This window comes from Streptomyces sp. NPDC090108 (assembly GCF_044747185.1).
In the GTDB taxonomy this organism is placed as follows: domain Bacteria; phylum Actinomycetota; class Actinomycetes; order Streptomycetales; family Streptomycetaceae; genus Streptomyces.
Genome location: NZ_JBIVDQ010000003.1, coordinates 840367 through 895998 on the forward strand (window position 1 = coordinate 840367; position 55632 = coordinate 895998).

Annotated in this window: 50 protein-coding genes, 2 pseudogenes and 1 riboswitch (2 of these 53 cut by a window edge); of the genes and pseudogenes, 27 read left to right on the forward strand and 25 right to left on the reverse strand. The window is 73.1% G+C overall.

What is annotated here, in order from left to right:
• The 3 genes from ligA to ACIPRD_RS13920 form a co-directional block, all read right to left on the reverse strand.
• Positions 1-35: the beginning of an NAD-dependent DNA ligase LigA gene (ligA, locus tag ACIPRD_RS13910; protein WP_401563187.1), read on the reverse strand. It extends 2014 nt beyond the left edge of the window; the window shows 35 of its 2049 coding nt (coding positions 1-35); it begins with the start codon at positions 33-35; its stop codon lies beyond the left edge, outside the window.
• Positions 36-228: 193 nt separating this feature from the next.
• Positions 229-624, reverse strand: a complete 396-nt coding sequence (locus ACIPRD_RS13915; protein ID WP_401562887.1) for a hypothetical protein — start codon at positions 622-624, stop codon at positions 229-231.
• 222 nt (positions 625-846) lie between these two features.
• On the reverse strand, positions 847-1581 hold the full coding sequence (locus tag ACIPRD_RS13920) for a hypothetical protein (protein ID WP_401562889.1): 735 nt from the start codon (positions 1579-1581) through the stop codon (positions 847-849).
• Positions 1582-1895: 314 nt separating this feature from the next.
• Between ACIPRD_RS13920 and ACIPRD_RS13925 the strand changes: the two genes are divergently transcribed.
• The 5 genes and pseudogenes from ACIPRD_RS13925 to ACIPRD_RS13945 all read left to right on the forward strand — a co-directional run.
• A complete protein-coding gene (locus ACIPRD_RS13925; RefSeq protein WP_401562891.1) occupies positions 1896-2273 on the forward strand; it encodes a peptidase inhibitor family I36 protein in 378 nt (125 codons plus the stop codon).
• A gap of 14 nt (positions 2274-2287) precedes the next feature.
• A complete protein-coding gene (locus tag ACIPRD_RS13930; RefSeq protein ID WP_401562893.1) occupies positions 2288-2872 on the forward strand; it encodes a hypothetical protein in 585 nt (194 codons plus the stop codon).
• Between the two features lie 262 nt (positions 2873-3134).
• A complete protein-coding gene (locus ACIPRD_RS13935; RefSeq protein WP_356403736.1) occupies positions 3135-3608 on the forward strand; it encodes a VOC family protein in 474 nt (157 codons plus the stop codon).
• A 119-nt stretch (positions 3609-3727) separates the two neighbouring features.
• Positions 3728-4111, forward strand: a complete 384-nt coding sequence (locus ACIPRD_RS13940) for a hypothetical protein (RefSeq protein ID WP_401562895.1) — start codon at positions 3728-3730, stop codon at positions 4109-4111.
• Between the two features lie 75 nt (positions 4112-4186).
• Positions 4187-4991 (forward strand): annotated as a pseudogene (locus ACIPRD_RS13945) (transposase); the annotation flags it as partial.
• A 15-nt stretch (positions 4992-5006) separates the two neighbouring features.
• Here ACIPRD_RS13945 and ACIPRD_RS13950 read toward each other — a convergent pair.
• Together ACIPRD_RS13950 and ACIPRD_RS13955 are read right to left on the reverse strand one after the other, a co-directional pair.
• Entirely contained in the window at positions 5007-5777 is a 771-nt protein-coding gene (locus ACIPRD_RS13950) for an alpha/beta fold hydrolase (RefSeq protein WP_401562897.1), read from the reverse strand.
• A gap of 290 nt (positions 5778-6067) precedes the next feature.
• Positions 6068-6216, reverse strand: a pseudogene (locus ACIPRD_RS13955) (IS5/IS1182 family transposase); the annotation flags it as partial.
• Positions 6217-6246: 30 nt separating this feature from the next.
• Between ACIPRD_RS13955 and ACIPRD_RS13960 the strand changes: the two are divergent.
• Positions 6247-6552 (forward strand): putative quinol monooxygenase, encoded by a 306-nt coding sequence (locus ACIPRD_RS13960; RefSeq protein WP_401562899.1) that lies wholly within the window; start codon positions 6247-6249, stop codon positions 6550-6552.
• Between the two features lie 727 nt (positions 6553-7279).
• On the opposite strand, the gene infA is transcribed toward ACIPRD_RS13960, so the two are convergent.
• The 3 genes from infA to ACIPRD_RS13975 form a co-directional block, all read right to left on the reverse strand.
• Entirely contained in the window at positions 7280-7504 is a 225-nt protein-coding gene (infA, locus tag ACIPRD_RS13965) for a translation initiation factor IF-1 (protein WP_356403724.1), read from the reverse strand.
• Positions 7501-8292 carry a GNAT family N-acetyltransferase gene (locus tag ACIPRD_RS13970; RefSeq protein ID WP_356403723.1) on the reverse strand — a complete coding sequence of 264 codons (792 nt, stop codon included), beginning with the start codon at positions 8290-8292 and terminating at the stop codon, positions 7501-7503. The genes infA and ACIPRD_RS13970 overlap by 4 nt, the downstream gene beginning before the upstream one ends.
• Positions 8293-8558: 266 nt before the next feature.
• Complete coding sequence (locus ACIPRD_RS13975; RefSeq protein ID WP_356403721.1) at positions 8559-8873, reverse strand: hypothetical protein; 315 nt, start codon at positions 8871-8873, stop codon at positions 8559-8561.
• A gap of 470 nt (positions 8874-9343) precedes the next feature.
• On the opposite strand from ACIPRD_RS13975, the gene ACIPRD_RS13980 reads away from it, so the two are divergent.
• Together ACIPRD_RS13980 and ACIPRD_RS13985 are read left to right on the forward strand one after the other, a co-directional pair.
• Complete coding sequence (locus ACIPRD_RS13980) at positions 9344-9523, forward strand: DUF6480 family protein (protein WP_356403718.1); 180 nt, start codon at positions 9344-9346, stop codon at positions 9521-9523.
• A gap of 131 nt (positions 9524-9654) precedes the next feature.
• The gene (locus ACIPRD_RS13985; RefSeq protein WP_356403715.1) at positions 9655-9873 is read left to right on the forward strand and encodes a hypothetical protein; all 219 of its coding nucleotides are present in this window, start codon (positions 9655-9657) and stop codon (positions 9871-9873) included.
• A gap of 106 nt (positions 9874-9979) precedes the next feature.
• On the opposite strand, the gene ACIPRD_RS13990 is transcribed toward ACIPRD_RS13985, so the two are convergent.
• The 4 genes from ACIPRD_RS13990 to ACIPRD_RS14005 form a co-directional block, all read right to left on the reverse strand.
• Entirely contained in the window at positions 9980-11050 is a 1071-nt protein-coding gene (locus tag ACIPRD_RS13990; RefSeq protein WP_401562902.1) for a DUF5914 domain-containing protein, read from the reverse strand.
• A complete protein-coding gene (locus ACIPRD_RS13995; protein ID WP_401562904.1) occupies positions 11047-12120 on the reverse strand; it encodes a phytoene/squalene synthase family protein in 1074 nt (357 codons plus the stop codon). The genes ACIPRD_RS13990 and ACIPRD_RS13995 overlap by 4 nt, the downstream gene beginning before the upstream one ends.
• A complete protein-coding gene (locus tag ACIPRD_RS14000) occupies positions 12117-13682 on the reverse strand; it encodes a phytoene desaturase (RefSeq protein ID WP_401562906.1) in 1566 nt (521 codons plus the stop codon). The genes ACIPRD_RS13995 and ACIPRD_RS14000 overlap by 4 nt, the downstream gene beginning before the upstream one ends.
• Before the next feature lie 372 nt (positions 13683-14054).
• Positions 14055-15458, reverse strand: coding sequence for a polyprenyl synthetase family protein (locus tag ACIPRD_RS14005; protein ID WP_401562908.1), 1404 nt, complete (start codon positions 15456-15458; stop codon positions 14055-14057).
• Positions 15459-16127: 669 nt separating this feature from the next.
• Here ACIPRD_RS14005 and ACIPRD_RS14010 point away from each other — a divergent pair.
• The 3 genes from ACIPRD_RS14010 to ACIPRD_RS14020 all read left to right on the forward strand — a co-directional run bounded on the left by ACIPRD_RS14010 (position 16128) and on the right by ACIPRD_RS14020 (position 19837).
• Positions 16128-17318: a lycopene cyclase family protein gene (locus ACIPRD_RS14010; protein WP_356403700.1), complete on the forward strand. Its 1191-nt coding sequence runs from the start codon at positions 16128-16130 to the stop codon at positions 17316-17318.
• 234 nt (positions 17319-17552) lie between these two features.
• On the forward strand, positions 17553-18287 hold the full coding sequence (locus ACIPRD_RS14015) for a class I SAM-dependent methyltransferase (protein ID WP_401562910.1): 735 nt from the start codon (positions 17553-17555) through the stop codon (positions 18285-18287).
• Positions 18288-18337: 50 nt separating this feature from the next.
• Positions 18338-19837 carry an FAD-dependent oxidoreductase gene (locus ACIPRD_RS14020; RefSeq protein ID WP_401563188.1) on the forward strand — a complete coding sequence of 500 codons (1500 nt, stop codon included), beginning with the start codon at positions 18338-18340 and terminating at the stop codon, positions 19835-19837.
• A gap of 143 nt (positions 19838-19980) precedes the next feature.
• Here ACIPRD_RS14020 and ACIPRD_RS14025 read toward each other — a convergent pair whose 3' ends face one another.
• The 3 genes from ACIPRD_RS14025 to ACIPRD_RS14035 form a co-directional block, all read right to left on the reverse strand.
• On the reverse strand, positions 19981-20439 hold the full coding sequence (locus ACIPRD_RS14025; protein WP_401562912.1) for a pyridoxamine 5'-phosphate oxidase family protein: 459 nt from the start codon (positions 20437-20439) through the stop codon (positions 19981-19983).
• A 216-nt stretch (positions 20440-20655) separates the two neighbouring features.
• Positions 20656-21621, reverse strand: a complete 966-nt coding sequence (locus ACIPRD_RS14030) for an NAD(P)H-quinone oxidoreductase (protein ID WP_401562914.1) — start codon at positions 21619-21621, stop codon at positions 20656-20658.
• 265 nt (positions 21622-21886) lie between these two features.
• Positions 21887-22489, reverse strand: coding sequence for a TetR/AcrR family transcriptional regulator (locus tag ACIPRD_RS14035; protein ID WP_356403689.1), 603 nt, complete (start codon positions 22487-22489; stop codon positions 21887-21889).
• Positions 22490-22584: 95 nt separating this feature from the next.
• Between ACIPRD_RS14035 and ACIPRD_RS14040 the strand changes: the two genes are divergently transcribed.
• Positions 22585-23829, forward strand: coding sequence for an NADH:flavin oxidoreductase/NADH oxidase family protein (locus tag ACIPRD_RS14040; protein WP_356403686.1), 1245 nt, complete (start codon positions 22585-22587; stop codon positions 23827-23829).
• 204 nt (positions 23830-24033) lie between these two features.
• On the opposite strand, the gene ACIPRD_RS14045 is transcribed toward ACIPRD_RS14040, so the two are convergent.
• The 4 genes from ACIPRD_RS14045 to ACIPRD_RS14060 all read right to left on the reverse strand — a co-directional run bounded on the left by ACIPRD_RS14045 (position 24034) and on the right by ACIPRD_RS14060 (position 28691).
• Positions 24034-25632, reverse strand: a complete 1599-nt coding sequence (locus tag ACIPRD_RS14045; RefSeq protein WP_401562917.1) for a succinic semialdehyde dehydrogenase — start codon at positions 25630-25632, stop codon at positions 24034-24036.
• A gap of 14 nt (positions 25633-25646) precedes the next feature.
• Entirely contained in the window at positions 25647-26561 is a 915-nt protein-coding gene (locus ACIPRD_RS14050) for an acetoacetate decarboxylase family protein (protein ID WP_401562919.1), read from the reverse strand.
• Between the two features lie 102 nt (positions 26562-26663).
• On the reverse strand, positions 26664-27638 hold the full coding sequence (locus tag ACIPRD_RS14055) for an alpha/beta hydrolase (protein WP_356403677.1): 975 nt from the start codon (positions 27636-27638) through the stop codon (positions 26664-26666).
• Positions 27639-27950: 312 nt separating this feature from the next.
• Entirely contained in the window at positions 27951-28691 is a 741-nt protein-coding gene (locus tag ACIPRD_RS14060; RefSeq protein WP_356403675.1) for a D-Ala-D-Ala carboxypeptidase family metallohydrolase, read from the reverse strand.
• Between the two features lie 195 nt (positions 28692-28886).
• Between ACIPRD_RS14060 and ACIPRD_RS14065 the strand changes: the two genes are divergently transcribed.
• Positions 28887-29906 carry an ArsR/SmtB family transcription factor gene (locus ACIPRD_RS14065; protein ID WP_401562922.1) on the forward strand — a complete coding sequence of 340 codons (1020 nt, stop codon included), beginning with the start codon at positions 28887-28889 and terminating at the stop codon, positions 29904-29906.
• Between the two features lie 248 nt (positions 29907-30154).
• Entirely contained in the window at positions 30155-31162 is a 1008-nt protein-coding gene (locus tag ACIPRD_RS14070) for an LLM class flavin-dependent oxidoreductase (RefSeq protein ID WP_401562924.1), read from the forward strand.
• A 162-nt stretch (positions 31163-31324) separates the two neighbouring features.
• Here ACIPRD_RS14070 and ACIPRD_RS14075 read toward each other — a convergent pair whose 3' ends face one another.
• Positions 31325-32170: an NAD(P)H-binding protein gene (locus tag ACIPRD_RS14075; RefSeq protein ID WP_401562926.1), complete on the reverse strand. Its 846-nt coding sequence runs from the start codon at positions 32168-32170 to the stop codon at positions 31325-31327.
• A gap of 236 nt (positions 32171-32406) precedes the next feature.
• Positions 32407-32793, reverse strand: coding sequence for an SRPBCC family protein (locus ACIPRD_RS14080; protein ID WP_401562928.1), 387 nt, complete (start codon positions 32791-32793; stop codon positions 32407-32409).
• Positions 32794-33123: 330 nt separating this feature from the next.
• Between ACIPRD_RS14080 and ACIPRD_RS14085 the strand changes: the two genes are divergently transcribed.
• Entirely contained in the window at positions 33124-34101 is a 978-nt protein-coding gene (locus tag ACIPRD_RS14085; protein ID WP_401562930.1) for an SDR family NAD(P)-dependent oxidoreductase, read from the forward strand.
• Between the two features lie 160 nt (positions 34102-34261).
• On the opposite strand, the gene ACIPRD_RS14090 is transcribed toward ACIPRD_RS14085, so the two are convergent.
• Positions 34262-35647 carry an MFS transporter gene (locus ACIPRD_RS14090; RefSeq protein ID WP_356403657.1) on the reverse strand — a complete coding sequence of 462 codons (1386 nt, stop codon included), beginning with the start codon at positions 35645-35647 and terminating at the stop codon, positions 34262-34264.
• A gap of 253 nt (positions 35648-35900) precedes the next feature.
• Between ACIPRD_RS14090 and ACIPRD_RS14095 the strand changes: the two genes are divergently transcribed.
• From ACIPRD_RS14095 to ACIPRD_RS14105, 3 genes are all read left to right on the forward strand, one after another.
• Positions 35901-38078 (forward strand): helix-turn-helix domain-containing protein, encoded by a 2178-nt coding sequence (locus ACIPRD_RS14095; protein ID WP_401562932.1) that lies wholly within the window; start codon positions 35901-35903, stop codon positions 38076-38078.
• Between the two features lie 783 nt (positions 38079-38861).
• Positions 38862-39299, forward strand: a complete 438-nt coding sequence (locus ACIPRD_RS14100) for a DUF485 domain-containing protein (protein ID WP_356403651.1) — start codon at positions 38862-38864, stop codon at positions 39297-39299.
• A complete protein-coding gene (locus ACIPRD_RS14105) occupies positions 39296-40915 on the forward strand; it encodes a cation acetate symporter (protein WP_356403648.1) in 1620 nt (539 codons plus the stop codon). Before ACIPRD_RS14100 ends, ACIPRD_RS14105 begins: the two co-directional genes overlap by 4 nt.
• A 129-nt stretch (positions 40916-41044) precedes the next feature.
• Here ACIPRD_RS14105 and ACIPRD_RS14110 read toward each other — a convergent pair whose 3' ends face one another.
• Positions 41045-41710, reverse strand: a complete 666-nt coding sequence (locus tag ACIPRD_RS14110; protein WP_356403645.1) for a DUF4097 family beta strand repeat-containing protein — start codon at positions 41708-41710, stop codon at positions 41045-41047.
• 234 nt (positions 41711-41944) lie between these two features.
• Between ACIPRD_RS14110 and ACIPRD_RS14115 the strand changes: the two genes are divergently transcribed.
• The 5 genes from ACIPRD_RS14115 to ACIPRD_RS14135 all read left to right on the forward strand — a co-directional run bounded on the left by ACIPRD_RS14115 (position 41945) and on the right by ACIPRD_RS14135 (position 48943).
• Entirely contained in the window at positions 41945-42697 is a 753-nt protein-coding gene (locus tag ACIPRD_RS14115) for a helix-turn-helix domain-containing protein (protein WP_401562935.1), read from the forward strand.
• Between the two features lie 132 nt (positions 42698-42829).
• On the forward strand, positions 42830-46864 hold the full coding sequence (locus ACIPRD_RS14120) for a DNRLRE domain-containing protein (RefSeq protein ID WP_401562937.1): 4035 nt from the start codon (positions 42830-42832) through the stop codon (positions 46862-46864).
• Position 46865: 1 nt separating this feature from the next.
• Positions 46866-47336 carry a hypothetical protein gene (locus ACIPRD_RS14125; RefSeq protein ID WP_401562939.1) on the forward strand — a complete coding sequence of 157 codons (471 nt, stop codon included), beginning with the start codon at positions 46866-46868 and terminating at the stop codon, positions 47334-47336.
• Positions 47337-47462: 126 nt separating this feature from the next.
• A complete protein-coding gene (locus ACIPRD_RS14130; protein ID WP_401562941.1) occupies positions 47463-48143 on the forward strand; it encodes a hypothetical protein in 681 nt (226 codons plus the stop codon).
• Between the two features lie 38 nt (positions 48144-48181).
• Positions 48182-48943 carry a transposase gene (locus ACIPRD_RS14135; protein WP_401562943.1) on the forward strand — a complete coding sequence of 254 codons (762 nt, stop codon included), beginning with the start codon at positions 48182-48184 and terminating at the stop codon, positions 48941-48943.
• A gap of 237 nt (positions 48944-49180) precedes the next feature.
• Here the strand turns inward: ACIPRD_RS14135 and ACIPRD_RS14140 are convergent, their stop codons facing one another.
• The gene (locus ACIPRD_RS14140; protein ID WP_356403633.1) at positions 49181-50569 is read right to left on the reverse strand and encodes a cytosine permease; all 1389 of its coding nucleotides are present in this window, start codon (positions 50567-50569) and stop codon (positions 49181-49183) included.
• 166 nt (positions 50570-50735) lie between these two features.
• Positions 50736-50830: riboswitch (TPP riboswitch) on the forward strand.
• Here ACIPRD_RS14140 and thiM point away from each other — a divergent pair.
• The gene (gene thiM, locus ACIPRD_RS14145) at positions 50822-51646 is read left to right on the forward strand and encodes a hydroxyethylthiazole kinase (RefSeq protein ID WP_401562945.1); all 825 of its coding nucleotides are present in this window, start codon (positions 50822-50824) and stop codon (positions 51644-51646) included. It overlaps the preceding riboswitch by 9 nt.
• Positions 51643-52338, forward strand: coding sequence for a thiamine phosphate synthase (gene thiE / locus ACIPRD_RS14150; protein WP_356403627.1), 696 nt, complete (start codon positions 51643-51645; stop codon positions 52336-52338). Before thiM ends, thiE begins: the two co-directional genes overlap by 4 nt.
• Before the next feature lie 112 nt (positions 52339-52450).
• On the opposite strand, the gene ACIPRD_RS14155 is transcribed toward thiE, so the two are convergent.
• Positions 52451-53632 carry a PP2C family protein-serine/threonine phosphatase gene (locus ACIPRD_RS14155; RefSeq protein ID WP_401562947.1) on the reverse strand — a complete coding sequence of 394 codons (1182 nt, stop codon included), beginning with the start codon at positions 53630-53632 and terminating at the stop codon, positions 52451-52453.
• 250 nt (positions 53633-53882) lie between these two features.
• On the opposite strand from ACIPRD_RS14155, the gene ACIPRD_RS14160 reads away from it, so the two are divergent.
• Positions 53883-54197, forward strand: coding sequence for a hypothetical protein (locus ACIPRD_RS14160; protein ID WP_401563190.1), 315 nt, complete (start codon positions 53883-53885; stop codon positions 54195-54197).
• A 129-nt stretch (positions 54198-54326) separates the two neighbouring features.
• Positions 54327-55632: the 5' portion of a phosphatase PAP2 family protein gene (locus ACIPRD_RS14165; protein ID WP_356403621.1), read on the forward strand. 182 nt of this gene lie beyond the right edge of the window; only the first 1306 of its 1488 coding nucleotides appear in the window; it begins with the start codon at positions 54327-54329; its stop codon lies off the right edge, out of view.

Consider the following 55632-nt stretch of genomic DNA (forward strand, 5'->3'; position numbering starts at 1 on the left):
GAGAGCAGAGCACTGTTGTCGGTCATGCAGGTCATCATCGTGCCCGGCACTGACAACGGCCCGTGCGGCAGGTGACCGCGGGTGCGGCGGGACAGGCGTGGCGGTGGCCCCCTCGGCCGTGGGGTGCGCGAAGGTGCGGTGAGTGCGTCGGCCGCCGTGTGCGTACCGGTGCCCCAGAAGTCAGGTTCCTGGTCCGGGACCGCCGGCGGGGCGTGGCTCCTTCGGCTGTCAGAGATCGTCGAAGCTCGGTGGGCCGTCGACGCATCTGCCGGTCTTGTCCACCAGGTAGGCGATGTCCCGGCTGCCCACCGCCTCCGGGTCGTTCGCGCCGGGGTGGGGGTCGATGAAGGGACAGGTGGACTTCGCTCCCCGCACGACCAGCGTGTACGTCACGGGCCAGGCGCGCTTCTCGTTCCACCCGAAGTAGACACCGCCGCCCTCTTCGAGCACGACGCCGCGCTTGCCGCACTGCGGGCAGCCGAACAGGTGGGCGTCCCAGGCGGACCGGTTGACGAAGCGGACCGGCAGTCCCTCGTCCTCGTCTCCGGAACCGACGCCGCATCCCGTGACGGAGACGGCGACGACGCTCAGCGCGGCCAGCAGTGCCGTACGTGCTCGTCCCACGCTCCGGCCGGACGCGGCTCTCGCACCGGATGCCCTCGTGAAACGCATGCCCGAACTCCCCCGTGATCATGGAACGTTCCTGGATCATCGCAGGTCAACGGCACGATGAGCAATGGTCCACGGCTCGTCGGACCGGCCCTCCGAGAGGAGGTGCCGCAACGGGGCACAGCGGCAGGCGTGCGGGCTGCGCCGCCGGGCGGACCCGCAGGGGGGCAGGGTCGGTCAGCCGCGCTTGAACTCCACCGGGCCGGCGTCCATCAGCACGGTTCCGTCGGTGTGGAGCACCGGCCGCTTCTCCGTGAACCGCTTGCTGTAGCGCTCGACATGCTGGATGGACACGCCCTGCGGATCCGTGAAGTCGACGAAGGCGATGGCCACCCAGTACGACGTGGCGGTGTCGTCGTAGAGCGGCACCGTGACCGTCGATCCCGCTCCGTCCGTGACGACGACCCGCGCGCCGTAACTGAGGAAGCTGCCCGCGCCGTTGCTCACCGCGCTGTACGCGCAGATCAGGACGTAGCCCTGCCGGTCCGGCCTGACGATGGTGATCTTCTCCTCGCCCGGCACCCTCGCGTCCCCGCTCAACCGCATGTACGGCGGTTCCTCCAGTGAGCCGAGGTTCTTGTAGTAGAGGGCCCGGCCCGCATCGGTCCGGGTCCTGAGCTCCGTCTGCAGGGCCTCGGCCTCGTCCTGGTTCCTGGTACGGAACAGGCCGCGCCTGATCTGAGGGAAGACGTGGCCGGGTGCGTGATCGGCGCCGCGTACGGCCGCGTCGGCCGGCACGAACAGCGCGTAGAGATCGAGGTCCGCTCCCTGGGCACGGCGCTTGTCGCTGCCGCCGTCCCACTCGAGGGTCGCGGTGACGACGATGCCGCGGTCCTCCTTGTCGAGGGATATCCGGGCCTGGCCGCCCTTGGCGAGACTGATCCTGCCGACCGGTTCCTTGCTGAGATCCATGTCCGGATTCAACCACCGTCGACCGTGGCCGTTAAGACCCGCGCGACGATGCGGACACGGGCCCGCGATCCCGGGGACGACGCCGCACGGCGACGGTCGCGATCGCTCACCCGATCGGGGAAGCTCCGTTGATCAAGGCGTGCCTCCTGCGGATGAACCGGAGGCGCGCGCGGTGCTCTTGTGCAGCTCAGGCACCATGCGCCCACCGCGCACGCCTTCCTCGCACCGCCGCACGCTCGCCAGAGTTCTCCGTACCGGAGCGGATGGCTCCGGAACACCACGAGATGCCCGTGCGCATCGCATCCGGAGGTTCGATGTCGACAAGTCCTGGGCGAGCCCGATGGTTCGCCGCTCTGCTCGGTACGGCGGCAGCGGTCGCGGCCGTCCTGTCGCCGGTCTCCGCCTCGGCGGCTCCCTCTCCCCGTTACAACGACTGCGGTGTCGGACTGTTCTGCGTGTGGAGCGGTTCCGACGCCTCGGGACAGAAGTGCGAGTGGCGCGTGGACGACCTCAACTGGCAGGCCGGCTCACGCGTCTGCAAGTGGGCCAAGGGGACGCGGGTCCGCTCGGTGTACAACCACGGTGAATCCGGCGCCCCCGTCTCCGCGTACACGGCCGTCGACTACGGCGGCACGAAGGCGTTCTGCCTGCGCAGCGGCGCCCGCGGGAACCTCAAGAGCCCCGGCACGTAACTGCGTTCGCACAAGTGGGCCTGCTGAGCGGCGCCGTGCCGCCGGTCCCTCAACTCGTCCTGAAGGAAGTGAAGTCCATGCGTTCTCTCGTTCTCGGTGCCCTTCTCACCGCCGGGCTCGCGCTGCCGGCCACGGCGACCGCGCCGGCGTCCGCCGCCGCGGCCCAGGCCGCGCCCGCGACGTACACCCATGCCGAAGCCGCGCGGCAGTTCCGCGCGCAGCACGTGTCGTGGACGTCGACCGGCCACTGCGACGACCGCGGCGACAGTTCCTGTACGTCGTTCACGGGCATCCGGCGTACCACCGTCGCCGGTGTCATCGCTCTCAAGCGCGCGAGCGGCTGTGCGGTGACCGTCACGGCCGGCACGGAAAAGGGCCATTCCCGCAAGGGTTCGTACCGTCATGACAACGGCTACAAGGTGGACCTCCATCCCACTGCGTGTCTGAACTCCTATGTCCGCAAGCATTTCCGGGCGTCCGGATTCCGCAAGGACGACCATGCCGCGCTCTACAGGTCCCCGCACAGCAATACGTACGCCTACGAGAAGAGCAAGAAGGGTGTGCACTGGGACGTCACCTACCTCAACGGCAGTGCCTGACGGCCCGAACGGCGATACGGGGGCGCGTGACACGGAAGGCTGAGCCTTCATGGCGCCGGAGCAGGAGAACGTGCGAGCCCCTGCTCCGGGCCACGGCTCGGCCGGCACGGGTGGACCGGGGCGGGAGACCGGTGCCGGCGGTCTCCCCGGAATCAGGAGTGTCCTGGCTTGCCCGGTCCTGACCTGAATGGACCGGACCTCGCGGTAGGGTGAGCCGCCTGGTTGATCGCGCCGTCCCTGACGGCTGAGCAGCACAGGAGTGATGGCGATGCCCATGCCGGCCCACCCGCCCAAGAACCCGTCCAGCCCTTTTTCCTCCTTCCGCGGTCACCATGTCGGCATCCGCGTTCCGGACTACGACGCGGCGAAAGCCTGGTACACGGAGAAGCTGGACTTCCGGGTGCTCCAGGAATGGCCCTACGGTGAGCTGAAGCTGGCCTATCTCTGTCCGGCGAACGACGACGACTTCCACGTGGAACTGCTGGCCGGACCGGTCCCTTTCCCGAAAGAGGTCCTGGACGACCTCGGAGCCAGCCTGCGGTACGGGGGGTACCAGCACATCTGCCTCCATGTCGACGATGTCGACGCGGCATGCGCGGAGCTCGCCGGCCGTGGTGTCGACCTCATCGGGGAACCCTTCGAGATCGAGGACATCAGCCGTCGGCTGGCTTTCTTCCGTGACCCGTGGGGCAACATGATCGAGCTCTCCCAGAAACTGCCCGGCGCGGGTTCCTGAGCCGCGTCACCACGGAAGTGCGGGCGCGGGGGCTCAATGAGACCGTTCCGCCTCCGGGCGCCAGCCGGTCGGCGCTGTGTCACGAACGTCCGGTCACGCACGTCTGGTAGACCCTGGCCATGACGTTCATGGTGGTGGTCGAGGGTGATGTGGGCGGATGGCGCATCGATCGGGATGCGCTGACAGACGCGATCCGTGCCCGGTGGTCCGAGGTCGAGATCGACTCGATGCACCGCAGTGAAGTGCGGAGCCTCGCCTGGCAGTTCGAGACGGAGAACGGCCCAGGTGAGACATATCTGCACGAGGACGGCACCTGCCTGTACATGGACGTCCGGGAGGAGGACGCGATCCGGTTGGCGGTCGTCTTCCGCGAGCTGACGCCCATGGACCTTGACCTGGTGTTCTGCGATGAGGGCTACACGTTCGACGTTCGTCTGCGGGCGGGCACGACCGAGGCCGGACTGGCGGACCTGGTCGACGGCGCGGGTTGGTCTCAGCGCTAGGGGGCGTCTCTTCGATCTTCGTGGATCGGGCCGCGGCGGCCGGTGCGGTGCCTCGGCGTGCGGCCGGACCGCCCTCGTACTGGAAGTACGAGCACGGTGCGGTACTGGCGCGCCATGATGCTGCTGGCCTCGGCCGGCGGAAACCGGGTCCCGATGATCGCGAAGCTGGTGCAGGCCGACGAGGACACCGTCCGGGACGTGATCCACCGATTCAACGAGCTGGAAAGAGTCACCCGACCCGGACCGCGGCACCGAGCTCGACCGCATCGAGCACGTCCTGGACCGCTTCCCCGACCGCGTGTTCGCCTTCGACGAGTTCGGCCCGCTCGGCATCCGCCCCACCGCCGGCTCGGCCTGGCGACCTGCCGCTCACCCTGAGCGTCACCCCGCGACCTACCATCGCACCCACGGGGTGCGCTATTTCCATGGCTGCTACTCGATCGGCGACGACGCCCTCTGGGGCGTCAACCGCCGCAAGAAGGGCGCCGCGAACACCCTGGCCGCGCTCAGGTCGATCCGCGCGGCCCGCCCGGACGGGGCCCAGATCTACGTCGTCCTGGACAACCTCTCCGCCCACAAGGGCCAACAGATCCGGCGCTGGGCGGAAAAGAACCGGGTCGAGCTGTGCTTCACCCCGACCTACGCGTCCTGGGCCAACCCGATCGAGGCCCACTTCGGACCCTTGCGGCAGTTCACCGTGGCCAACTCCCACCACCCAGACCACCCCGTCCGGACCCGGGCCCTGCACGCCTACCTGCGCCGGCGCAGCAAGAACGCCCGCCACCCCGACGTCCTCGCCGCCCAGCGCAACGAACGCGCACTCATCCGAAGCGAGAGGGGTATCCGCTGGGGCGGACGCCTCTTCGCACAGGCGGCCTGACCGGGAACCCGGCAATCACGCCGAGTCGGCAGGGACGGTCTCGCATAGGAAGCCGATCAGCAGGTCCGTCACCTCGGCAGGCCGCTCGAGACTGGGAAGATGACCGGCCCAGGGCAGTTCCAGGTACCGGGTGTCGGCGAGCAGACCCGGCAGTTGGGCCCCGATCTGCCGAAAATCCACCATGTCGTGACCACCCGAAAGAGCGAGACACGGTGCCTTGATCGCTGACAGGTCGATTCCGGCCTCGCTCCGCCCAGCCCCCTCGGGGGCGGCCAGCTGCACCTCGAAGGCGTGCCGTTGCATCGCGCGCACCTTCTCCCGGGTTGTTTCGTCGGCGTCCGGGCCAAGCCAGGTGTCCACGTTCAGTTTTACCGCCCCCGCGATATCGCCCGCCTCAAGCAGCGCGTCCTCCCGCTCACCGAACGCGCGCAGTTCATCGGTGGGTTCGTGCCCGGGCAGTCCGGCACACAACAGTGCCATGGCGGACACGCGGTCCGGACGGCGTGCGGCGAGCTCCACAGCAACACGTCCGCCGTACGAGGAAGCGATCAGCGCCGCTTCCTCGATTCCGAGGGCATCCAACAGGCCCAGCACATCCTCTGCATCGTTGTGGGGCCGGTCCGGCAAGGGAGTCCTGCCGAAGCCCCGGAAGTCGCAGCGCACCACCCGGTATCCGGCATCGACAAGGGCCGGCCACTGCGGATCCCACATCCTCCGGTCGCACACCGCGGAGTGCAGTAGTACGAGCGCGGGACCGTCTCCGGCTGCATCGTAGGCGAGAGTCATGCGGCAGACCCTAGGCGGCGAGTGATCGAAGCGCTTCTGCATTTCACAGTGGCCAGGCGAAGCCCTCAACCCGGTGAACTTTTGCGGTCGCAGCGCTAGGGGGCGTCTCTTCGATCTTCGTGGATCAGGCCGCGGCGTCCGGTGCGGTGCCTCGGCGTGCGGCCGGACCGCCCTCGTACTGGGCGTACGTGGGCGGTTCGGCCGTGCGGCGAGGTGCCGTGCCGGGCGTCGCGGACCCACGAAGATCGGGGAGACGCCCCCTAGGTGGCGAGCTGGAGGACGAGGACGCCGACTCGGCCGATCGGCAGGGGCGTCCCCCGTCCAGGATCACGTACGCCTTCGTCGATGCCGCTCGTACGGCTTCGGCGAGGGTGGGGGCGAGGGCGGCCAAGAGGTTGACGGCCTGGGTGATGCACCGGTAGGCCGTGGTGGTCCCGAGTGACAGCGACTCCGACGAAGGCGGCATGACATGGCCTATGGCTACATCGGTTCGATGAAGACCCGGCCCGGCAAGCGCGACGACGTGGTCGCGATCCTGCTCTCCGGAGCCGACGGTCTCCGCGAGTTGGGCTGCAGAAGCTACGTGGTGGGCCTGGCCGCCGATGACCCGGACACGATCGTGGTCACGGAGGTCTGGGAGTCGAAGGACCACCACGACGCGTCCCTGCGGCTGCCCGAGGCCAAGGAAGCGATCGCTGCCGCCATGCCCATGCTCACCGGCGAGTTCACCGGTCGCGAACTGTCTGTCGTCGGCGGCCTCGGCGCCGGCAACTGATGGATCACGGTGCGAGCCGGAGGAAGACGGCCGCGTCATGGAGTGCGGCCTGATGGTTGGTGGCAGGTCCGTCGGTGCGCATGGCCATGCCGCGCCCGCGCTTGGGCCGGTGCACGCAGCGTTCACGACTGACCGCACCCGGCGTTCAGGATTCGGCGGGCTTCCCGCCGCCGGGTCGTCCAAGGCCCAGGTGCCGCACTCCTCCCACACGTGGCCGGGTCCGCGAGGACAGCGTCCGCCGCTCGCGCGGCGATCCAGTGCAGGACGCCGCCGACGAGCCGGTGCTCGTCGGCGGCGCGCAGCGCGGCTCGAAGGGGCCGCGAGAGGGCAAGGACGAAGGGGCCCTCACCACCGTCCGGATCAGCGACGGTCGCGAAGCCCATCGGGCTGGTCGGCGGAGCCGGGGCCGCCGGTCGGTGGGGGCAGAGGCCGGGCCGAACCGTCGTCCGGTTGCGAGCCGGGATCCTCGGCTACCGCCGGGCCGCCAGGGTCTTTGTTCCGGATCAGGCCGGCTCTGACCTGCAGCACCTCACGACCCCGGCAAGATCCGAAAGGCAGGCCCTAGGGGGTGTCTCTTCGATCTTCGTGGATCAGGCCGCGGCCGTCCGGTGCGGTGCCTCGGCGTGCGGCCGGACCGCCCTCGTACTGGGCGTACGTGGGCGGTTCGGCCGTGCGGCGAGGTGCCGTGCCGGACGTCGCGGACCCACGAAGATCGGGGAGACGCCCCCTAGTTCCGGTAGCGGAAGACGATGCGGCCGCGCGTCAGGTCGTAGGGCGGGAGTTCCACCAGTACCCGGTCCTCCAGCATGATCCTGATGTAGTTCTTGCGGATCTTTCCGCTGACGTGCGCGAGCACGCGGTGGCCGTTCTCCAGCTCCACGGTGAACATGGCGCTGCGCAGGCACTCGACGATCCTGCCCTCGACCTCGATGACGTTCTTGGTCTTCTTCATCGCACCAGCTCGAGGTTGCTGCTCACCGGGCGGGCGCCGAGGCCCTCGAACAGCGTCGAGGCCGCTCGGTTGGACTGGTCCACCTCGGCCGTGGCCATGGCGGACCCGGAGCGGTGCAGTCCCCCGAGCGCATGGGCCAGCAGCGCCCGCGCGATGCCGCGGCGCTGCTCTCCGGCCCGGACCGCGAGCAGCCCGATCCGCGGCCGCCGCACCGTCACCACCCGGATCAGACCGAGGTAGCGGTCCTGCGTCGCGGCCACGGCGTACTTGGACGGGTCGACGATCGTGTCGCCCTCGGGACGGGGGATGACCTCCGCGGGCATCGACTCCCACCCGACGGTCGCCTCGACCTCGTCGCGGATCGCGCGGTCCGCCGCCCTCAGCAGACGCTCGTCCGCCTCGCCGGCGGGCACGATGGTGATGCCCGGGGGCGGCAGGACCTCCCCGAGTCCTGTGACCCGCGGATCGGTGGGTACGGCGTACTCCCACTCGCGGCGCCTGACGGTGAAGCCGGCCCGCAGCCAGCAGGCGGTCAGCTCGACGTCGGCCGCGTCGACCACCGTGTACAGCGGCGACGGCAGTTCGGCCAGCATGGCCTCGGCGAGCCGGTCGAAGGCGGTGTCGCGCCAGGCGTCGATACTGACGAACAGACGTCCGTCGGGACGGTGTCCCGCGTATCCGCGGCCGACCACCAGGTCGTCGTCCAGCGCGTGCCAGTGCCTGTCCGCGACACGGGTGATCACCACCGCGTTCCCGCTCAGGCCGGATGTGGAGGGCTTCGTGTTCATAGGAGTCTCATTCCAGGAATACCTCGTTCTCAGGCACTCCTGACGACACCTGACGTCAGCCGCCGGACCGTGACGGATCGAGGGAGCACCCATGGGTGAATGTGTTCACGGGTCTCACCTCCTACGACGGCTTCACGGTCCGCCCCGACAGTAGTGGCGGATCGGTGCCTCGCTCAATCCCTTTTCCTGATGGACCGGTTCGACGCCGAGGGACGTCCAGCGGTCGAGGGCCCTCTCCGTCTCGTGGGAGAGCCCCGCGCTCCGTCTCAAGGGAGGGCCTGGCGCAGATAGACGGGCAGGGCTTCGAGGGCGGCCGGGTCCGACGTCCAGGCGTCACTGGGGAGTTGGTCCGTGGTGACGGTCACGGCGTCCCCGTTGTCGGGGCGGGCGATGGCCCGCAGGACGTCTCCCGGGCGGGGCTGCTTGGCGGCGAGGTAGCCGGCGAGCACGGCGCGCGCGATGTCGGCGCAGGCCGCGTCGGTGGTCGTACGTCCGTAGGCCTTGCAGATCCACACGCGGCTCACCGATTCGTGGAGTTGCACTTCCCAGGTGAGCTGGTACGGCTCGTCTTCGGAGGACATGCTCAGTCGTTCCGTGGAGTCGGCGTCCGCAGATGCGGAGACCGGCGGCCGGTTCAGGTTGTCCGATTCCGGTTGTCCCATTCCAGCGGTCGGTGCCCGGCGATCGGATCGCCGCGGTCAGTTCGCCGAGGTCGGTTCGCCGAGGTCCGTTCGCCGCGGTCGGATTCCGGCGGTGCGGGCGGCACGGGCGGTACGGCCCGCTCGGCGCCGGGCGGTCCGCGCCGAGTCGGTCCGCGCGGCACCCTCCGCATCCGGTCACCGTCGTGCGGGGGAAGTACGGGGTGAAGCGGTGGCCCACGGCCAGGTGTGCCGGGGGCCGCCGCACCACCCATGCCGTCAGGCTGCCGAGCGGAGGCCGACGCGCTCCACGTCACGTGAGCGCCTCCCCCGCCCCGGACATCAGGACGTCGCGGACAGACCTCTTGGGGCGCGGCGAACGCTCGGCACCGGCAGACCAGCCGAGGTGAATCATGACCGAGCCACTCCAGCCACCTGGCGAGACTCCGCCCTGCGAGGGATCGATCGCGGAGGCGCACTGCGAACGGCCGGACGGCGGCATCTGGGAGCACCCCATGATCTGGCTGTTCCTGATCGTCATCGGCACCCTGCTGATCGCCGCGTTCTTCGTCGTGCGGATGATCGACCTGTGAGATCGGCCCCGGACCGACCGGCCGGCGGCGACCTGTGAGGTCGGCCCCTGACCCTCCGGCCGGCGGCGCGCGGCGCGCGGCCGTCTCCCGGGCTTCCGGGGAACCGGCGTCGGCTGAGGTACATCTAGGGCATGCCGATGCCGCACGCGGGGTCACCTGCCGGACGTCCTGACGCGAAGCGCGGGGAGCCGGCGGCCGCCGGGGAGCGCTCGGCGGCCCTCCTCGCGACGGCGGTGTTCGTCGGCGTGCTCGTGGTGGGGTTGTTCTTCGTGGTGCTGCTGTGCGTCCTCTCCCTGTGGTGCCTCCGGCACGGGCGCGGTACGTGGAACTGGCCCGGCGCGAGCGGATGAGCGGCGGAGTCTCGTGGGCGGACGGGCGACCTCCGGAGGACGGCCCGCGGGCGCCAGGCGGTGGCTCGGCGCGCGGTCGGCCGCGCGCACCGTGGGGAGCGGTCCGTCAGCCGGGGAAACGTCCCGTGGAGCGCAGGTGCCGGCGGCGTTCGGCGTAGGCCAGGTCGTCGCGCCACAGGCGGGCCGCCGCGGCACGCATGAGAGGACGCAGGACCGGCGCCGCCCGGAGGGCGACGGTGAAGCCGGCCCGGTCGGAGGTGGCGATGACCGCTTCGGTCACGGCCGTACGCGGGCGGCCCCGTTCGTCGTCGCCCAGCGGCGTCGCGTGGGTCTCCACGACGGAACCGGCGCCCTCGCCCTCGACGATGCGCATGACGACGGTGCGCGGCCCGGGCGCGGTGAACACCGCCCGCACCGGGACGACGACCCGCCACGCCAGCTTGAAGGAGACGTCGACCGTGAATCCCCCGTCCTGCGGATCGGCGCGGCCTTCGGGGTTTCCGGGGTCTTCGGGGGCCTCGGGGTCTTCGGGGGCCTCTCGGCCCCCGGGGGAACCTACGACCGTCAGGTCGACGAACGAGTACGGGTGGAGCCAGGCCCCGTGCCACGGGTCGAGCCGGTTGGCGACGATGTCCTCGGGGTCGCAGACGCCGCTGCCCGTGTAGACCGTCGCCACGGCACGCCGGGGGTCGGGGCGCGGAGGGAGGGCCGGGCGGTCCAGCGGTGCTTCGCCCCCGATGTCGTCGAGGCGCAGCCACAGCAGGACGCCGTCGTCGTGGACGGGCAGGGGGTTCCAGCCCGCGAACGGGGTGCCGTTCAGCGCCAGGCCGTGCCAGTGGCACACGAGCGTCCCGCACCGGACCGGGCTGTCGCTCAGCGGGGCGCCGAGGTGCGGGCAGGCGCCCGGGCCCGCCACGGGGCGGCCGTCGGGGCCGCGCCAGACGACGAGCTCGCGGCCGGCCACCTCGCAGGCAAGCGGGCGGTCCTCGCGCAGAGCACGGGAGGCGCCGACGACGTACCAGTTCCCGGACGGCCGTGCCTGGGCGCGTTTCAGCTCGCGGGCGATCACCGCGGGAGCGGCGTCACGCCAGGTCGGCCGCTGCCTGTCCCACGGGACGCCTCCCCGGCGCAGCACGAGCGGCACCGCCGTACGGATGCGCGGGCGGCCGGGCTTCACGCCACCTCCTGGGGGAGGTCCCGGCTCCGCGCGCCGCGCCCTGCGGTGGTGCCGGAGGGGCCCGTGGCGCTGTCGTGCCGCCGGGCCGCTCCGCCGTGCCGCCGGTCGCCGCGGGCGCGCAGTTGCGCCACGGTCACCCGTGCCAGCCCGTCGGCGGCCACCAGCGCGCGGCGGCGGCGCGGGACCACCGCCCGCCGGTGCAGCACCGCGTACCCGTCGCGGGCGACGGCGTCGAGGATGCCGCCGTAGAGCACGAACGCGGTACGGATGCACGGCCGTGACAGCGGGTCCAGCATGGCGAGCCCCGGGGCGGCCTGCCGGTAGACGTCGCGGGTGAGCGCCTCGAACTCCTTCAGGGCGGCGGTGACGCGCGGGTCGTGGCGTTCCGTGGCCCTGCTCCAGCGCAGCAGGTCGCGGTCGACGCCGTGTGCCCCGAGAAGGTCGGCGGGCAGGTAGACGCGGCCCCGGTCGAGGTCCTCGCCCACGTCGCGCAGGAAGTTGCTCTGCTGGAAGGCGATGCCGAGGGCGGCCGCGTGGGGCGCGGCCTCCTCGCGGGGGACCACGGTGCCGAGGACGGGCAGCATCTGGAGGCCGATGACGGCGGCGGAGCCGTGCATGTAGGCGAGCAGGTCGGCGTAGGTGGGATAGTCCGTGACCAGCAGGTCGGCCCGCATCGCGGTCATGAAGTCGAGGAAGTGCCGGTGCGGGATGGCGTAGCGGTGGGCGGTGTGGGCCAGTGCCCGCACCACCGGTTCCCCGCCGGGGCCGCCGGGGCCGCCGGGTCCGCCGGGTCCGTCGGCGAGTCCGGCGGTGAGGGTGGCCTCCAGCGCACCGAGCGCGGCCGCGCGGTGGGCGGTGTCCGTGGCGGGGTCGAGGGTGTCGACGATGTCGTCCGCCCAGCGCGCGAAGCCGTACAGGGCGTGCACGGCGGGTCTGCGGTCGACGGGCAGGAGCCGGGTGGCGAGGAAGTAGGTCCTGCCGTGGCGGGCGTTGAGGGCGCGGCAGTGACGGTAGTCCCCGCGCAGTTGCGGGTCGGTGATGCCCGCCGCGTCGAGTTCGTGGTCGGTCATGCGGCGCTCTCCTCCGTGGGGGCCGGCGAGTTCTCCGCCGTGAGGGCCGGCGGGGGACGTCTGCTGACGGCGGGGCGGCGGTGGCCGCCGGTGATCCGTGCCGCGGCCAGCTTTCCGGACAGCAGCACGGTCGGCACACCGACGCCCGGGGTGGTCCCGCACCCGGCGAGTACGGCGTTCTCGGTGCCCCGCACCAGATTGCGCGGCCGGAACGGGCCGGTCTGCGTGAAGGTGTGGGAGACCGAGAAGGGGGTGCCCGCGGTGTGCCCCAGGGACCGCCAGGTGGCCGGGGTGACGAGACACTCCTGCTCGATGGCGGCCTCGATGCCGTCGAGGCCCCGTCGGTGCAACTCCCGCAGCAGCTCGGCCCGGTAACGCGGTCCGATGTCCTCCCAGGACCGGGTGTCCGGCCCCAGTTCGGTGTTGGGGCAGGGGGCGAGGATGTAGTGCAGGTGGCGGCCCGCGGGCGCGAGGGACGGATCGGTCGTGGTGGGCCGGGTGATGAGCAGCGACGGATCGCTCATCAGGCTTCCCGTGCGGGTGAGCTCGTCGAAGGTGCGGCTCCAGGCGGCCCCGAAAGAGATCGTGTGATGGGCCAGTTGGTCCCAGGTGCGGTCGGTCCCGGCGTGCAGGACGACCGCGGAGGGCGAGTGCCGGAGCCGGGCCGGGCGCCGGGGGGTGCGGCCCAGAAGCCCGTAGGCGACGGGGAGGTCCGTGGTGAGGACGACCGCGTCGCAGGCGATGCGCTCCTGGTCGGTGACGACCGCCGTGATCCGCTCGCCGGAGCGTTCCAGCCGGGTCACCCGCTGCCCGTAGCGCAGTTCGGCGCCCGCGCCGGCGGCGGTGTCGGCCATCGCCCGGGGCAGCGCGTGCATGCCGCCCCGCGGGAAGTAGACCCCGGCGACGGTGTCCATGTAGGCGATGACCGCGTACGCGGCGAGCGCGCGGGCCGGTGGCACGCCGACGTAGAGGGACTGGAAGGAGAACACGCGGCGCAGCCGTTCGTCCCGCAGGTACCGTCCGACGCGGGGGTCGAGCCTGCCGAAGCCGCCCAGGGCGGCCAGGCGTGCGAGGTCGCCGCTGAGCAGGCCCAGTGGCGAGTCGAAGTTGGCGTCGATGAAGCGGCGCATCTGCACCCGGTAGAGCCGTTCGAGCCAGGCGCGCAGCCGACGGTAGCCGAGGGCGTCGGCGGCGCCGGCGAAGCGGTGGACCTCCGCCTCCATGGCGTCCGCGTCGGTGTGCACGTCGAGGGCGCTGCCGTCGGCGAAGCGGGCCCGGTAGGCGGGGTGGAGCGGGATCAGCTCGACGTGGTCGTACAGGCGGGCGCCGACCGCCGCGAACGCCTCGTCGGCGAGGTCGGGCATGGTCAGCACGGTGGGCCCGGTGTCGACGAGATACCCCGCCATGTCGAGCCGCCCAGCACGGCCGCCGGGCAGCGCCTCGCGCTCCACGACGGTGACGCGTCGTCCGGCGCCCAGCAGGTGCAGGGTGGCGGCGAGTCCGGAGAGTCCCGCACCCACGACCACGACATGGTCGGTGCGGCCTGGAACTGTACGGGTCACGGGTGGTCCTCCGTGGGCGCGGGGGCGGCGGGGAGCCGGTGGTCCTCCGGGTGGGCGGGGGTGGCCGGTGGCCGGTGATCCTCCCGGTGGGCGGGGGTAGCCGGTGGCCGGGCCGACGCGGATCCGCCGTGGGGCGGCGCCGGTTCGCGGCAGGGTGGCTGCGGGTCCGGGGGTGCGGTGGGGGTCATGGGCGGTCCTCCGGGTGAGCCGGGGTGGCCGGGGGCCGGTGATCCTCCCGGTGGACGGGGGCGGCCGGTGGCCGGTGATCATCCCGGTGGACGGGGGCGGCCGGGGGCGGGGCCGACGCGGATCCGCCGTGGGGCGGCGCCGGTTCGCGGCGGGGTGGCTGCGGGTCCGGGGGTGCGGTACAGGTCATGGGCGGTCCTCCGGGTGAGCCGGGGCGGCCGGTGGCCGGTGGCCCTCCCGGTGCGCGGGGGTGGCCGGTGGCCGGGCCGTCACGGATCCGTCGTGGGGCGGCGCCGGTTCGCGGCGGGGTGGCTGCGGGTCCGGCGGCGGGCCGCCGGCGATGGCGACCAGCAGGTCGCGCAGGCGCGAGCCGCCCTCCGCGTCGAGCGCGGCCGTATCGAAGCGGGCGAGACCCTGGGCGGTCATCCGGCCGATCCGCTCCTCGACCAGGGCGCGGGCACCGGTGCGCGCCAGCACCTCGCGCACTTCGTCCAGCCCCTCGTCGGTCAGCGCGGCGTCACCGAGCGACCGGTCCAGGACCTCCAGGGCGGTACGGTCCCCGGACGCGTCCGCCCTGGCCCGGGCGAGCGCGACCAGGCAGGTCGGCTTGCCCTCGCGGATGTCTCCCCCCGCGTCCCTGCCGCCGGGGCGCGCGCCGGCGTAGACGTCGTCGAGGTCGTCGCGGAGCTGGAAGGCCATGCCGATGTGCCGGCCGGCCACGCACAGCGCGTCCCGCGTCCCCTCGTCCGCGCCCGCCAGCGCCGCGCCCAGCGCGAGGGGCCGCTCTACGGAGTACAGGGCGCTCTTCAGGCACGCGGAGCGCAGCGCGCGCGGCAGCGAGCGCGACGCCGTCACCTGCCCCTGGACGTCGAGGTACTGGCCGGCGACCATCTCCGCCCGCATGTCGCCCCACAGGCGGCGCACCGCGCGGGCCACGTCCGGTTCCATCTCGGTCTCGGCGACCAGGTCGTCCGCCCAGGTGAGCGCGAGGTCCGAGGCGAGGATCGCCGACGCGTCGCCGAACCGCCGGACCAGGCGCGGCCGGGCGGCGTGCGCGTACTGCGCGCTGACGTCCGCGTGCAGCGCGAGGTGTCCCCTGCGCCGCTCGGAGCGGTCCATCACGTCGTCCTGGACCAGTGCGCAGGTCTGCAGCAGTTCCAGCGCCGCGCCCATCCGCAGGGCCGCCGCGACGGGGACCGGGCGGCGGCCCGCGCAGGCACGCATCGCCCACCACAGCAGTTGCGACCGCAGGCGCCTGCCGCCGTGCCGGGTGAACCGCGCGACGCGCTGGGCGATGTCCTCGGCGAACAGGCGGTCCACCGTCCGGGCACGCTCGACCCGGTCGTCCAGCACCCGGTCCAGGACCCGGCCGACCGCCGCCCGGACGTCCGCGTCGGCGGCGCCGGTGGCGTCGGTGGCGTCGGTGGCGTCGGTGGCGTCGGTGGCGCCGGTGTCGCTGTCGGTGGCGTCGACGACGGCGCCCGCGGCCACCGCGTCGTGGTCCGGCTCGCGTGCGGCGGCGCCGGCCGCGCCGGCCGCGCCGCAGGGCGGGGGCGGGGGCGGGTCGACGGATGGGCCGTCCGGGGTCACCCGGAGGGGGGATTGTGCGAGGGCGGTCAGCGGGGGAACGGACGGCGCTCCGGCCGCGTGATGGTCTGTGGCCTGTGGGGGGCGCATGGCACCGCCTCTCGTCGTGAACGCGGATCGTGCCGTCGACGGGCCTTCGGTCCCGGGGGCGCGCGCGGATGCGTGCACCGGGCCGGAGACCGAGGGGACGACATTGCATGACATCCCCGTCACACCCGTCGCCTGCCGCGATGACCGCCCCGGTCATCCGAGTGGCCCGCGTCCGAACGGGGCGCGCCCGTGCACGAGGCACCCATCGGCCCGCGCACCCGCATTCGCGCTGGGCGCGACTCGGAACACCGGCCCGGATCCGCGCTGGGCGCGGGTGGGAACGCCGGCCTGGATCCGCGCTGGGGCGCGGCCGGGAACACCGGCAAGGCCGCCCGGGAACACGGGCGGAAACACCGGCAAGCGGCCGCCCGAAAGCACGGCTGGCAGCACCGGCAAGCATCCCGGCCAGGAACACGGGCAACAACACCTGCAAGCATCCGGCCAAGGGCGCCACTGCGGACACCGGCGGACACCGGGCCGGGCCGGAAGCGCGGGTGGAAGCACGAGCGGGCATCCGATCGGCGGCACCGGTGCGAACACCACACACAGCGTGGACGCGGACGTGAGAGGGAGGACCCCGGCGTGCGGGAGACCGAGGTGGTGATCGTCGGCGCGGGGGCGGCCGGGCTGTCCCTGGCCCACCGGCTGGCGCGGCCCGCCGCGCGCGGCCGCGGCCCCTCGGTGGTGCTCGTGGACGCCCCGCCCGGCCCGCTGCGGCCGCCGGACCGGACGTGGTGCTTCTGGGAGAACGGGCCGGGCCGGTTCGACGCCGCCGTGACGGCCGGCTGGCACTCGCTGCGCGTACGGCCCCGGACCGGGCCGCCCGCGACCGGCGACATCTCCCCCCTGCGCTACAAGATGATCCGCTCCTCCCGCTTCGAGGCCCTCGTCGCCCGGGACCTGGCGGACAGCCCGCGGGTACGGCGGCTGGAGGCCCGCGTCGACACGGTCGAGGACGTGCGCGGCGGCGCCCGGGTCTTCTACCGGGCGGCCGACGGCACCCCGGGGGTCCTCGACGCCCGCTGGGTGTTCGACTCACGGCCGCCGGGCAGCCTGCCCGCGGCCCGCACCACGCTGCTCCAGCACTTCCACGGCTGGTTCGTCCGTACCGCCCGGCCCGTCTTCGACCGCGGGACCGCCGAGCTGATGGACTTCCGCGTCCCGCAGCCCGCGCACGGGGTGTCCTTCGGCTACGTCCTGCCCACCGCCCGCGACGAGGCGCTGGTGGAGTACACGGAGTTCTCCCCGCGGGTCCTGACGGCGGACGGCTACGCCGCCGCGCTGCGGCACTACACCGAGGACGTGCTCCGGCTCGGCGACACCGAGGTGACGGCCACCGAGACCGGGGTCATCCCCATGACGGACGGCCGCATGCCGCGGCAGGTCGGGGAGTCCGTCTTCCGGATCGGTGCCGCCGGCGGCGCCACCCGCCCCTCGACCGGGTACACCTTCGCCGGCATCCAGCGCCAGACACGGTCCGTGGCCGCCGCCCTGCGTCAGGGGCGGCGGCCCGTCCCGCCCTGCCCGCACTCCGCCCGGTCACGGGCGATGGACGCCGTACTGCTGCGCGCCCTGGCCACCGGCCGCGTCGACGGCCCGGCGCTCTTCTCCCGCCTGTTCCACCGCCTGCCGGCGGAACGCGTCCTGCGCTTCCTCGACGGCCGGACCTCCCTCCTGGAGGACCTGTCCGTGGGGCTGCGCACACCGATCGCGCCCATGCTCAGATCGGCGATCGAGCTGCCCGGCCTGTCCCCCGCGCCCTTCGACCCCTGACCTCTGACCCCGCACCCGCACCCACACCCACACCCACCAGGCACTCGCACTCGCCCCTGCCCGGCCCTCGTCCCCGTCACCCTCGGCCCGCACTCGCCGACCGTCAGCCTTGGTCCTCACTCCCGCACCCCCACCCTCGGCCCGCACTCCCCCACCCCACCCTCGGCCCGCACTCCCCCACCCCACCCTCGGCCCGGACTCCCCCTCCGTCCCCCACCCCGTTCCGGAGAGCGCATGAACAACCTGCTGTGCGACGAGAACCTCACCGCCGCGTTCGACCACGCCGCACGGGGCTACGACGCGCTCGTGGCCGCCAACCCCGGCTATCACGCGCATCTGCGCCGCTCCGCGCGCCGGCTCGGTCTGCCCCGGGGCGGGGAGGGGCTGCGTGTCCTCGACCTCGGCTGCGGCACCGGTGCCTCGACCGCCGCGCTGCGCGCCACGCTGCCGGGCGCGTCCGTCACCGCCGTCGACGCCTCCGCCGGGATGCTCCGGCGCGCGGCGGCCAAACCGTGGCCGCCCGGCGTGACCTTCGTGCACGCCACGGCCGAGGGTCTGCGCGAGGCCGGGATCCAGGGGCCCTTCGACGCGGTGTTCGCCGCCTACCTCTTCCGCAACCTCGCCGATCCGGACCTCGTCCTGCGGGAGGTCCGCGCCCTGCTCGCCCCGCACGGCCGCCTAGCCGTCCACGAGTACACCCTCAGCGGCCGCCGTGCCGACCGCGCGGTGTGGAACCTGGTCTGCCGGGGCATCGTCGAGCCCGCCGGCGCCGTCCTCGGGGACCGCGGGCTCTACCGCCATCTCCGGCACAGCGTCCTGGACTTCGACACCGCGGACGAGTTCGCGGCACGCCTGCGGGCCGCCGGGTTCGGGCAGGTGAGAGCCCTGCCTCTGCCCGGCTGGCAGACCGGCATCACCCATACCTTCGTCGCCCGCCGCGACGCCGTACCGGCGGGGGCGAGGCCGTGACCGGGGTCCGTCGCGGGCGGGCGGTGCCCGGGCGGGACCGCCGGGCCCGGATGCTGCCCGCGCCCCCGGGCGCGCCCCGGGTCCGGGGCCCGCGCCCCAGCACCGCGGTCGTCGGAGGAGGCATCGCCGGCCTGGCGGCGGCCACCGCGCTGGCCGAACGGGGCGTGGCCGTCACGCTCTACGAACGCGAGCCCTACCTCGGCGGCCGTGTCGGCGGCTGGCCCGTCACCCTGGGCGACGGCTCCACCGCGACCATGAGCCGGGGCTTCCACGCCTTCTTCCGCCAGTACTACAACCTGCGGGCCCTGCTGCGGCGGACCGACCCCGGCCTGGAACGGCTCACCGCGCTGCCCGACTATCCCCTGCGGCACCGCAGCGGTCTGCGCGACAGCTTCCGCCATGTGCCGCGCACCCCGCCGTGGAGCGCCCTCGGCTTCGTCGCCCTCAGTCCGACGTTCGGCCTGAGGGACCTCGGCGGCATGAACCCGCGCGCGGCCCTGCCGCTGCTCGACGTCCGTGTCCCGGAGGTGTACGAGCTGCTGGACGGCACCAGCGCCCACGACTTCCTGGACGCCGTGCGCTTCCCGGCGAAGGCCCGCCATCTGGCGTTCGAGGTGTTCTCCCGCAGCTTCTTCGCCGATCCGGGTGAGCTGTCGGCGGCCGAGATGGTGCTCATGTTCCACATCTACTTCCTCGGTTCCGCCGAGGGCCTGCTGTTCGACGTGCCCAACGCCCCGTTTCCCGAGGCCCTTTGGGACCCGCTGGCCGGACACCTGCGGCGGCACGGCGCCGACCTGCGGACCGGCACCGCCGTCGAGAACGTCACCCCCGCCGCGCAGGGCGGGTACGTCGTCACCGCCGGCGGCGCGGAACACCCCTACGACACGGTCGTACTGGCTCTCGACACGGCCGGGCTGCGCTCGGTCGTCGCCAACTCCCCATGTCTGGGCGACGCTTCGTGGCGCGAGCGCGTCGGGCGGCTGCGTGGCGCGCCGCCGTTCCTGGTCAGCAGGCTGTGGCTGGACCGGCCCGTGGCCCGGCACCGGCCCGGTTTTCTCGGCACCAGCGGGTACGGCGGGCTCGACAACATCAGTGTCCTGGAACGCTGGGAGGACGAAGCGGCCCGGTGGGCGGCACGCACGGGCGGATCCGTGGTGGAACTGCACGCGTACGCGGTGGGCGCTGGCAGTGATCCGGAGGTCGAACAGAAGCGTCTGATCGAGGAGTTGCACCAGGTCTGTCCGGAGACGCGGGAGGCGCGGATCGTCGACGTGCGTCACGAGTGGCGCCAGGACTGCCCGTTGTTCCCGGTGGGCGCCCATGCCGACCGGCCCACCGTCCGTACCCCCGAGCCCGGACTGGTCCTCGCCGGTGACCTCGTCCGCACCGGCCTGCCGGTGGCCCTGATGGAACGCGCCGCGACGAGCGGCTTCCTGGCCGCCAACGCCCTCCTGGAGCGGTGGGGGGTACGGGGCGAGACCCTGTGGACGGTCCCCCACCGGGGCAGGAACGCGCCGCTGCGCGCACTGTCGCGCCGGGGAGCCGGCTGAGGAGGGCCGACGGCATCACCGGACGGGGTGCGCGACACTCGGCGGACGAGGTGCGCGACACTCGGCGGACGGGGTGCGCCGGTCCTCGCCGGACGAGGGGACCGGGCCCACGGATGCGCCCCCGCCCTGCCCTCCCCGGCGCGCTACACCGCCCACACCCCGTCCCGCATGAGATACCGGCCCGGCAGTTCGCGCGCCTCGCACCAGGCCTGCACCATGCGCGGTCGCACCCGGTAGAAGTCGTAGGGCGCACGGGAGGTGCGGGGATCCCAGCCCGTCTTCCCGAGGAACGCCTCTGCGGCCGCCTCCGGTACGTCCCGCGCGGTGAACGTCTCCACGTCTCCGTCGATGAGGACGACGTCACGGGTGTCCCCGAACGCCAGCCGGACCTTGGCACCCTCCCGCATGTTGCGGCCGGTGGGGTTGCCGGGCCGCGTGGACAGCCACAGGTCCTCCCCGTACCGGACGAACCACAGCGGAACCAGACACGGCACCCCCTCGGCGTCCGAGGTGGCCACCCAGATGTCGATCTCCCTTTCCAGCCGGGCCAGTACGTCCTGCTTGCGCGCCTCCATTGCACGAGGCGAGTCGGTGATCTCCATGTGCCGCACGCTAGCGGGCGGCCGCGTCCCGCACCTCGGTCCGGGAACCGAGCTGCGGCTCGGACCACGGACCTAGGCGGTTTCCCAACCGCCCCGCGTGTCCGGCCGTACGACCTGCTCGAACCACTCCGGGTGGTCCCGCGCGCCGGCCCCGTTCGCCGGCGCGCGGGCGTCGCGTCCGGGGGACGCGTCCCCCGGGTCCGGGGCTCTGCCGCGTCAGCCCTGCTCGTTCAGCAGGAGGATCTTGCCGATGTGGCCGCCGGCCTCCATGAGGCGGTGCGCCTCGGCGGCCCGGGACATGGGCAGGCTCCGGTCGACGACGAGCCCCACGGATCCGTTCTCGATCATGGGCCAGACCTCGCTCCGCACCTGGGCGACGATCGCGGCCTTCTGCTCCTTCGACCTCGTCCGCAGGGTGGTGCCGTGCACGGACGCGCGCTTGAAGATCAGTTCCGCGAGGTCGAGGCGGCCCTCCAGGCCGTTCTGGAGGCCGATGACGACCAGTCGGCCGTCGGGGGCCAGGGACCGGACGTTGCGTACGAGGTAGTCGCCGCCGATGACATCGAGGATCACGTCGTACGGTCCGTGCTCGGCGAAGTCCTGGGTGCGGTAGTCGATCGCCACGTCGGCGCCCAGTTCCCGTGCGCGGGCCGCCTTCTCGGGGCCGCCGACCGTGGTGACGACCCGCGCTCCCAGCGCCTTGGCGATCTGGACGGCCATGGTGCCGACACCGCCGGCTCCGCCGTGCACGAGGAGGGTCTCGCCCTTCTTCAGCCCGGCGGTCATCACGATGTTGGACCACACCGTCGCGACCGCTTCGGGCAGGCCCGCCGCCTCGGCCAGGCCGACGCCTCGGGGCACGGGGAGCAGCTGGCCCTCCGGTACGGCGACCTTCTGCGCGTAGCCGCCGCCGGTCAGCAGCGCGCAGACCTCGTCGCCCACCCGCCAGCCGGTCACTCCCTCGCCGACGGCAGCGATACGGCCCGACACCTCGAGTCCCGGGTAGGGGGAGGTGCCCGGCGGAAGGGGGTAGAGACCCATGCGCTGCATGACGTCGGCCCGGTTGAGGGCGGCGGCCACCACGTCGACGACCACTTCGCCGGCGCCGGGCGACGGGTCCTCGACGTCGATCCACTCCAGGACCTCGGGGCCGCCGGGTTCCTTGATCGACACTGCCTTCATGGTGCTCCGTTCAGGGGCTGAGCCGCAGGCTTCCGCAGAGTCTTCGGCGCGTCACTCGGCGCGTCGTCGAAGGCTGGAAGGGGCTCGGCGGCGGAAGTCGTCCGCACGCGGCCCGGAAGCCTGATGTTTACGGAGCACACATTAGGTCAGAGGTGTGTGCGGTGTCAACATGAGCCCGATCGCGGGCACCCGCCGGGCCGGCCCGCGACAGACGCCCCGGCCGGTGCCGCCTCGGAGACGGCACCGGCCGGGGCGGCGGACTCCGCTACGCCCGCCCCGCCTCGGACGCCGCCGCCGTGGCCGTGAACAGCGCCCGCACGGCGGACTCGACCTGGGCGGCCACCACTTCGGGGGTCGAGGAGTCGAGCTTGCCGTCGAGGTGCAGGAACGCCAGGCCGTGGACGAGAGCCCACACCGTGGTCGAGAGCACCTCGGGGTCGGAGCCGGGAAAGGCTCCGCGCACGATCTCGCGGACGTACTCCCTGATCGCGGCGGTCGCCGCGACGCGCTCCTCGCTGGTCGGATCGCACGGCTCCGCGAACATCACCCGGAACATCGCCGGACGGTCGAGCGCGAAGCGCACGTAGGCGACCGCGACCGCGGAGAGCTCGGCCGGAGTCCGCGGCGCGGGGTGTGCGGCGGCCAGATGCCCGGCGAGTTCGCGGTACCCCTCGGCGGCGACCGCGGAGACCAGCGCGTCGCGGTCCGCGTAGTGGCGGTAGGGGGCCGTCGCCGAGACTCCGGCACGCCGCGCCACCGCCCGCAGCGACAGCCCGGCGCTGCCGTCCTCCTCCAGCAGTTCCCGCGCGGCCCGCAGGCAGGCCGCACGCAGATCGCCGTGATGGTACGAGCTGCTCGCTTGCGGCATAGGTCACACTCCCTCATGTTTACGACGCTCACATCACTGCTCTAATGTGAACGCTGCACACATCTTAAGCGATCGAGATCGAGAGGGGAACTCGGATGACCAGCGAGCTGTTCTCGCCCTTGTCCCTGCGCTCCGGGCACGTCCTGAACAACCGGATCGCGAAAGCGGCCATGGAGGAGAACATGGCCGGCGACGGCCAGTTGCCCGGCGAGGAGCTGTTCGGGCTGTACCGCCGCTGGGCGGAAGGCGGCGCCGGACTGCTCATCACCGGGAACGTCATGGTCCACGCCGAGGCACTGACCGGCCCCGCCGGTGTCGTGCTCGACGAGGCCGCGCCGCTGGAGCCGTTCGCCGAGTGGGCCAGGGCGGGCAGGTCCGGAGGCGGGGCGATCTGGATGCAGATCAACCACCCCGGCCGCCAGATCGGCTCCGACATGCCCGGCGTCGTATGGGGCCCCTCCGCTGTCGCCGTCGACCTGGGCCGGCACAGCGGCCGCTTCGGCAAGCCCGTCGCCATGACCGCCGAGCAGATCCGGGCCACCGTGGACCGGTACGCGGTCACCGCCCGGCGTGCCGAGCAGGCGGGATTCGACGGCGTCGAGATCCACGCCGCGCACGGCTATCTGCTGTCGCAGTTCCTGTCCCCCCTGGTCAACAAGCGCACCGACCGGTGGGGCGGATCCCTGGAGAACCGGGCCCGGATGCTGCTGGACATCGTCCGCGCCGTACGGGCCGCGGTCTCCCCGTCCTTCGCGGTGGCGGTGAAGCTCAACTCCGCCGACTTCCAGCGCGGCGGCTTCGACGCCGACGACGCCCGCCAGGTGATCGCCATGCTCGAACCGCTCGGCGTCGACATGGTCGAGCTGTCCGGCGGCAGCTACGAGAGCCCGGCGATGTCCGGCCGCCCCGCCGACGCCCGCACCCAGGCCCGCGAGGCCTACTTCCTCGACCTGGCGAAGGACCTGGTGACGACCAGTCCGCTGCCGCTGATGCTCACCGGCGGCATCACCCGCCGCGACACCGCCGACGCGGTCCTCGGCAGCGGCGTGGCGGTCGTCGGCATGGGCACCGCCCTCGCCGTCACCCCCGACCTGCCCGCCCGCTGGCGCCGCGGCCACGAGGCCGACGACCGGATGCGGCCGGTCACCTGGTCCGACAAGTCCCTCGCGTCGGCGGCCGGCATGGCGCAGGTCCGCCACCAGATGCGGCGCATCGCCCGGGGCAGCCGCCCCACGCCCCGCACCCACCCGGCGATCGCCCTCCTCGCCGAACAGCGCAAGCAGCGCAAGGCCCTGCGGCGGTACCGCACCTGGCTGGACACGACCAGGCGCGCCGCGTAGGGGCGGCGCCTCCACGCCCAGAGGGGCCCCAGGTGCTCGTCGCTCACCGCGACCACCTGGGGCCCCTCCGGCGCGTCGCCGCACTGCTCGCCGCGAGAAGGGGCACGTCATCGACCTGGTCGACGACGGCCCGCACCGGCCCCGCGCATGCCGGACGGCGCGGTTCCGTCGGAACCGCGCCGTCCGGCATGTGGCGTCGGCGCTCTATCGGACGCCTGCCGCTCTGAGGAGTCTCAGCGCGCCGGTCAGCAGGACGGCCCAGGTCTCCGGCGACACACCGGCGGGCGGGGTGAAGCCCTGGAGGCGCTGGTGGGCGACGGTCTGGGCCTCGGTGTACTTGAGGATCCCCTCGGCACCGTGGCGGCGGCCGAGGCCGGAGTCGCCCATGCCGCCCATCGGCGCGTCGACGCTGCCCCACGCGGCGGCGAAGGCCTCGTTGACGTTGACGGTGCCGGCGTGCAGCCGGGCGGCCACACCCCGCCCCCGCGCCCCGTCACGGGACCAGACGCTCGCGTTGAGGCCGTACGGCGTGGCGTTGGCCCGCGCGACGGCCTCGTTGTCGTCGCGCACGGAAAAGACCGAGACGACGGGGCCGAAGGTCTCGTGGTCGTACAGCGTCATGTTCGGGGTGACGTCGGCGAGAACGGTCGGCTCGTGGAACAGCGGGCCGAGGTCCGGCCGCGCCCTGCCGCCGGCCAGCACGGTCGCTCCCTTGGCCACCGCGTCGCCGACGTGCTCGGTGACGGTCTTCAGCTGGGAAGGGTTGGTGAGGCTGCCGACGTCGACGCTGTAGTCGTAGGCGGCACCGATCTCGAGCTTCTTGGTGCGCGCGACGAACGCGGCGACGAACGCGTCCCGGACCGACTCGGCGACGTACAGCCGCTCGACGGAGACGCAGAGCTGGCCGGCCGAGGGGAAGCACGCGGCGACGGCACCGTCCGCGGCCTTCTCGATGTCGGCGTCGTCCAGGACCAGCATGGCGTTCTTGCCGCCGAGTTCGAGGGAGGCGCCGATGAGCCGCTCCCCGGCGTCCCGGGCGATCTTCCGGCCGCTCGCGGTGGAGCCGGTGAACATCATGTAGTCGGCGTGGTCCATCAGCGTGCCGCCGATGGAGCCGCCCCGGCCGACGACCATCTGCCACACCCCGGCCGGCAGGCCCGCCTCCCGCATCAGCTCCAGCGACCACAGCGCGGTGAGCGCGGTCTGGGTGTCGGGCTTCTGCACGACGGCGTTGCCGGCCATCAGCGCGGCGATCGCGTCTCCGGCGGCCATGCTCAGCGGGTAGTTCCAGGGCGAGACGACCGCGACGACGCCCTTGGGGTGGCGCAGTTCGGTGGTGCGGGTGAGCACGGGGATGGCGCCCCGGCGGCGCTTGGGTGCCAGGTACCGGGCGGCGCTGCGCGCGTAGTAGCGGGACACGATGGCGATGTCCGTCACTTCGAGGAACGCGTCCCGGCGCGTCTTGCCGTTCTCGGCCTGCATGAGGTCCAGCGCCTCGTCCTGGCGGGCGAGGACGAGGTCGTGGAAGCGCAGCAGGATCTGCTTGCGGCGGTTCAACGGGGTCGCGGCCCAGGCCTGTTGCGCGATGCGGGCCCGCGCGAAGGCGTGCTCGACGTCGGCGGGCGTGGAGACGGGCAGGTCGGCGAGCGGCGCGCCGCTGTAGGGGGCCGTGGTGGTCACGCGCGCGGCGCCGGGCGCCGCCGTGACGCGCGCGGCCAGCCCCTCGATCCGGGCGGGGGTGAGGGACGCGGGCAGTCCGAGGTGACGGGCGGTGGTGGACGGGGTGAGCTGCTCGACGGTCATGGCGGGACTCCTCGCTACCGGCTGCGGACCGAGGTCGGGACCGGCATGTGCAGGGCGAGCTGCCCCTCGGTCACGACGTCGAACTGGACGGTCCGGATCGGCCTGAGGGAGCGCAGGTCGTCGGCCATGCGCCCCTTCCCCACGTGGAGCGAGACGTCGCGCGGGACGAGCGCGGTGCCGGCGGACAGCACGTTGGTCTGGCTGAGGGTCGAGTGCCAGGCCCCGTCGAGCGAGGTGTACGAGGTCACGGACGCGACGCGCCTGCCGCTCGGGTACGCGGTCTGGGCCGGGGTGGCCGCCGAGAGCGCCAGGTCCGTGCCGCCGGCGCCGTCGGAGACCCGCGCGGTCGTGCGGTGGGCGTCGATGTCCACGTCCAGCCCGGTCACCCACTTGGGGAATCCGTAGCCGTCGTGGCCGCGCACCTGCGCGATCTCCGTGCTCACCGGCAGAGACAGCACGTAGGAGTCGAGGTGCTCGTTCTTGAGGGCGGCGACGAGGTCGAACAGGCCGAGCCTGCCGTGCCGGGCCGGCTTCACCGCGATGCCGACGGCGGCCTCGGTGTAGAAGTCGATGTCGCACACGTCGTACCGGAAGAACATCACGGAGACGAGGCCGAGGCCCGGTGCGACCTCCAGCGGGGCCAGCTCCCTCGGCAGCCGTGAACGGATCGCGCGGGACGGCGCCAGCATCGTGAGCCGGGCGGTGGAGACGCGGTAGTAGAAGTTCGGGGTCAGGGTGGGGCCGATCGGCGAGTCGGCCCTGGTCTTCGGCAGCCGGCGGAAGAAGTCCACGCCGCTGACGCGGGGATCGCGGGCGACCTCGTCGAGATCGGCGTCCATCCGGTACCGGTCGTACAGGCCCCCCTTGGGAACCGTGACCGTACGGCCGCCGAGGTCGACCTTGACTGTTTCCTGCTCGGAAGAGGGCATGACGCGGCTCCTGGCTCGCATGTTGACGGTGATTACATCAGCCTAGCCAGCGATGTAAGCACCGTCAACAATTCTGCGGGCGGGAACGCGGGCGCCGCCGCGTCAGGCGTCGTGCAGCGCCTCCTTGAGGAAGTCGACGGCGATCTTGCGGGCGATATCGGCGGCCTTGGTGTCGCGCAGGCTGTCCAGGAGCAGGAAGTCGTGGACCATGCCGGCGACACGGACCGAGGTGACGTCCACGCCCGCTTCGCGGAGCTTGTTGGCGTACTGCTCGCCCTCGTCGCGCAGGACGTCGGCCTCGTCGGTGATGACCAGGGTGGGAGGCAGGCCCCGGAGTTCCTCCAGGGAGGCCTGGAGCGGCGCGGCGTACATCTCGGCGCGCCGCGCGGGGTCGGGGGTGTAGGCGTCCCAGAACCACTTCATGCCGTCGCGGGTGAGGTAGTAGCCCTCGGCGAACTGGTGGTACGACGGGGTGTCGAAGCCGGCGTCGGTCACCGGGTACAGCAGGCACTGCGCCTTCAGACCGATCCCGCCGCGGTCCTTGTTCATCAGCGCGAACACCGCCGACATGCAGCCGCCTACCGATTCCCCGGTGACGGCGATGCGCGAGGTGTCCAGACCGTGCTCCGCGCCGTGTTCGAGGACCCACTGGCCCACGGCGTAGTTCTGCTCCACCTGGGTGGGGTACTTCGCCTCCGGCGCGCGCTCGTAGACGGGGAAGACACCCGCGGCGTCGGCGCCGACGGCGAGTTCACGGAAGAGGCGGTCGTGGGTCCTGTCGTCGCCGAAGACCCAGCCGGCGCCGTGGATGTAGAACACCACCGGCAGCGGCCCGGTCGCGCCCTTGGGCCGGATGATGCGGGTGCGGACGGTGCCCCACTCCCCCGCGTCGACGTCGACCCACTCCTCGTCGACGTCCGGGCGGGGCACGCTCATGTCGCTCTGGAGATCGGCGAGGATGGCCCGGCCCTGCTCCGGCGGGACCTCGTAGATCCGGGGATGCGGATCGGTCGCCTCGGCCAGCGCACGCGCGGCGGGTTCGAGGTACGGGGTGACGGGCGGCGGGATGTCGGTCATGGCCACTCCATGGGACCGGCGCCCGCGGGCGGGCACACGGATCCCTCGTCGCGCGGCTTGCGCAGCCGCTGGTGGTGTAGGCGGCCCCGAGGCGGAGATCACCCGCACGTGTACCCACGACGGAGATCCCCGGTCCATGTTTGACGCCCCCGGCGTGGACTGCAACCGGTCACCGCGGCCCCCGCCCGGCCCCAAGGCGTGCCGGGCGGGGCCCGACACGGGCGGGCAGGGGCGGCGCGGCAGGCGCCGGGTGTGCGCACCGCGCCGGTGCCCCGCCGGGACGCCCCCGCCGGGCCGACTGCCCCCAGACCCTCAGACCGTGCCGTTCTCCCACCACCACGCCCGGCCGAGGTCCGCGCGGCTGTCGACGTGCTGGTGGTCGGCGGTGTACGTCTCCAGACCGGAGAAGCCGCAGGTCTCGGCCTTCTGGTACACCGTGCGGTTGCTGACGCCGGGTACGGCCAGGTCGGCGGCGGTGCCGTAGAGGTGCATGCTGTCGCCGGCGCCCCCGATCTCGGCGTTGTGCGCGATGCTGCGGAACCCCGAGTTGACGGTGATGGCGGTGTTGCCGAGCTTCTTGCGGAGCGCTTCCAGCTTGTACATGGCCCGGCGGACGTTCTCCTTGACGGCGGCCGCGCTCAGCTTGCCGCCGTCGAAGGTGCCGCTGGACCGGTCGGTGAACTCGCCGAAGTCGAAGTGGACCGTGGAACCGTCCGACTGCTCCAGGGCGTTGAGCTGCGCCTGGGTCGCCGGACCGGCGCTGCCGTCCGCCGACAGGCCGTACGCCGCCTGGAATCTGCGGACCGCGGCGGCCGTACCGGGACCGAACTCGCCGTCGACGCTCACCCGGGACTGGGAGGCGGAGTCCGCGGCCCAGCCGGCGACGCGGATCTGGAGCTCGGTCACATCGGCGCCGGTCGCCCCCTGGTTCAGGGTGCGCGTCCAGTTGTAGGCGTGCGCGGTGCCCGTCAGGAGCAGCGGTCCGGCGACGGCGCCCACGGCCGCGGCGAGGGTTCCGCGCAGGATCGCGCGGCGGTTCGGAGAGGCTGTCACGGTGACTCCCTGGGGGCTTGGGCGGGTGGGGGCGCGCCGCGCGGGCCGGGCCATCGTGGTGCCGTGCGCGGCACCCGGTGGCGGAGATGCCGGGGGGACCGGTGCGACGGAGCGAGTTCATGGTCCGCGCAACGTCGCCGCCTGTCATGCTCATTCGAACAGAGTGAAATGTCGCAGGCGGGAGGGACACCGGCCGTGCTTCGCATTCATTTCTCGGCCGAGGACCTGGCCAGGACGAGGGTCGCCGCGGCCTGCCACCCGTTGTGGGAGATCGCCGCCAGCCTCCACCGCCTCCAGACCCCGGCGGGCCGCTGGGCGTACGCGCACTGGTACCGCACGGCGCGCGAGCGGCTCCGGGCGGCGGGGCTCGAGGGTGCCGTGCGGCAGGTGCTGCTGCCGCTCTTCCCGCGCGCGCCGTACTGGCCCGACTTCCTCACCCCGCTGGCGGGGGTGGACGGACTGGAGGCCGGGCTGGCGGAGATCCTGGCCACGCCCGCGGACCGGGTGGCGGCCGAGATCGCCCTCCTGACCCGGGCCGGACGGACACCGGCCCGGCTCGGCCGGCTGCCGGAGAAGGAGGCACGCGCCGAACTCGTCGGCATTCTGCGCGCCTACCACCGGACCGTCATCGAGCCCCACGAGGAATGGATGCGGGAGTGCGTGCACGCCGAGCGGATCCGGCTGGCCCGGCACCTGCTCGACGGGGGTGCCGAACGGCTCCTCGAAGGCCTCGGACCGGCGATCCGCTGGCGGCATCCGCGGCTGGAGGCCGGCACGTACCCGACGGAGCACGACATCCGGCTGGAGGGCCGCGGGCTGCTGCTCATACCGTCGTACTTCTGCTGGAAGGGGCCGGTCTCCCTCGCCGACCCCGCTCTGCCCCCGGTCCTCGTCTACTCGCTCCACCCCCACGAGTCGCCTGGCGGGCCGGGTCCCCATGCCGCGGAGGCCGCCGGCTCGCCTTCTCTCGCGGCCCTGCTGGGCCGGGCCAGGGCCGCCATCCTGCGGGCCACGGCCGCCGGGGCGACCACCACCGAGGCGGCCCGCCGGGCCGGGGTCACCCCGGCCACCGCCAGCCATCACACCACGGCGCTGCGCGACGCCGGCCTGATCACCAGCCACCGCCACGCCAACACCGTCGTCCATACGCTGACCCCGCTGGGAGCGACGATGCTGAGCAGGAACCTCAGGGATGCGGCGCCGGGCATCGGATAGCCGTCGCCCCGCGCCCGTGTCCTGCGGTTGCGGGGCGATCCGGCACATGGGAGTCTCACCGCACCGGTGTGCCCGCTCTGCAACCCTATGCGCCCCTGCTTCTTCCGGCCCGACCGTCCGTCCGTGACCGGTGGCCTCCTCGGGTGACCGGCCAGGGACGGACGGGCGCCGCGACAGCCCTCGCACGCCCGGCCCGGACGCCCCGGACCGCGCGGACGGCCCGGACGGCCACGAAGGACTCGATCACCATGCCCTCACCGCGAGTTCCGCTCTCGATCCTCGACCTCGTGCCCGTCGCCGCCGGCACCGGGACCCGTACCGCCCTCGACCAGTCCGTGGAGCTGGCGCGGCTCGCGGACTCGCTCGGCTACCACCGGTACTGGTACGCCGAGCACCACAACGTCTCCACGTTCGCCTCCTCGGCCACGTCCCTGCTCATCGGCCGGGCCGCCGAGCACACCAGCCGCATCCGGCTCGGTTCCGGCGGTGTGATGCTGCCCAACCACAGTCCCCTGATGGTGGCCGAGTACTACGGCACGCTCGCCGAGATGTACGGCGACCGCATCGACCTCGGCCTCGGCCGCGCCCCGGGCACGGACCCGCGGACGGCCGCCGCGCTGCGCCGCGGTGCCGCCGCCGACGACACGTTCGTGCAGGACGTCGTCGAGCTCCAGCGCTATCTGTCCTCCCCCGGCGCGGAACCGGCGGCGATCGAGGCGCTGCCGGGGCGGGGCACCGAGGTGCCCCTGTGGATGCTCGGTTCGAGTCTCGACGGTGCCGCGGTCGCCGCCTATCTCGGGCTGCCGTACGTGTTCGCCTCGCACTTCGCCCCACAACTGCGGCACGAGGCGCTGTCGCTGTACCGTTCGGGCTTCTCGACGACATTCGGCACCGCCGAGATCGAGCGGCCCTACGCGATGGCGGGTGTCAACGTCCTCGTCGCGCCCACCGACGACGAGGCACGCTTCCTGTTCACCACGGCCCAGCAGATGGCCGCGGGCATCTACTCCGGCCGCCGGGCCCCGCTGCCGCCGCCGGTCCAGGACCTCGTGGCCGCGGTCGGTCCCGAGGCCGCACGGTTCGTGGACGACTTCCAGCAGGTGCGCGCGGTCGGCTCGCCGGAGACGGTGGCCGCCGGCCTGGAGGCGATCGTCGACGACCTGGAGGTCCAGGAACTCATCGTCACCACCTACACGTTCGACCCCGCGCACCGGTCGCGTTCGTTCACGCTGCTCGCCGAGGCCTGGGGCCTGTGACACGGGCCTTCCGCCGGCATTCCGCCGTCGCGGGGAAGCCGGTGCCGGGGCCGGTTCCGGTGCCGGGGCCGGTTCCGGGGACAGTGCCGGTTCCGGGGACAGTGCCGGTTCCGGGGACAGTGCCGGGGACGGTGCCGGTGCCGGTGCCGGGGACGCGCGTGGCTACCGGAAGGCGGCGATGTGACGCCTCGCCCAGTCGCCGAACGTCCGGGGCGGACGGCCGAGGACGCGCTCGACATCGGGACTGACGGCCAGTTCCGCGGACCTGGGCTCGCCCAGGATGCCCAGCGTGGTCTCGACCAGGGGCTCGGGCATGAAGCGCAGCATCTGCTCGCGGGCCTCCTGCCGGGTCTGCTCGACGAAGCGGACGGGTTCCCCGAGGGCCGCGGCGATCTCCGCGGCCTGTGCGCGCGGGGTGCTGAGGGCGGGGCCGGTGAGTTCGTGGACCCGTCCCGTGTGACCGTCCGTCCGCAGGGCCGCGGCGGCGACCTCCGCGATGTCGCCGGGGTCGACGACCGGCAGGCCGGTGTCGGCGAACGGGGCGGTGATCTCCCGGCGTTCACGGACCGATGCGGCCCAGGCGTACGCATTGCTCGCGAAGCCGCCGGGGCGCAGGATCGTCCAGTCCAGGCCGGACTCGCGGACCGCGTCCTCGATGGCGCGGCCCGTCCCTCCGTGCGAGGCCGACTCCGGCCGGGTGACGACTCCCTGGGAGGACAGCAGCACCACCCGCGCGACACCGGCCGCCTTCGCGACGTCGAGGATGTCCCGCGGACTGAGCAGATGCGCGCCGGCTCCCCCGTTCTGCAGGAACAGCGCGTCCGCGCCGTCGAACACGGGGCGCAGGCTCCCGGGATCGCTCAGATCCGCCTGTTCGTGCCGTACCCCTTCCGGGACGTCCGCGCCGGAGATCCCGCGCGAGGTCGCGGTCACCCGCTCTCCGGCACCGGCCAGCGCCGACACCAGCGCGCGGCCCACGTTCCCGGTCGCTCCTGTCACTACGATCATGGCCAACTCCCCTGTCGGATCAGCATGGTTGCCGTCGCCCGCATGAGCGGGACCGCCGGGAGGAGGGCTCCTCCGCGACCGGCACGGGGACGCTAACACCGTTCGTATAGTAGGTACCTAGAGGAAAGTGACTATCCCGAACGACCCGGCGGGACCGGGCGAAGACACGGACTACAGCCGTACCCGGCGGGACCGACAGGACCGGGCGGGACCGGCAGGACCGGCGGCGACACGGACTACGGTCGTACGAGGCGCTGGAGCGCGCAGCGCGCGAGCGGCGCGTACGCGGCCAGCAGAGGCGCCGGACCCTCCATCACCAGGCCGGTCGCGCTGCCTTCCCCGTGCGGGCTCACCTCGTGCCGCAGCCTGAGCCGGGCGGGCCCGAGGCGCACACGCCAGGTCCAGTCCCGCCTGTCGTGGTCGACGGACTCGACGGTGAAGGCGACCCGGATCCCCGCGAACGTCTCGACCGTGCCGGTGAGTCCGGGGCGGATCTCGGGGCTGTCCGTGTGAACGGCCCTGACCTGCGGAGACCATGTCCGCCACCGGTCGACCACGACATAGCGCCGCCAGACCGTGTCCGGCGCGGCCGCTCCTACGGCGCGGAGCTCCAGGCGGCTCATGACGGACCGGCGCACCAGGAGCGCCCGGGAGTGCGGGCGACCGGCGCGGTGGTCCGGACGCGCCACGGCCGCTCGGCGAGCGCGCAGATGTCGTCCACGTTCCCACCCGTCGTCGTCCCGGAACGGAACTGCTCCGTCCCCTCCACCATCGCGGCGGACCGGCGGGTCCGCATCTTCCGGCAGGCCGTCCCGCGCGGTGCGGGGGGGGCTTGGTGCGGCCGGCGCGGTGCGGCAAGCGGGGTGCGACCGGCGCGGTCGGTCCGGTCTCCGGAGCCGTCCCCGGGGAGTCCGGCTTGACTTCGAGTCCACTCGAATTCATAACGTTCCGGTATGAGCACTCCTGCACAGCACAAGATCGGTTCGGGCTTCGGCGCCGACAGCACCGCCGAGGACGTCCTGCGGGGCATCGACCTCACCGGGAAGCTCGCGGTCGTCACCGGCGGCTACTCGGGCCTGGGTCTGGAGACCACTCGGGCGCTGACCGCGGCCGGCGCGCGGGTCGTCGTCCCGGCCAGGCGCCCCGACGCGGCCCGGGAGGCGCTGGCCGGCCTCGACGGGGTGGAGGTGGACGAGCTCGACCTCGGCGACCTGGAGAGCGTGCGCGGCTTCGCCGAGCGGTTCCTGGCCTCCGGACGCACCATCGACTTCCTGATCGACAACGCCGGGATCATGGCCTGCCCGGAGACCCGGGTCGGGCCCGGCTGGGAGACGCAGTTCGCCACCAACCACCTCGGCCACTTCGCGCTCGTCAACCGCCTGTGGCCGGCGCTCGCGTCCGGCGGCGCCCGCGTCGTCTCCGTGTCCTCCCGCGGCCACCACCTCTCCCCCGTCAACTGGGACGACGTCCAGTGGACCGAGGGTTACGACAAGTGGAAGGCGTACGGCCAGTCCAAGACGGCGAACGCGCTGTTCGCCCTGCACCTCGACCGGCTGGGCCGGGACGCCGGTGTCCGGGCCTTCTCCCTCCACCCGGGCGGCATCATGACGCCGCTCCAGCGGCATCTGCCCAAGGAGGAGATGGTCGAGCGCGGCTGGATCGACGAGCAGGGCAACCCCCTGAACCCGGCGGGCTTCAAGACCCCGGAGCAGGGTGCGGCCACCCAGGTATGGGCGGCCACCTCGCCGCAGCTCGACGGCGTCGGCGGCCTCTACCTGGAGGACTGCGACGTCGCCGAGCCCGCGCCCGCGGACGGCACGTGGGCCGGGGTGAGGGACTGGGCGACCGACGCCGAGCAGGCGGCCCGCCTGTGGGCGCTGTCGGCCGGGCTGACGGGTGTGGACGCGTTCGCGGGCCAGGACCTGTCGTAGGTCTCCGGTCCCTTCCGCCGGAGCGGTGCGAGGGCGCCTGGACCGGGCTTCCGCCCACCAGTCGCCCTTTCCCGCCGGGCACCCTTTCCCGCCGAGCGCCCTTTTCCGCCGACCGGGCCCGCACCGGACCCGTGGGTCCCGGTCGCGCGCGGCCCGCTCCTCAGCGGTAGAGATGCGCTCCGGGAAGCGCGTCGGGGTCCTGGCGCACCTCCGCCGGGTTCGTCTCGGGCAGGAACCAGGCGCCGGCGAAGGTGATGAGCCCCATGAGCGCGATGTAGGCCGCGACGAGGGTGGTCGCCCCCGTCCTGGCGATCACGGCGGTCATGACGATCGGGGTGCCGCCGCTGACCACGATGGCGGAGAGCTGGTAGGCGAGGGACGCGCTCGAATAGCGGACGTGGGGGGCGAAGAGCTCGCTGAGGAAGGCGGCCATCGGGCCGTAGGTCAGTCCCTGGAAGAAGAACCCGACCGCCACGGCGACGAGGATCAGGGGCGCCGACGCGGTCCCCACCAGCGCGAAGTAGGGGAAGGCCCAGGCCGCCACGCCGAGTCCGCCGACGAGGATCAGGGTGCGCCGGCCGTACCTGTCCGACAGGTGTCCCGCGAGGGGCAGCACCGCCGTCATCAGCGCCGAGCTCAGCAGCACGACGGTCAGCAGCGTGTTCCGCTCCATGTGGAGGGTGGTCGTGCCGTAGCTCAGCAGGCCGGTGATGCTGACGTAGAAGAGGCTGTTCGTGGCGGACAGGGTGGCGCAGCCGAGCAGGATGGTGCGCCAGTTGCGGCGCACGGCCTCGGCCAGGGGCGCTCTGACCACGGCGGTCTCCGTCCTGCGGGCCGCCTCCTGCCGCAGCTCGCGGAAGTCCGCGGTGTCCTCGACCTTCGTCTGGATGTAGAGGACCACGGGGAACATCACCGCGCTGGCCAGGAACGGTATGCGCCAGCCCCAGTCCAGGAAGGCGTCGCCGGAGACGAGCCCGCTGACCGTGGTGAACATCAGGTTGGCGATGATGACGGCGACGGGCACGCTCGTCTGGCCGAAGGTACCGGCGAACCCGCGGCGCTTGGCGTCCGCCGATTCGGTGAGCAGGAGCGCGATCCCGCCCCACTGGCCTCCCGCCGCGGCCCCCTGGGCAAACCGCAGCACCACCAGCAGGGTGGGGGCGAGCGCGCCGACGCTCGCGGCGCTCGGCAGGCAGCCGATGAGGAAGGTCGCGACCGCCATGGCGACGAGGCAGGTCACGACCGTGGGCTTGCGGCCGTACTTGTCGCCGAAGTGGCCGGCGACGAGGCCGCCGAGGGGCCGGGCCACGAAGCCCGCCCAGAAGGTGCTGAACGACAGCAACGTGCCCATGAGAGCGGACGAGTGGGGAAAGAAGACGTGCGGGAAGACCAGTGCGGCCGCCGTGCCGTAGAGGAAGAAGTCGTACCACTCGATCGAGCTGCCGATCAGCCCGGCCGCGAGCAGCCTTCTGCGTGAGCGGGACTCGGCCACCGGGGCGGCAGCGGCGTCGCCGTCGCGGATGTGCGCGTGCGCGGATGAGGTCATGGGAGGGTCCCTCGGGGGGTGGAGGATGCCGGTGGGGACGACGGCCCGGGGGCCGTCGCCGGGTCCGGTGACGCGGCGGCGGTGCGGGCCGTGCGGCGGGCGGATGCGACGTGCGTCACAACCGTGTGTCGTGGGGGTGAGATTAGAGCGGCGCGCGCACTTCACGAGACGGGGAGCACACACACCTCTGGGGGCCCGAAGGTGTATGAGATACCCACCCTCTTTCCACCTCCACTTCTGCGTAGGGGCGTTGATGGCACCGACTCATTCCGGCGCGGGCGGTAGCGCCGCCACGGGCGAACTCGTCTCCTACCGTCTGCGGCGCGAACGCCGGCTCAGCAGCCTGTACGCGACGGCCCGATCGCTCGCCGCGCTCGGTGAGGTCGACGAGGTGCTCGCCTCGATCGTCCGGCACGCCCATGAGCTGATCGACAGCGACATCGCCTACCTGTCGCTCCTGGACGCGGAGGGCAATCTCGCCATCAGGGCGTCGGCCGGCACGATCTCGCCGGAGTTCCGGTCGGCCCGCATGCCCGCGGGGGCCGGTCTGGGCGCGCGGGTGATCGAGTCGAAGGCCCCGTTCTGGGTCAGCGACTACCGCGAGGCCCGCGTCCTGAGCCACCATTCCGCTTTCGACCTGCTCGTCCCGGACGAGGGGCTCACCGCGCTGCTCGGCGTGCCGCTCCTGGTGGGCGAGCGGGTGATCGGCGTGCTCTTCGCCGCCGACCGTTCCGCGCGGCCCTTCGAGAAGGACGAGGTGGCCCTCCTGTGCGCCTTCGCCGATCACGCGGCGGTCGCTCTCGACAACGCGCGGCTGTACGAGGAGAGCCGCGCCTCGCTGCAGCGGCTCCAGGACGCCTACCGCATCATCGAGGACCAGGTGGCCACGGTGGAGCGGGCGGCGGCCGTGCACGAGGCCCTGACCCAGGTGGTGCTGACCGGCGGCGGGCCCGGTGACATCGCGCAGTTGCTGGTCGAGCAGCTGCGGGGCGCGGTGACCGTCCTCGACCGGGACGACAGACTCCTCGCGATGCGGCCCTGCGGGGAAGAGGTCCCCGGCGCGGGCCGGACCCCGGCCCGGGCTCTGCTGGAGGAGGCGCGGGCCACCGGGCGGTGCGTGTCCGCGCGGGGTGCGGACGGCGCCGTCCACAGCGTGGCCGCCCTTCACGCCGGCGGCAGCCACCTGGGTTCGCTGTCCCTCACCCGTGACGCCGCGCCCGGCCCGGCGGACGTCCGCATGCTCGAACGGTCGGCGCAGATCATGGGGTTGCTGATCCTGATGCGTGACGCCCGTGCCGAGGCGGAGGAGCGGGTCCGCGGGGAGCTGCTCACGGAACTGCTGTCCCGGCCGCCGCTCCACCCCGCCCAGCGCGACAGGGCGCTGGCCCGCGGTGTCGACGTCGATCACCTCGATGTGCTCGTCGTGGCCGACTGCCCCGGTAAGGCCACGAGCGACGTGGTCCGCCGGCTCAACGCCGTCTCGGCGGAGTGGTCCGGGCTGGCGGGCGAGTACCTCGGCCGGGCGACGATGCTGCTGCGCGCGGACGGCCCGGCGGCGAGGACCGGCACGGAAGGGGCGGACGGCCCGCGTCTTCCGGACGGCGCGCCCCGTCCGGAAGACGCCCACCGTCCGGACGGGGCGGCCCGCGCGGAGAAAGTGGCCCGTTCGGAGAAAGCGGGTCGTGCGGAGAGGGGGGCTCGCGCGGAGAGGGATGCCCGCGCCGAGAGGGCGGCTCGTGCCGGGAGGGCGGCTCGTGCCGAGGGTGCGGACCGTCCCGTGGGGGCGGCCCGCGCGGCGGAGGCGGGCCATGGGGAGGCGGCGGCCCGTGGGGAGGCGGCGGGGGCCGCGGACACGGTGGAGGCCGTCGCGCAGGCGCTGCAGCGCCGGCTTCGCCGTGCTCTCGGCGCGCCGGTGCTGGTGGCCGCCGACCGCGTCACGGGGCAGGAGTGGCCCCGCTCGTTCGCGCTGACGCGGCGCTGTGTCGAGGTGATGCGCGCCCTCGGGGAGACCGACCGCGGGGCGACCACGCGGCAGTTCGGGATGTACGCGCTCGTCTTCGACCCCGAACGCGCGCATGACCTCGACCGGTTCCTCTCGGACTCCCTCGGGCCGCTTCTCGACTACGACCGCCGCAGGTCCACGGACCTCGTGGCCACGACCGCCGCCTACTTCGCCCACTCCGGGAACCTGAGCCGGACCGCTCGCGCGCTGCACGTGCACATGAACACGCTGCTGAAACGGCTGGACCGGATAACCGCGCTGCTCGGCGACGGCTGGCGGGCCCCGGACCCGGCGCTCCGCCTCCACCTGGCGGTCCGCCTGCACCAGTTGCGGGGCGCGCTCGACGGGGAGGAACGGCCGCGTGCGGCAGACCCCGCCAAAACCCGGACGGTTCCCGGCCCCCGCGCCGGTGGCCGCGCGGAACAGTGACACCCGGTGTCCGGGCCGCACCGTGACACCCGGTGTCCGGGCCGCACCGTGACACCCGGCCCCCGCACCGGTCCGCGCGCGGAACCCTGACACTCCGCTCCCGTCCGGGTCCCCGCGCAGAACCGTGACAGGAGCGCGGAGTTGTCCGCCGGAGTGCGACGGCGCATTCGCCGCAGCTCCGCACTACCTCGCGCTCCGGTAAAGCTTCGTTTGCCCCGCGGTACGGCAAGGCCGGCGTGTCCGGGATGCCGGACGGCTCCCGGGCGTCCGTACCCCGTGCCGCGAACGACCGCGACGGTCCGACCTGCGGCGAAGCCCCCACCGCACCCCGCGGCGTCAAGTTCCTTTCCGGCAAGAGGAGTTCCCGGGACGCGTCAGGTGCCGTCCGCCCGCTCACCGGGGCGGCCCGCACCGGCGCGCCCTCTGGCGGAGATGCGCCGTCGGCGGGGACCATGACCGCAGCGGCCGGGAAACCTTGCCGGGTGGTCTTGCCAGGCGGCGTTGCCCGCCGGTTCCGCCCGGTGGGCGCCCGGGCCGCGGTACCCGACGGCCCCGTACGACAGTCCCTCGCCCGCGGAACGACCTGACCCAGCCGCCGGCCTCCCGCCCGCACGACGCGGCGGCGACGCCCGAGAAGCATCCGCCCTCCCGGCACAGCGCGCGACCAGGAAGTCCAGCGGAAGTCCCTTCGTACGGTTCCCACCTGCTCGGCGGCGGCCTCGTACCGCCTCCCGTACCCGTGGTCCGGCCGTTCCGGGGCAGGTCCTGTCAGGAGATCCCGGCATGTCGCACGAAAGCTCCGAGTCACCGCACACCGAAGACCCCCGCGTCCAGGACGGGCGGACCGGCCGGCCGGCTCCCTCCTGGTCCGCCGGCGACGAGCCACCCGGCACCCGCCCACCACGTGCGCGCTCCGGTCCGCACCGCACCCTGCGGCTGCTGCGGCGCGCCTACCGGTGGCAGCGGCGCGTGGCGACGTTCACCGCGCTCGGCTACTTCGCCGCCTTCCTCGCGCTGACCGTGAAGGCCCCCGCGCTGATGACCCGGCCCGGACCCGGCGGCCTGCCGACCGGCCTGGTGCTGGCCCTCGTCCAGCTCCCGGTCACCTGGGTGGCCGTCGTCCTCTACGAGGCCACCGCGCACCGTCTGGTCGATCCGCTGGCGCGCCGCGCCCGCCGGCAGAGCCACCCGGCCACCGCGAGCGGGGAGCGCACGTCGTGACCGTGCTGTTCAGCGGATCCGCGCAGTCCTGGTCCCTCGTCGCCTTCTGCTCCGTCGTCGCCCTGACCCTGCTGCTCTGCGTGATCACCGGCCCCGAGGGCGACGACCTGGCCGAGTTCTACACCGGCTACAGATACCTCTCGCCCCTGCGCAACGGGCTGGCCGTCGCCGGTGACTACATCTCCGCCGCCACCGTGCTGACCATCGGCGGCATCATCGCCCTGTGCGGTTACGACGGCATCGTCCTGGCGCTCAGCGCGCTGCTGTCGCTGCTCCTGCTGATGTTCCTGCTCGCCGAACCCCTGCACAACACCGGCCGGTACACGATGGGCGACGTCCTCGCCCGCCGTCACCCCTCGCGCGCCGTGCGGGTCGCGGCGTGCGCCGTCACCCTTCTCGCGCTGATGCCGATGATGGTCGTGCAGCTCGCGGGGGTCGGCGAACTCCTCGCCTACGTCCTCGGTCTCACCGGCGCCACGATGAAGAGCGGATGCGTGGCCGGGGCCGGACTCCTCATGATCAGTTACGCGGCCCTGGGCGGGATGCGGGGGACCGCGCTGGTCCAGATCCTCAAGACCGTGATGCTGCTGGCCTCCGGACTGGTCGTCAGTGTCCTGGTCCTGCGCGCCTTCGGCTGGAGCCCCGAGGCCCTGTTCCGTACCGCGGCACGGCGGAGCGGCGCCGGGCCCTCCTACCTGACCTGGGGGCTGCAGTACTCCAGCAGCCCCCATCCCGCCCTGGACATGGCCAGCACGCAGTGCGCCATCGTGCTGGGCGGGGCCTGTCTGCCGCACGTGACCATGCGGATGTACACCGCCGGCACCCCGCGCCAGGTGCGCCGGGCGATGTCCTGGGCGGTGTCGTCGGTGACCCTGTTCATCCTGATGCTGACCCTGATCTGCACGGGGGCCACCGCCCTCCTCGGCGGCGCCCGCGTGGCCGCCGCCGACAGCCACGGAAGCACGGCGTACCTCCTCGGCGCGCGTGCCGCGTTCGGAGCCGATCTCTCCCGGCCCGAGAGCCTGCTCTTCGCCGCCGTCACCACGGCCGTGTTCCTCACGCTCCTCGCGTCCGTCGCCAGCATGACGCTGGCCTGCGCCAACGCCCTGGCCCACGATCTGACGGCCTCGCGCCCCACTCCCCCGACGCCGAGACGCGAACTCGCGCTGGCGCGGACGAGCGCGCTCGCGGTCGGTGTCCCCGTCATCCTGCTGGCCGCGCTCGCGCAGCACCGCAGTCTCCAGCCGCTGGCCACCGTGTCCTTCACCCTCGGCGCCTCCGCCATCGCGCCCGCGCTCCTGTACACGCTCTTCTGGCGCCGCTACACCCGCGCGGGGCTCCTCGCCACGCTCGTCGTGGGCTCGTCGAGCGTCCTGGCGCTGACCCCGGGCACCACCCTGGTCTCCGGGACGCCGCTGTCGGCCTTCCCCCACGCGGATTTCGCCTGGTTCCCCTACAACACGCCCGCCCTGGCCTCCATCCCCGCCGGCTTCCTGGCGGGGTGGATCACGACCCTGCTGTCCGGCCGGCGCGCCGGCGAACGGGAACGCGCCCGGTACACCTCGCACGAACACCAGTTGCTCACCGGCCCTCCGCCCCAGAGCCGTACACCCTGAGGGCTTGAGGAAGCGGAGGGATCCGGGGCATGGCGTACCGTCAGCGCCTTCCGGCGTCCGGAGCGGCGACCGGGGAGTCGCGGCCGCGGCGGGCCCGGCCGGCCGGCCGGTGTGCCTGCCGCCGCTCCGTCAGAGGCCGCGGGCGCTGATGTCGCCACTGGCGGTGGTGGCGCGGATGCCGAGTCCGGGAGTGCCGTCGTTCTTCAGGGAGTTGCTGACGCGGCCGTGGCCGGTGCCGGCGTCCAGGGTGGCCGAGGTGCCGGCCGCGACGGCGACCGAGATGTCGCCGGCCCGGGTGCTGAGCACGACCTCGCCGCGCACGGCCTCGGCTATCCGGATGCCGCCCCGCGCGGTGCTGATCTCGGCGTCGCCGCCCAGCCGTCCCACCACGACGTCGCCGTCGGTGGCGGTGAGGCGGACGCTCTCGGCCTCGTCGATCTCGATGTGGCGGTACGCGCCGTCGAAGACGAGGTCGCCGAGGCGTCCGACGACGCGCAGTTCGGTGGCGGCGGCCTTGGCCTCGACGCGGGAGCCGGCGGGGAGGTGGACGGTGACCCGTACCGATCCGGAGGAACCGAGGAGCTGGTTGCCGGAGTGCGCGACGGCGATCCGCAGGACACCGTCGGCGCAGGCCACGGTGGTCCGCTCGGCGGCCTGGACGTCGCGGCTCCTGGAGGGGTCGGCGGGCAGGACCTCGACGGTGGTGTCGGACCGGTCGGCGGCGACGAACTCGACGCGGCCGGCGGGGACGTCCGCGACGACGGAGACGGGGGCGGGGGTGTCGAACTTCTGCATCGTTCTCTCCTGTGCTCGCTCTCGTTTCTGACATCGGAAACGCTACGTTGCTTTCCAGATGTGCACAACGAACTTGTTGCAAGAGATTCCTATAGGCGCAGCTCACAGCCCATAAAGTGTTGCACTGGGCTTGACTGGAATGCAACGACGACCCCTCATTGCATTGCAATGAGATAGAGGTGAACGCTATGATGGGGGATCAGGAGCACCATCAGGACCACCGAGGGGACCGCGATGCCAGGAGGCAGGCTCACCCAGCAGGAACGCCGGCAGATCGCGCTGGGGCTGGCCGACGGCCTCCCCTACGCCGAGATCGCCCGCCGTCTCGACCGGCCGACGTCGACGGTCACCCGTGAGGTGATGCGCAACGGCGGCCCCACCTCCTACCGCGCGGACCTGGCCCATCACGCGACCGGACAGCGCGCCCAGCGGCGCAGGTCCGCCTCCGCGCCGGGACCGGATTCCGCCCCCCAGCCGCACGGGCGTGACGCCGCAGCGGTGGCCGCGTACGAGGAGACGTTCACCGCGGTCCTCATGGCATCGGGCCTGACCAGGATGACGGCCAGGGTGCTGACCTGCCTGTTCACCTCCGACACGGGCAGCCTCACCGCGGCCGGGCTCGCCCGGCACCTCCAGGTCAGCCCGGCGTCCGTCTCCAAGGCGATCGCCTTCCTGGAGAACCAGGGCCTCGTGCGCCGGGAGCGCGACGAACGCCGCCGGGAGCGGTACATCGTCGACGACGAGCTCTTCTACCAGGCGACGGTGGCCAGCGCCCGCTCCAACGACCTGCTCGTGGAGACCGCGCGCGAGGGCGTCGCGGTCCTCGGTCCCGACACCCCCGCCGCCAACCGCCTGGAGAACATCGCCCGCTTCCTCGACCTCATCAGCGAAAGCATCACCGTCTCCGCGGAACAGGCCCGCGACGTCCTCCACACCAAGCCCGCACCGGCCCCGGAGAGAGGCGCCCAGGAGCCGGCCGGGGACTGAACACGCGGGCGCCTGGGGCGAATCGGGCGGCGGCCGGGTAAAGAGCGGGTACTTTCGGCCGCGAACCCTTGTACGAGGGGTGAAGTCCCTGTGAACATCCAGTGGACTTCCCACTTTGATCAAGGAACGCACTTGCCTGCTCTCGGAACGGTGAGACGCACCGCCGTCCTGGCCGCCGCCGCACTCTCGCTGAACCTCACGCTCGCCGCCGCGATCGCCGGCACCGCGGCAGCCGCCCCGGACCTCCACCGGCACGGCGCGCGGGCGGACAGCGCCACGACCGCCACAGCGACGGCGTCCACGACGGCCACGGCGGTCACGGCGACGGACGGCACGGCGGGCGACGCTGCCTCCGCGCTCTCCGAGGCCGCGCGCACCGGTGAACCGGTCCATGTCACCGGACTGGACGACGAGTTCTCGACCACCTACGCCAATCCCGACGGCACGCTCACCACACGGCTGTCCGAGGGCCAGCAGCGCGTCGCACGCCCGGACGGCACCTACGCCCCCGTCGACCTCACCCTGAAGCGGGTCGGCGCCCGCGGCTGGACGCCGAGGAACTCCCCTGTCCCCGTGGTGATATCCGGCGGCGGCTCACGCACCGCCGCCACCATGACGAAGAGCGACGGCTCCTCGGTCGGCGTCGGCTGGCCCACGAAGCTGCCCGCGCCGAGGATCCACGGCGGCGTGGCCACCTACCGGGTGTCCGCCGCCGAGGACCTCGTCGTGTCGACGACGGCGAGCGGCTTCACGGCCCATGTCGTGCTGAAGGCCCGACCGTCCGGGAGTGTCACGCTCCGGCTTCCGCTCGTCCTGGGCGGCAAGGTCGGCGTCCGCCAGGCCAGGAGCGGCGCGATCGCCCTGCGGCGCACCACGTCCGGCACCACCGTGGCATCGGCCCACCGGTTCACCATGTGGGACTCCGCGCACGGCCCGGAGGCGGCCCCCGACGACGAGCACCCGGTGGCCACCACGCTGGCCGAGGGCGCGGACGGACGCCCGCTCATGCGGCTGCGCCCGTCGATGAAGTTCCTGACGAGCCCGCGCACGGTGTACCCGGTCACGATCGACCCGGACATCTCCTCCCTCAGCCGCAGCGGCGACACCTACGTCTACACCGGCAACACCACGCCCGAGATCAGCAGTTACCGCCTGATGGTCGGAACGTGGGACAGCGGCACCACCAACTACCGCTCTTACCTGAACTGGAAGCTCGACGCCATCCTCGGCAAGCACGTGGTGAGCGCCGGTCTGAAGCTCTACCAGTACGACGCCGACACCTGCACCCCGCAGCCGGTGTCCCTCCATCCGCTCGACACCGGGTTCTCCGGGTCGACGGTGTGGGCCAACAAGCCGGTCTCCGACTACGACGCCGACTGGTGGATCAGCGACAGCTTCAACCACGGCGACGAGGCCGACGGCTGCGCCAACGCCTCCGAGACCATCGACGTCACGAAGATCATCAAGGGGTGGGTGGACGGCACCCACGTCGCGCACGGCCTGGTGGTGAACAACCCGGGCGGCGACCTCACCCACGGCAAGCGCTTCTGCTCGATGAACCCCGATTCGTCGCACAGTTCCTGCAACACCGCCACGCGTGAGCCCACCCTCGCCGTCACGTACAACACCCTGCCCGCCAAGCCCTCCGGCCTCCAGGCCACCCCGGGCAGCACCTCCGGCAGCGCCTCCTACGTCACCTCCACCGCCCCGGCGCTGACCGCCCTGGTCAAGGACGCCGACGCCAACAGCCTCACCACGCAGTTCTCGGTGGCCGACAGCGGCGGCACCGTCGTCGCCTCGGGCTCCGGGGTGTCCGTGGCGTCCGGGGCCAAGGCCTCCTGGACGGTCCCCGCGGGCGTCCTCGCCGACCACAAGGCGTACAGGTTCCAGGTCCGCAGCAGCGACGGCACCGACTACTCGGCCTGGTCCGGCTGGCTCAACTTCACCGTGGACACCTCCAAGGCCCCCAAGCCGGCGGCCGATCCGCCCACCGCGCTCCAGACCGGCGCGACCCAGACGCAGACCCCCATCCTGTCCGGCGTGGTCTCCGCCCCGTCCGGCAACACCGTCCAGGCCGACTTCCTGCTCTACGACTCCACGGGCGCGGCCCTCGGCGGCAGCCCGCTGGCCACGATCGGCGCGGACAACGGCGAGCGGGCCGCGGTCCAGGTACCCGCCGGACTGCTCGCCGACGGTTCCACGTACACCTGGAAGATGCGGGCCTGCTCCAACAGCCGCTGCTCCGGCTACTCCGACCCCCAGAGCTTCACCGTGCACCTGCCGGGCGCTCCCGCGGCACCGGCCACCACCACGGCGGTCATCAGCGGCTCGGCGCTCACCCAGGCGACCGTGGACACCGGGGCCACCGACTGCTCCGGCGCCCCGTGCACCGGGACGACGGCGGGCACGCTCAAGGTCGGCGCCTCCGGCACCACGCACTGGCGCGGCTACGTCCTGCCCGACCTGTCCGCGATCCCCTCCGGCGCCCGGGTCGTCTCGGCGACCCTGAGCCTGGGCACCGCCGGCTGCCTGGGCGCCTGCGAGGCGCACGACATCGAGGCGCACCCGCTCAACGCGGACTGGTCCGCCGGCGGCACCGGCACCGACCTGGTCGCCGCGGCCGACGGGGCCGCGCTGGACGTGAGCACCGCCGACCCGGCGGCGCTCGACGTGACCTCCGCCGTACAGCTCTGGCTCGACGGCTCGAACCCGGACGAGGGGCTCGCCCTGCAGGCCGCCGACGAGGGTTCCGACACCACCACCGGTGCCACCTATCCGGCGTCCGGCACCAGGCTGAGCGTCGCCTATGTCGCCCCGGGCGCCCCCGACGCGCCGACCGACGTCACCGCCACGCCGGCCTCCTCGGGGCTGCTGGTCCACTGGAACGCCCCGGAGGACACCGGGTACTCCGGCGACGTCACGTCGTACACCGTCACCGCCTACGCGGCGGGCACCACGCAGGCCGCGCGGACGACGGTCGACGCCGCGACCGCGGGCACCACCGCCGTGCTCCCCGGGCTCGTCAACGGCAGCGGGTACACCGTCACGGTCACGGCGACCACCTCGCACGGCACCAGCGCCCCCGCGACCTCGGCACTGGTGAAGCCCGCAGCAACGCACGCCGCGAGCGGCACCGCCTACCAGTCGATCGTGCAGCAGTACCTCGACGCCCGGAGCGGTCTGCTGACCGGCACCTACGCGAGCGCGGACGCGGCGGTCGCCGCCAGTGCCGACGGGGCCTCGTTCAGCGCCCAGTTGCACACCGACGAGGACGATCTGCTCGCCGAGAAGGCGCGGTTCGCCGGTGACGGGCTCGGCTGGTCCGGGATCACCACGACCCTGGCCGGTACCCTCGCCGGGCCGCTGACCGGCACCTCCGACCTGGTCTACACCCACCACACGGGCACCAGCACCCTGTCGGACGGCAGCGCCCAGGACGAGGAGAACGAGTACGAGGTGTACACCTTCGACACCGGCGGACCGGCTCCCGTGCTCACCCAGCGGCTGTCCGCCGACGACTTCCTGACCAGCCTGTCCGCCTCGGACACCGCGGCCGCGCAGGTCCCGCTCGACGGCGACGACACCGACACCACGGCACCCGCGATGGACGCGTTCTACACCGACGGGGACGCGCTCCCCTCGGGCACCGCGCCCGCCGCCGGCGCCAAGCGCGCCTCGTTCAGCCGCGGCGGCACCGTCTCCTGGGCCGCCGCGCACTACAACGACAAGGACGAACTGCGCACCGACTGCACCAACTTCGCGTCCAAGTCGCTCAACCGGGGCGGCGGCGCGCACATGGAGTACGGCTCGGTCGTCGACCTGAAGCGCAGCCCGTACGAGTGGTGGCGCAAGTCCAAGTCGGACATGACCTATTCCTGGTCCGCGGCCAACAACTTCGCCAACTTCATGGGCAAGGAGGACAGCGTCACCTGGGTCAAGAGCATCGGCAACATCTCGGCCGGTGACATCATGCTGCTGGAGTACGCGGGCGACGGGGACTCGAACCTCGACCACGCGGGAGTGATCTACGGCACCGGGTCCTCGACCGGCTCGATCAAGGTCTACCAGCACTCCAGTCACTACCGTAAGACGAACCTCGCGGCCATCATCAAGCGCCGGCCCGGCGTGAAGGTGTACATCGCCCACATCACCCCCCACTGGTACTGACATGAACCGAACTCGCACGACCGCTCTGTGGCTCGCCCTCGGCGTCGCCGTGCTGCTGACCGCGGGGGCCGGCCTGGCCTGGGGCGCGCCCCGCGACCAGTGGGACTACCGCCACGCGAGCCAAACGGGGCTGCCCGCCGTGACGTTCACGGGCGACCGCGGCGCACCGGACACGCTGGAGCTGTACCTGCGGTTGTACGTCGGGCGGCTGCGCGACGGCGACGCGGACCGGCTGTCGGACCTCTCCTGGCACCGGAAGTGGTTCGCCCGCGACGCCGAGGAGGCGGCGGCGCGCCGGGCCGTCGCCACCTACGGCAAGGGGGCGGCCGGACCGGTCGCCGTCGAGCTGACGCCCGAGGACCCGTACGACGTCCGGGGCGGCACGATCAGCTTCCGCGCGACCGGGCAGCGGCAGACGTTCACCGTCTTCCGGCGGAACGGGCTGTGGCTGTTCGTCATCGGGTCGGACTAAGGGCTGTCCCGTAATCGATCTTCGAGTTGCGGATGAGCTGCCAGGAGCGCTGGTGCTCCGGTCGGTCAGCGCGTCGTGGGTAGCACCTACCATGCCCTCGTGACGCGACCGTGGACGATACGAAGGATGGCCGAGCAGTTTGTTGAGCTGCTCGGGATGGCTCCTACCAGCATCGATGGCGGCGAGTTGGAGTTCGTCCGGGGAAGCCTGTGCACCACGCTTTCGATCTGGAAGGACCGTTACGACCGGTCGCTCTTCGGCTGGATGGTGCACACGGACCACTGCGGTCTCGGTGACCGGATGGACGGCTTTGGCGGAGTGGGCATCCGGATCGACCACCAGTCGCCGTCCGGCGACGCAGGTCCGACTGACATTCCTCCCGCTGCCTGCTATCCCTGGCCGGCGGGCAGTGCTCCGCTCGCCTCCGCAGTCTCCGCCAACGTCACTTACTACGGGCCGCCGTCCCTGCGCTTCGTCCGCGACTCCCACGACCTGGGACTGCTGCTCCTGGCGGACACCCATGTTCACCGGGACGGGGTCTGGTCGTTCGCGCCGGCCAACAACGAGCCGTCACGACTTGCGAAAGCCATCCTTCTGGCTCGTCAGTGCGGTGATCAGGATCTGGAACGGGCCGCTGTCGCTAAGTTGCGGAACCGCGGCGAGGAGCCGGTGGCTCGCCGCCCCGACTACCTGTTCCGGCAGGCCGTCGCCGACTGGTCCAGGCAGTATGCCAAGGCCACGGGCATCGATCTCAGTGACCTGGCCAAGCTCGAACGGAAGCGCCCTCAGTACCCCGACATCCCGTAGCTCAGCACGGCTCCTCGGGGCCGGGAGATGATCTCGCCGTGATCACGGCATCGGAGCCCCGCTGGATAAACCCGTTCACCGGGCTGAGCCCGCAGCAGTTCGGCACGCTCATCACCGCTCTGCGCAAGGAAGGCGCGGTCCCGGTACGCAGGGGACGGCCGTGGGGTCTCCCGCTGGAGGACCGCGTGCTACTGGTCATCGCGTACTGGCGGACCAACATGACACTGCGACAGCTCGCCCTCCTGTTCGGGATATCGAAGTCGGCCGCCGACCGCATCATCGACCACCTCGGGCCCGCCCTCGCACTGCGCCAGCGCCAGCGGTTCCGCAAGGATGCCGTGCTGATCGTGGACGGCACCTTGGTCCCCACCCGCGACCACAACATCGCCGAGCGATCGAAGAACTACCGATACTCCACCAACCACCAGATCGTCATCGACGCCGACACCCGGCGCGTCGTCGCAGTCGGCCGCCCCCTGCCCGGTAACCGCAACGACTGCAAGGCATGGGAACTGTCCGGGGCGAAGGCCGCCGTCGGCAGGACAACCGTGATCGCTGACGGCGGCTACCGCGGCACCGGCCTGATCATCCCTCACCACCGGGAACGCGACCAGGCCGAACTACCGACCTGGAAAGCGGAGCACAACGCCTCCCACCGCAAGGTCCGCGCCCGCGTCGAGCACGCCTTCGCACGCATGAAGACGTGGAAGATCCTCCGCGACTGCCGCCTCAAGGACGAGGGCGTCCACCACGCCATGCTCGGCATCGCCCGCCTCCACAACCTCACCCTCACAGGGTGAGAGGCAGCACTGCTGGTCAGTCGGCATGCCATAGATCATTTACGGGACAGCCCTTAGGGGGTGTCTCTTCGATCGTCGCGGACCCACGAAGATCGGGGAGACGCCCCCTGGACCGCGGTCCCGGCCGTCGACGGCGAGGGCGCCCCGGCGGTGTGCCGGGGCGCCCTGTGGGCCCTCATGGAGGCCGGTGAGCCCGTGGTGTCCGGTCTCCGGCGTGCGGCGGGGCGGGAGACCGGTTCAGGCCCGGGCCGGGGCGCCGGTCCGGGGCAGCAGCAGGCGCAGGGGGAGGTAGACCGCGACCGAGGCCACGAACGCGGCGTAGTACGCGAGGTCGCCGCCGTGCAGCGCGGCGGCGACCGGGCCCACGTACAGGGTGGTGTTCATGAACGGGACGGCCGCGGCGAAGCCGGCCGCGAAGGCGGCCACGGCGGGCCACCACGGCAGCGGGCGCTCCAGCTCGGCCCGCAGGTCCAGCGGGCGGCCGCCGCGGGAGCGGGCCCGGACGAACCAGTCGACCAGGACGACACCGACGAAGCCGGGGATCCAGTAGCCCACGAACAGCAGCACGTTCTGGAAGCGCGCCGTGGTGTCGGCGGCGTGCATCCACAGCACCAGAGCGAAGCCCAGCACGGCCGCCGCGGCGGCGGCCAGCGGCCGGGGCAGGCGCAGTCCTGCGGTCTGGAGGGCGAGCGAGCCGCTGTAGTCGTTCATCGCGTTGCTGCACACCGAGGAGACCACGACGGCCAGCAGGCCGAGCGCGCCGGCCGCCCCGCCGCCCAGGAGCCGCTGCACGCCCGCGGCCGTCTGGTCGGTCAGCAGCCGTCCGGCCCACAGGCCCAGCGTCTCCACCCCCACGTAGGCGGCGGTGAGGCCCAGCAGCGTGTACCAGAACATCCGCGGACGGGAGGCGCCGGTGGGCAGGTAGCGGCTGAAGTCGGAGGCGTAGGGCGCCCACGACAGCGACAGGCTCAGCGCGACGGTGCTGGTCAGGATGAACGCCCCCGTCCGGTCGGCGCCGTGCACGGTCCCGGAGACCGGCAGCGCGACTCCGCGCAGGAGCGCGACGGCGAGCGCGACGAACGCCGCCCCCAGAACGAACGTCATCACGCTCTGCAGCCGGTGGATGACCTCGTAGCCGAAGACGCCGACCACGCCCTGGAGCGCCAGCACACCGAGCACGCCCAGCCAGAACGGCCAGCCCAGCAGCCGCGCGAGGGCGTCCCCGCCGAACAGTCCGATCAGCGCGTCCCAGGCGATGGACGACAGCCACTGCAGCACCCCGGGGAGGGCGACAGCCCGCCCGAACGCGAGCCGGGACAGCGGGAGTTGGCCGGCTCCGGTGAGGCTTCCCCAGGTTCCCAGATAGGCGGCCGGCACCGCGCCGAGCACGGTGCCCAGGGCCATGGCGGTGAAGGCCTGCCAGAAGCCGAGTCCCAGCGCGATCCCGATCGTGCCGGAGAACACCCCGGTCATGGTGAGGTTCGGCGCGAACCAGACGGTGAACAGCCGCGCGGGCCGGCCGTACCGGTTCCCCTCGGGCACGGGTCCGATGCCGTGCCGTTCGACGGACAGGTCGCGGGAGCCCGTGGGCATGCGCCCCTCGAACACGGCGTGGTCGATGGTCATGAACGCTTCCTGGGATCGGGGACGGGACCGGCGGGACGGGTGCCCGCAGGTTCCACAGTGCCATCGCACGGCAGACGGCATTGTCGTCGTACGGACACCCGGCGGCGTCACCGGGTCACGGGGCCGGTCCGCGTCCGCCGCCGTCCTACCAGGGGGTTAGCATGTCCGACGAGACACGGGGTGCCCCCGCCGGGGGCTGAGATCACACCCGTCGAACCTGATCTGGCTCGTACCAGCGAAGGGATGTCGCGCATGACGCGCCCTGCCGAAGACCTGTCCGTCCTCAGCGCCGGAGCGCTCGCGCGGCTGCGGGACGCGTCCCCGCTGGTGCAGTGCCTCACCAACGGCGTGGTCACCAACTTCACCGCGAACGTGCTGCTCGCGCTCGGCGCGACCCCGGCGATGGTGGACATCCCGCAGGAGGCGGGACCGTTCGCGAAGGTGGCCTCCGGTGTGCTGGTCAACCTCGGCACCCCGCACGCCGAGCAGCGCGCCGCGATGGCGGAGGCCGCCGGATCCGCGGCCGGCTGCGGCACGCCCTGGGTCCTCGACCCGGTGGCCGTCGGCTCCCTGCCGGTGCGCACCGCCCTCGCCCGGGAGCTGCTGGCGTTCGCGCCGGCCGTGGTGCGCGGCAACGCCTCGGAGATCATCGCGGTGGCCGGCGACGGATCCGGCGGCCGCGGTGTGGACACCACCGACGACGTCGAGGCCGCCGCGCCCGCCGCGGCCGCCCTGGCCCGGTCCACGGGCGGTGTCGTGGCCGTGTCGGGCCCCGTCGACCTGCTCACCGACGGCGTGCGGACCGTGCGGGTCGCCAACGGCGACGCCCTGCTGACCCGGGTGACCGGCGGCGGCTGCGCCCTGGGCGCGGTCATGGCCGCGTTCGTCTCGCTCGTCCCCGCGGACGGCGACCGGCTCGCCGCCACCGCCGCGGCCGTCACCGTCTACACGGTCGCCGCGGAGGTGGCCGCGGCCCGCGCCACGGGCCCCGGCAGCTTCGCCGTCGGCTTCCTGGACGCGCTGGCCGGACTGGACGAGGCCACGCTCACCGCCCGGGCCGCGGTCTCGTGGGCGTGATCCCGGCCGGCCCGGACGGGCCCGGCACGGATTTCCCCGACTGCTCCGTCTACCTGGTCACCGACACCGCCCAGTGCGCCGCCCAAGGCCGTGACGTGGTGGAGACGGTGGCCGCTGCGGTGGCCGGCGGCGTCACGGCCGTCCAGGTGCGGGAGAAGGACACCTCCGCCCGTGCCTTCCTCGACACGGTGCTGCGGATCTCCGCGGTGCTGCCGGAGCGGGTCGCGCTGTTCGTGAACGACCGGGTGGACGTCTTCCTCGCGGCCCGTGCGGCGGGCGCCCGCGTCACCGGCGTCCATGTCGGACAGTCCGACCTGCCGCCCGGCGCCGTGCGCGCGCTGACCGGGCCGGACGCCGTGCTCGGTCTGAGCGCCGCCACCCCCGCCGAACTGCGGGCCGCCGCCGAGGACCCGGCCGGGGTGGACTACGTCGGCATCGGGGCCCTGCACGCGACCCGCACCAAGTCCGACGCGCCGCCCGCGCTCGGACACGAGGGGTTCGCCGCGCTCGTCCGCGCCACGCGTCTGCCGGCCGTGGCGATCGGCGGGGTCGTGGTGGCCGACATGACGTCGCTGCGGGCGGCCGGTGCGGCGGGCGGCGCGATCGTCTCCGGCATCTGCGCCGCCCCGGACCCGCGCGCCGCCGCACGGTCCTACGCGGACGCGTGGGCCGCGGGCACGCGGATCCGATGACGACGAACGGGCCGGCAGTCCCCCGGGCGCACCCGCATGGCACCGGGAGCGGGCGCTCCCGGTCCCGGAAGGGCGGGCCGCGGAGCCGCACCCGGACACCGCGGGCGTGCGGTCACACGCGGGCGCTCCCGGCGCCGGGGCCGTACCAGTCCAGGCACAGCACGGTGGCGTCGTCCGCGAGGCGTCCCTCGCAGGCTTCGGTGACCGCGGCGGTCAGGGTGCGCACGACCTCCCGCGGATGGTCGGCGGCGGTGTCGCGGACCAGGCCGGGCAGGTCGACGGCCGCCGCCCCGCGCTCCCGCATCCCGTCGGTGTGCAGGACGAGACGGTCGCCGGGGCGCAGATCGAGGTGCTGCACCCGGTAGGGACCGGGCACCGGGACGCCGAAGGGCAGATCGACGGCGAGGCCCACCTCGGCGACCGTGCCGTCGCGCAGGCGCAGCGGCCACGGATGGCCCGCGTTGACGACCTGTGCGCTGCGGCCGTCGAGGGCGATGCGCAGCAGCTGTCCGGTGGCGTGGGTGCCGTGGCCGTGGTCGAGGAGGGCCTGATGGGTCCTGCGGGCCTGCTCGGCCAGGTCGGTCCCTTCGCGGCGGGCGCCGCGTGAGGCGTTGACCAGAAGGGTGGCCATGAGGGACGCGGCGACGTCGTGGCCCATCGCGTCCGTGACGGACAGGTGCAGGACGCGGGGATCGACGCAGAAGTCGTAGGTGTCGCCGGCGACGCTCTCGGCGGGCACCAGGGCCGCGGCGAGCGCGAACTCGTCCGCCTCGTGGGACGCGGCGGACGGCAGGAGCTGGTGCTGGATCTCGGCGGCCAGGGTCAGCGGGCTGGTCCGCCCGCTCCACAGGTAGCGGTCGGTGAAGCGGCGGTCGGCGACGATGACGTACCCCAGCGCGTGCGCGGTCTCCACGATCCGCTCCAGCACGTCCTCGGTCGCACGGGGGAGGACGAGTTCGAGCAGGCCGATGGTGTCGCCCCGGTGGGTGACGGGGACGAGCACCCGCTCGCCGCCGCCGGCGTCGGGCGTCCGCAGCGGTCCGCCCACGCGCAGGACCTCGTCGTAGAGGCTTCCGCCGAGCGGTGTCTGCCCGGCGGCAGGTCCCTGGTCCGCGGGCGCCTCCTCGCTGATCCGCACCACCCGCCGGCCCGCGACGTCGAGGAGCAGGAACGACACGTACCGGGCGCCGAACCGGTCACGCAGGCCGCGCGCCACGGCGTCGAGCGAATCCACCGGCCCGGCCGCCTCCGCCTGCGCCAGCACCTCGGCCAGTCCGATCCGGTCACGCGTCACGACAGCCTCCCTGGGTATCACCGACTCTCTCTCACAGCCGGCGCCGGCATCGGCGCCGCGACACGCCCCCTTCGGGAGAACGGACCCGGGAAGCCGGTCACGCAGAGTGATACCAGGTCCTGTTTTGAGGGTGATCGGCGCAGGTAGGACGCGTATGCGGGGCATATCGCCGCCGCGGACGCGACTCGACGCGACAACGCACAGGGAGTGCAAGGTGAACCTCAGGAACCGCTTCTCCCGGCCCGTCACCGTGACGGCCGCCCTCCTCCTCGGCCTGGTCCTGCCCGGCACCCAGGCACTGGCCGCGCCGACGCGGGCCGCCGCCGCCACGCCGCCCGGCCTGTCCTGCAGCACCGGCAAGCACAACAACGACGACTACACGGGGTTCGCGCTGTGCGAGAACCGGGGGTCGCAGACCCAGACCTTCTGGGTGCACCTGGTGTGCGGCTGGTCGCCCGACGTCGACGGCGACCACGTCACGGTGCCGCCCGGCGGTGTCAACCAGTCCACCGCCCACTGCTCCATCCTCGGCTCGGGCATCGGCGAGATCAGCGTGCGGCCGTGAACCGCCGGGCCGGTGGGGCGGCGGACCCCGTCGCGGGCGCGGGACCGGCATGAGGACGGCGTCCGCGCAGGTCAGGCCATCGGCCTACGAAGAGCACAACAATCGGCGGCTTCAGGGTAACCGGACCACATGAGCCCAGATGTCGACCTCACCGCCGCCCCCGCCGCCAGCCGCGACGCCGTCCGCAGGCTCCTCGCGCTCGACGCCCGGGTGTTCGATTTCGCCGCCGAGCGGCACTGGCCGGGAGCCGGCGCGGTCCTGCCGAGACTGAGCCGCAGCGCGAACCACGGGGTGCTGTGGTTCGCCGCGGCCGCCGCGATCGCCGCGAGCCGTACCCCGCGGGCGCGGCGGGCCGCCGCCCGCGGGGTGGCCTCGCTGAGCCTCGCCTCGCTGACCATCAACACCCTCGGCAAGCGGTCGGTGCGGCGTGCCCGGCCGCTCCTGGAGTCGGTGCCGCGCGCCCGGCAGCTGAAGCGGCAGCCGATCACCACCTCGTTCCCGTCCGGGCACGCCGCGTCGGCGGCGGCGTTCGCGGCCGGGGTCGCCCTCGAGTCGCCGGGGTGGGGGGCGGTGGTGGCGCCGGTGGCCTTCTCCGTGGCCGCGTCCCGTGTCTACACCGGGGTGCACTTCCCCAGCGACGTGCTCGCGGGCGCGGCCCTCGGTGTGGGCGCCGCCTTCGTCGTACGACGTCTGGTGCCGACGCGTACCCAGGTGGTGCCGCCGGCGCGGCCCCTGGCCCAGGCCCCCGCCCTGCCCGAGGGCGACGGTCTGGTGATGGTCGCCAACCGGGCCTCGGGCAGCTCCGACCGGGTGCGCGCGCTGCGCGAGGCGCTGCCGGGGGCGGAGATCGTGGAGTGCGAACCCGACGAGGTGCGGGACGAGTTGGAGAAGGCGGCCGCGCGGGCGCGGGCGCTCGGGGTGTGTGGCGGCGACGGCACGGTGAACACGGCGGCCGGGATCGCCCTGCGGCACGGCCTGCCGCTCGCGGTGCTGCCCGGCGGCACGCTCAACCATTTCGCCTACGACATGCTGGTGGAGGACGAGAACGGGCTCGCCGGTGCCGTGCGCGAGGGTGAGGCGGTGCGCGTGGACGTCGGACGGTTCACCGCCGGCGACCGGACCGGGATCTTCCTCAACGCGCTGAGCCTCGGCGTCTATCCGGAACTCGTGCGCCTGCGGGAGCAGTGGTCGCCGCGGATCGGCGGCTGGCCGGCCGGTGTGCTCGGCGCGCTGCGGGTGCTGCGCGCCGACCGGCATCCGGTGGAGGCCGGGATCGGCGGCCGGCGGCGGCCCATGTGGCTGCTGTTCGTGGGCAACGGCATGTACCACCGCAAGGGACTCGCGTCCGGCCGGCGGACCGACATGGCGGACGGGATGCTGGACGTGCGCATGGTGCACGGCGGCGGGAAGCCCGCGCTGCCCCTGCTGGCCGCCG

What these genes read in the sequence shown, in the direction of transcription:
- ACIPRD_RS13920 (WP_401562889.1), bottom strand. Translation starts at nt 1,581, where the DNA reads ATGGATCTCAGCAAGGAACCGGTCGGCAGGATCAGTCTCGCCAAGGGC.
- ACIPRD_RS13925 (WP_401562891.1), top strand. Translation starts at nt 1,896, where the DNA reads ATGTCGACAAGTCCTGGGCGAGCCCGATGGTTCGCCGCTCTGCTCGGT.
- ACIPRD_RS13935 (WP_356403736.1), top strand. Translation starts at nt 3,135, where the DNA reads ATGGCGATGCCCATGCCGGCCCACCCGCCCAAGAACCCGTCCAGCCCT.
- ACIPRD_RS13940 (WP_401562895.1), top strand. Translation starts at nt 3,728, where the DNA reads ATGACGTTCATGGTGGTGGTCGAGGGTGATGTGGGCGGATGGCGCATC.
- ACIPRD_RS13950 (WP_401562897.1), bottom strand. Translation starts at nt 5,777, where the DNA reads ATGACTCTCGCCTACGATGCAGCCGGAGACGGTCCCGCGCTCGTACTA.
- ACIPRD_RS13960 (WP_401562899.1), top strand. Translation starts at nt 6,247, where the DNA reads ATGGCCTATGGCTACATCGGTTCGATGAAGACCCGGCCCGGCAAGCGC.
- infA (WP_356403724.1), bottom strand. Translation starts at nt 7,504, where the DNA reads ATGAAGAAGACCAAGAACGTCATCGAGGTCGAGGGCAGGATCGTCGAG.
- ACIPRD_RS13970 (WP_356403723.1), bottom strand. Translation starts at nt 8,292, where the DNA reads ATGAACACGAAGCCCTCCACATCCGGCCTGAGCGGGAACGCGGTGGTG.
- ACIPRD_RS13975 (WP_356403721.1), bottom strand. Translation starts at nt 8,873, where the DNA reads ATGTCCTCCGAAGACGAGCCGTACCAGCTCACCTGGGAAGTGCAACTC.
- ACIPRD_RS13980 (WP_356403718.1), top strand. Translation starts at nt 9,344, where the DNA reads ATGACCGAGCCACTCCAGCCACCTGGCGAGACTCCGCCCTGCGAGGGA.
- ACIPRD_RS13985 (WP_356403715.1), top strand. Translation starts at nt 9,655, where the DNA reads ATGCCGATGCCGCACGCGGGGTCACCTGCCGGACGTCCTGACGCGAAG.
- ACIPRD_RS13995 (WP_401562904.1), bottom strand. Translation starts at nt 12,120, where the DNA reads ATGACCGACCACGAACTCGACGCGGCGGGCATCACCGACCCGCAACTG.
- ACIPRD_RS14015 (WP_401562910.1), top strand. Translation starts at nt 17,553, where the DNA reads ATGAACAACCTGCTGTGCGACGAGAACCTCACCGCCGCGTTCGACCAC.
- ACIPRD_RS14020 (WP_401563188.1), top strand. Translation starts at nt 18,338, where the DNA reads ATGCTGCCCGCGCCCCCGGGCGCGCCCCGGGTCCGGGGCCCGCGCCCC.
- ACIPRD_RS14025 (WP_401562912.1), bottom strand. Translation starts at nt 20,439, where the DNA reads ATGGAGATCACCGACTCGCCTCGTGCAATGGAGGCGCGCAAGCAGGAC.
- ACIPRD_RS14030 (WP_401562914.1), bottom strand. Translation starts at nt 21,621, where the DNA reads ATGAAGGCAGTGTCGATCAAGGAACCCGGCGGCCCCGAGGTCCTGGAG.
- ACIPRD_RS14035 (WP_356403689.1), bottom strand. Translation starts at nt 22,489, where the DNA reads ATGCCGCAAGCGAGCAGCTCGTACCATCACGGCGATCTGCGTGCGGCC.
- ACIPRD_RS14040 (WP_356403686.1), top strand. Translation starts at nt 22,585, where the DNA reads ATGACCAGCGAGCTGTTCTCGCCCTTGTCCCTGCGCTCCGGGCACGTC.
- ACIPRD_RS14045 (WP_401562917.1), bottom strand. Translation starts at nt 25,632, where the DNA reads ATGACCGTCGAGCAGCTCACCCCGTCCACCACCGCCCGTCACCTCGGA.
- ACIPRD_RS14050 (WP_401562919.1), bottom strand. Translation starts at nt 26,561, where the DNA reads ATGCCCTCTTCCGAGCAGGAAACAGTCAAGGTCGACCTCGGCGGCCGT.
- ACIPRD_RS14055 (WP_356403677.1), bottom strand. Translation starts at nt 27,638, where the DNA reads ATGACCGACATCCCGCCGCCCGTCACCCCGTACCTCGAACCCGCCGCG.
- ACIPRD_RS14070 (WP_401562924.1), top strand. Translation starts at nt 30,155, where the DNA reads ATGCCCTCACCGCGAGTTCCGCTCTCGATCCTCGACCTCGTGCCCGTC.
- ACIPRD_RS14075 (WP_401562926.1), bottom strand. Translation starts at nt 32,170, where the DNA reads ATGATCGTAGTGACAGGAGCGACCGGGAACGTGGGCCGCGCGCTGGTG.
- ACIPRD_RS14080 (WP_401562928.1), bottom strand. Translation starts at nt 32,793, where the DNA reads ATGAGCCGCCTGGAGCTCCGCGCCGTAGGAGCGGCCGCGCCGGACACG.
- ACIPRD_RS14085 (WP_401562930.1), top strand. Translation starts at nt 33,124, where the DNA reads ATGAGCACTCCTGCACAGCACAAGATCGGTTCGGGCTTCGGCGCCGAC.
- ACIPRD_RS14090 (WP_356403657.1), bottom strand. Translation starts at nt 35,647, where the DNA reads ATGACCTCATCCGCGCACGCGCACATCCGCGACGGCGACGCCGCTGCC.
- ACIPRD_RS14095 (WP_401562932.1), top strand. Translation starts at nt 35,901, where the DNA reads ATGGCACCGACTCATTCCGGCGCGGGCGGTAGCGCCGCCACGGGCGAA.
- ACIPRD_RS14100 (WP_356403651.1), top strand. Translation starts at nt 38,862, where the DNA reads ATGTCGCACGAAAGCTCCGAGTCACCGCACACCGAAGACCCCCGCGTC.
- ACIPRD_RS14110 (WP_356403645.1), bottom strand. Translation starts at nt 41,710, where the DNA reads ATGCAGAAGTTCGACACCCCCGCCCCCGTCTCCGTCGTCGCGGACGTC.
- ACIPRD_RS14115 (WP_401562935.1), top strand. Translation starts at nt 41,945, where the DNA reads ATGCCAGGAGGCAGGCTCACCCAGCAGGAACGCCGGCAGATCGCGCTG.
- ACIPRD_RS14125 (WP_401562939.1), top strand. Translation starts at nt 46,866, where the DNA reads ATGAACCGAACTCGCACGACCGCTCTGTGGCTCGCCCTCGGCGTCGCC.
- ACIPRD_RS14130 (WP_401562941.1), top strand. Translation starts at nt 47,463, where the DNA reads ATGGCCGAGCAGTTTGTTGAGCTGCTCGGGATGGCTCCTACCAGCATC.
- ACIPRD_RS14140 (WP_356403633.1), bottom strand. Translation starts at nt 50,569, where the DNA reads ATGACCATCGACCACGCCGTGTTCGAGGGGCGCATGCCCACGGGCTCC.
- thiM (WP_401562945.1), top strand. Translation starts at nt 50,822, where the DNA reads ATGACGCGCCCTGCCGAAGACCTGTCCGTCCTCAGCGCCGGAGCGCTC.